We start from the raw sequence: 56,405 nt of genomic DNA, 5'->3' as shown, positions 1-56,405 counted from the left end.
GGCAGGGCTTTGGTTGGTGTTGCCTTTTGGCTGCTCACATAGCTCTCCTATGGCGTTTTCTTCTGTTGTTTCCGTGAATCACCCTCTTGACTTAATACCATTGGACTTAAAAGTTTTCTATTCTGCAGGTTAGGGGGACGAATACAACAAGCACCCTTAATATATGAAGGCTGAATGTTCTCTCAAAAACGGAGCGGGACCTGAGTGGCGGCGTTTGTCTGTAGTGCGGAAGAAGTTTTCTGCATCCTATACTGAACGATTTTTTTAGAATAAAGAACCCCCAGAAGTGCAGTAGACCACTGCCTTCTGGGGGGATTATAAGTTGTGCAAAAATTTGATTGATCTTGTCTATGTCAAGGAAGAGAACGTTCTGCTCATCCGCATCAATATTACAGATCATGGCATAGTAGGTTTTCTCTATCAGAGGATATTTCGTTACGTATCATTTCGCTGTAAACTGAAATGGTTCAGACCAGGGATCAGTCACTTCAATCCACCGCCCTGTGCTTTTAAGCTTACGCTCGAACTTATAATCTGGACAATAAACAAGGCAGTAATATTCGTGTGTTACAGTACCTAAAAAAGCCTTGCCGTTTCGGAAAAAGCAGAGATCATTCACAAAAACGGCTTTCCCATTCTTGGGTGTAAGAAACAAATCTTCAACAGTTTCAAGTAGGATCTCTTTTGCTTTTTCTGTTGCGCTATAGATGCGAACGTGAAAGGGCTCACCAATAGCGCGCTCATAAAACCATTCATTCGGAAATAAGGAATCCACTTGAAATGGAATAAGCGCATCAATATAGTTTTTGATACCTTTGTGTTCGGGAGGGTAGTCCGTAAGCGAAAAAACATCTGCATACTGAAAACAAAGATCAAGAAGCACTCGAAAATTTTCTTGTGAGACAGTCTTTATATCGTCTACATCATCGGGAATGTTATCTTCGGTGATTGTGTTATCAAAAAAAGACTGGTAAAGAATATATCGTTTTTTCATTGATACTCCTTCAAAAAAGCCTGTTCAAACTACTTGATTAAATACCAACTGTGTGCGTTCTGCGCCTTTTTTGGATGGTAATGAGGAAAGTAGCCTGGCCCGCCGGGCTTATGTATAGGATCACGTCTCAAATAAGGGGAAGCAACTTCCTTTGCTTTAACGCTGCTCATTGCCATAGTGCCAACAGAAGATTTATTGCAAAGTAGGATTTCCTCGGCAACCTTTTTGCTGATTGGTCTATCCATATCACAGTATAACATTTTTCCGATACGCAGTGTAACATAATAAGTCTTTTCGTCCCTTTTTTTGTTACTTACCATGACCGAGTTGCTGTCCCCTGAATAGAAAGGTTCTTCCCACACACTTTCATAGATATTCTGCGCAGAAAAGATTTGGCCGGGATATGCCAGCAGCAAGCGCAGGATGCGGTATTCCGTAGAGGTCAGATTAAGCTCCTCTCCGCGTTTCCAGGCCATGTTGCGGCAGCAATCAACCCGCAGGTTCTCAAATTCGATGTACTCAGTTTTTCTGGTCGGAACCTTTTTCCCTTGATAAATAGTATATCGGCGCAGCAGCCCTTTGACCCGTGCAACAAGTTCAGGGTACGAGAATGGCTTTGCCAAATAGTCATCGCCGCCAGAGGAGTAACCCAGTACTAGGTCGGAACTCTGAGTCCTTGCGGTTAAAAACAGGATCGGAACATTTGAAGTCTCGCGAATAACCCGTGCCACCTGGTATCCAGACATGCCGGACATCATGACGTCCAGAATGACAAGATCTATATCTGCGGTTAACCGGGTCAGAGCTTCTTCGCCGGAAGCGGCTTCAATAACCTCATAGTCCTCATTAGAGAGGAGGACCGAGATTACCTCTCTGATCTCTTCGTCGTCATCTATGATCATGATTCGCATTTTATCCTTGGACATTCGTTCCATAGCTAACCTCCAGGTGCTTGTATTTGGAAACAAATAGATCGGGGTTCTGCGAGTGAGGTTAAATTATATCATGGAACGGCGCGGAAAAATCTTATAATTTCTTAAAATCTGCAAACCGGACCAGGGCCCTTACTTGATTTTGACTGAAAATTGTTTTCCAATTTGCTATTCAAAGCCATATGCAGACAGCTGCCCGCTCCGGGAACTCTACTGGGAGCGGGCGGCTGCCTTTAGGAGAAATGTGTGAAAATTACAATGTGATTGTGTCACAAGGGGCCCTGAACAGAGCTTCGTGGATAAAAGAACGACTTTATGGCCAGATAGCGGCTTATTCAAAGAAAACACGCGGCCCCCGTTGGGGGGGCCGCGGCAGTGTTGAGCACCCTGCCATATGGAACTGCGATCAGGCGAAATCGTTTGTCTGTACGATCCGCTCCGCCGCTCAATAGCCCGTCTTGGGTAGGGTGGGCGTGGTGGTATACTTACGGATGATGGTGCCCCAGCTTGCCTGGGCAGTCTGCCAGGTTCCCTGGTACTTGCCGCCGGCATCCGCACGGTTGACCAGCTGATAGCCGTTGACTGCGTTGCCGTTGACAATGACGCTCAGGGTGGGCCCTGTGACGCTTTGGAAACCAACCGGTACCTTACCAAAGTCGAACATAATATCGGTGACCACTTCGCCGGCCTGCATGGGGATTGCGTTCAGACTGAAACTGTAGTTATTGGTCGTGAGCAAATTGGAAGCCAGCACTTGGTAGTCCGCTGTGTAATTGGTCGCATAGAGCACTCGGTAGTTGAGCCGGGCGCTGTAGGTACCAGTGGTCAGGGTAGTGGCTCGGGCAATGTCGTAGGGGATCTTGTCGTGCCAATAGAAGTTCTCCAGCGCCACATTGGAGGTGTTTGCCACGGTGATGTCGTAGCGCATCGTCTGGCCGGCAAGAACCTCCGCGTTGCCGCGCTTGGTGATGGTCACACCTAGATTGGAGGGCTTGTCGAACGCGGACAGCTTGATAATCTGCCCAGCAAATTCCAAGGTGACATCATGGACGGTGGGATCTACCTGCCAGTAGGCCGGCGCAGACACTTCCTGGATCTTATAGCGGCCCAGAGGGAGGGGACGGGACGCAGCGACGCCTCTGGCATCGGTCGTGATGTAATCCACTACCCGCCCGCTGCGCTCTTGGACGATCTCAAATGTCGCGCCCTCCAGCGGAGAACCGGCGGGTGTGCCGGTCACGGCGTTATACTCCTCGGCATACTTATAGATCTGGATCTGGCCGGTGATGGGCACATTCTCCCACTCGATTTCAATGGTGTGGCCAGGCTTCACATAGACGGTTTTATATTCTTCGTCCAGCTCATAGCCCTCGGCTGCCTCAAGTTCGCGGATGTAGAAGCGGCCCTTTCCTTCCGCCAGTGCCTCATCAATATAGATGTAGCCGTTCTGGTCGGTGGTGTACTCCCCAATGGGATTTTTATTGGCGTCATACAGCAGGAATTTTACATCGTAGATGCCCTCTCCGGTGACGCTGTCGACCTTGTGGATGATGATACCGCTGAAGCCTTTGTTCTCCACCTTGAGGACCACAGTTTTGCCATCCTCAACCTCAAAATAATGGGGAGCATCATCCAATTGATACCCGTCCGCCGCCTCGATTTCAACAGCATAATAGGCGCCATCCTCAAGAGCTAAGAAAGCGCGGCCATTCTTGTCTGTCGTGATGGTGTCGATCAGCTCATCGTCGACCTTCCGGATCTCAAATGTCACATCGGGAATGCGCTCGCTGGTGTCATCCGCGTCGATCTTGATGATCTCGACGCCGCCAATGGGGTCATTATAGAACGTCAGCGTTTGTGTATCCTCGGGGTTTACCTCGACCGTCTGGGTCCGGGTGGCTTCGTCAATAGTATAGCCCTCAATGGTCTTGGTTTCCTTGACCACGATGGTCCCCGTGACGCCGGAGATGCGGATCTCGCCGTTCTGGTCAGTGGTGTAGAGACCCTTAGAGGACAGGTGGCCGTTGGCGTCATCCACATAGCCGCCGTCTGCATAGGTCAGTTCAAACTCAACCCCGGAAAGCGGCTCCTTCGTGACGGAGTCCAGTTTCCGGATAACCAGGGTGCCCTTGGCCTCATTGTAGAATCGGAGCGTCTGAACCTCGCCCGTTTTGATCTCAATGCTCTTTGGGGCGGTGTCCAGGACATATCCCTCCAGGGTCTTGATCTCCCTGGCGGTGACGGTGGTGCCCGGCTCCAGATCAGTGATCACAATGCGGCCGTTCTCGTCGGTGATGTACTCGCCGTTGGAGGGCCCCACCACCGCGCCGGAGCTGTCCGTGACCAAGAAAGTAACACCTTCCAGAGGAGTAGTCGTGCCCTCGATGTACTTCTCAATGACCAAGGTAGTGCTGGGGGTGTTGGTGAAATACAAAATTTGGGTATCGTTTGGATGTACCACCACGGTCTGGGTCTGGGAGGAAGGATCGATGGTATAGCCGGGGATGGTCTCCACCTCCGTGACCACCAGGGTGCCCACCACCCCGTCGATCTGAATAAGGCCATCCTTGTCGGTCTTGTAGATACCGTTGCTGGAGATGTAGCCATTTTCATCTGGTACATACTCACCGGTGGAGGTAGTTACCTTGAAAGTGACCCCCTCCAGGGGTTCGCCAGTGAGGGAATCCCGTTTGTCGATGATCAGGCTGCCCGCCTTGGAGTTGGTGATGACCACCGTCTGGGTGTCTCCGCCCTCCCCGATGACTACGTTGGTGGAGGGAGCGTCCATCACATAGCCGTCCGGCGCTTTGATCTCCGTCAGCACATAAGCGCCGGGGGCCAGGTTGGTGATGTGGATCTCGCCTGACGAATCAGTAGTGAAAATTCCGTTCTGAGTGAGGGTGCTGTCGCCGATCACCCCGTCCAAGCCGACTTCGCATCCGCCCGCCGTAGTCACTCTGAACTGGGCACCGGAGAGCAACCGGCCTGTGGCGCTGTCCCGCTTCTGGATGATCAACTCACCCTTGGGCTGGTTAGCAAAGGTAAGGCTGACCGTCCGACCCTCTCGAATCTGGATGGTCTGGGATTGGGTGTCGATCAAGAATCCCGGAGGCGCCTGTGTTTCGGTAACGATGACGCTTCTGCCGGGGGCCAGGCCCTCAATGCGGATTTCTCCGTTCTCATCGGTCCGGTAGATACCGTTACTGTCGCCGATGAGAGTCCCGTCCGCATACATAATCTTGAACTCTGCATTGGACAGAGTCACACTGGGGTTGGTGGAGCACACTTTGCGGATCAGGAGGCTCCCGTCCGGCATATTTTCAAACCGCACGGTCACAACGGATTGCTCGCCGCTGTCCGCCAGGTAGATAGTTTCAGAGGACTGGATGATGCTGTATCCGTCCGCGGGATCAACCTCCTCGACGATGTAGGTGCCAGGTTCAAGACCGGTCCAAATGGCGGTCCCGTTGCCGCCGGTGGTCTTCTGGCCGATGACCGTGCCGCCGGTTCCGCTGGCTCCAGCCAAGTAGCGAAGCTGGAACGTACAGCCGGGCAAGGCTTCGCCTGTCACACTGTCGTATTTTTCTACAATGATGGCGTTAAGCGGAACATTTTCAAAGGTCACCGTCTTGTTACCGCCGCCTTCGATATAGAACTCTTGGGTGGCAGGGTCTTTGATTGTATATCCATGGGCCGGCTCCAGCTCTGTTACCCGGTACCAGCCGTCACGCAGGCCTTCCATGATGATCTGCCCATTTTCATCAGTAAAATGGGTGCCAAGGTCATTCAACTCTCCGGTGGACGTACTGTTGGAGCCGTACCATACCTGAAACAGGGCCCCCTGAATTGGACTGCCGGTGATACTGTCTATTTTTTGGATGGTGAGCGTCGGCTTTTTATGATTTTCGAAATAGATATCAGAGTCCCAGTTGGGCTGGAGCGTAATCAGCTGGCTGGGAGCGTCCAGCAGGTAGGGCTCCGGGACGCTTTTCTCGATGACCTCATAGACAATGGGAAGCAGATTTTCCACGGTTACGGTGCCATCCGTTCCGGTGGTCACCTCAGTGACTGTGCTGCCATCTGCCGCTTTGACTGTGAACACAGCCCCGGCTACAGGCTCGTCAGTGTCGGCGTCACTTTTGTGGATCGTCAAACTGGGCCGCTTGTCGTTGGTCAGGCGCAGCTCCGAGGTCCTGCCGGGGGACAGCTCCACATGGTACTCCGTGGTGTCCAGAATGTGGTCCGGCAAGGTAGCAGTCTCTGTGACGGAATAAATACCGGGCTCCAGATCAGAGACCAGAATTTCGCCATTCTCATCGGTAGTGCGGTCCAGATAACGGCTGCCGTCCTCGATTCGAGCAATACGGAACGTGACCCCTTTCATCGGGGAGCCGTCCGCGCTGGTTTTGATCAGCCGCAAACCGGGCTTCTGGGTATTGGTAAAGACAAACTCGGCGGTATCGTTGGCCCGGAGGTGGATGATCCGCTGGGCATCGTCGATTACATATCCCTCACACTCCAGCTCCGTCACCATATAGGAGCCTTCGGGCAGGTTGCTCAGGTCGATCTCACCATTGGAATCGGTGGTGAACTGCTGGGGACCGTAGCTCCCGTCCACCGCGCGAATCTCGAATACCGCGCCAGAGATGGTCTTGCTGGGGTCAGCGCTGTCCACCTTTACCAGCTTCATGCCGGGTTTCAAGTCATTGAAGAAGATCAGATCTTTCACACCTTCGCCGGCGGCAAGCTCAATTTCCTGATAGCTGCCGTCTAAAAGGTGGCTCTCGTCACCGGTATCCACCTCCACGGCCCGATAGGTTCCGGGCTCGATGCCGGTGAGGAGGATTTCCCCATTTCCGTCCGTCTCATACCGGCCAATGGAAGTTCCGTCCCGATAGATCTCGAAGGTGACGCCGCTCATGGGGGATCTCTCTTGATCGTACTTCAACACCCGCAGACCAACCTTCTCCAAATTCTGGAACACCAGCGGGCCGGCGGGAATGGGATCGCCGTTCTCGTCCAGCTCCAGCTTGATCTGCTGAACTTCGTCCGAGGGCATGTAGTTAGGGGGCGGGATCAGTTCCGTCACGGTGTACTCGCCGGGTTTGATGTACTTACCTTCCCCCTCGGTGGGGTCCCACCACTGGATGGACTCCAGGACGCCGTTCTCATCGGTGTCAAACTCGTAGTCCCCATTGGTCACAGAGGAGAACTTGAAGGTAGCGGGGCCAACCCCCTCGTTGGTATTTGCGTCACGCTTAAACAGAATAGACTTGCCTGGTGTAGGGGGATTAGGGGGATCAGGCGGATTTTCCGTCTCGTCTCCATTGGTGAAGGTTACTTTGGAGGCTCCGCCGCTGCTGATAAATTTCTTACCGGAGAGGTCGGCTGTGCCGCCGGAACCGCTGATATCGGTCAGCAGAGATGGATCGTCTTCTGTGACTTCAAAGCGGAACGAAGGATCGGCATCGAAGTCGATGTGGACTGTTTCGCCGCCTTTCAGCGTAAATTTCAGGCCTGAACCGGTCTCTGTGATCTGAGAAGTAAAATCTGCGTCATTTTTCGTTGCGGTAAAGCTGTTGGGCTGGCCGGAAGTATAGGTGACAGTGAAGTCCCAAGTCTGATCGGAGGAAATGCCTTCCCCGATCTTTTTTGTTACTTCCAGGGACAGGTTGGCCAGCTCGTCCTTTTCAAAACTAAAGGGCGAAAAAATATGCAGACCGAAGGAGTTCCGCTCGGAGAAAATCGTGTCACGGATGGGCCGGGCATACTGAATGGTATCCACATAGCTGTCGCACTCGGCAAAGCCGTTGGTGGAAACCAGTTCCTCCCCGGTGGGGGTGCCGTTCTCATCCAGAGGATACTCCAAAAACTGTGTCTTAGCCTGCCGCATCCACTGGGCCATGTTGACGGTGGTGGAGGACTGGTCCCAGATCAGGTTATACCGCTCAGACGCCTCGTTGTTGTAGAGACTGTAGGCCATCATGTCCCGCAGAGTGTAGGCTCTGCGGCCGCCGTCCGGGTCCCGGAGGATCATGCCAGTCTCCACAATGATGCGGTATGTGGTGCGTAGATTACCGCTTTCGTCGAAAATGTATTCAGACCACTTTTCCATGGCCTCGTCTGCGCTCCAGCCGGGGTTGGAGCCGCCGGCGTGGTTGTCTGTCTCCGTCAGGCGGCCTAATAAGTAGAGAAATGCGCTGTTTGCCTTATACACCTGATAGAGGTTGCCGGGGGTAACGGACTGGGGATCGGTTCCCCACATGGAGGTGTAGTCCCCGTTGAGCCAGCCGGTAGACCAGGAATCGGAGTTCAGGTGGAACATCTGCTCCTTCTGCTGGTCCGTGATTCCAGTCTCTGCCTGGAACTCATCGGCGGTGGTTACCCACCGCTGGTTGTAACCCACCGTGGCGTCGTAGGAATAAACGCCATTGCTCACCGAAGTGCCGGCCATCAGCTGGGGGGCGTTGGAGCCCATGCCGTTATAGTGCATGGCGCTGGAGTTGTACCAGGTGATGTCGCTGCGGCACTGCTCCGCCGACCAGCCGTTGCTCCACACCACGTTGAGAGGAGTTCCGACCACGTGCCAGGTATCCCAGTCCATGGTGTTCAGGTCCGTGACGACCCCCTGTGGGAACTCGATGAGCGTGAAGCGCAAAAATGTTCTTTCTGGATCAATGGCCCATGCCACGTTGGAGGTGTGGGGTTTCTGTCCGCCGGGGCTACCTGGGTTATAGGCACCCACATCTCCGGTGGGGGTGACATTAGATGGAGCCTGGTTCGGCTTGGTCGGCTGAGGCGCGAACATGCCCAGGGTAATACTGGGATCAGCGCTGTACGCCGTTTTGATGTTATAGGGCAGTTGATAGGCAGAGATGCTGCTCATACTGTCCTCAGCCGGGTCCTTTTCTGTCCACTTTCCGTACTTCTGATAAGTTTCTCCATCCAGACTGTATTCCTCCAAACTGGCGGGGTCTCCTACAGCCCGGCTGATTGTCACAGTCTGTCCATCCATGCGGACCACCAAGGTCTCACCGGAGTCCATGGCCTCCGCCTGAAGTCGTGCCAGGCGCTCCGCCTCCCCGTAGGGACAGGGGATGACGGACTCGAACCGGGTCAAGCGGGAATTGAACTGCGTTTCTGCATTCATTCGAATGTATGCAATGCTGGGCAGTAAATCAGGAAGGTTGACCAAGATATCAGCTTTGTCCACCCAGCCGGTATCCTCCAGAGTGCTGCCCGTCCAGCCGCCTTCGGAATAACCGATCGTCAGGCGGTCTCCGCCGCTGTCCTCCAGCAGGGCAAAGGACTCTCCGGCTGGGATTTCTGCCTCCTGGGCGGTCCCAGTCTGGCTGGAGTAGACGGTCATGGGCTCCTCACCGCCATTCCAGGCGGTGGTGCCGGCTGGGGTTAGTTCAAAGCTCCCGGCGGGAGTGGATACCGCCTCTGCCTGATGATTGGATTCGCTTAATGCGAATGCTGTGGTTGGGAGCATTCCAACCATCATCACCACGGTCATGAGACAGGAGACGGCGTGTTTCCAATGTGCTCGTAAATGGCTGCGCATTGAGTTTCCTCCTATTCATTTGGCATTAGAAACAAAAAAAGGATTGCACTTTTGTGCAATCCTAAATAGAAGATTTGGCTCACGTGTTTCCAGTGGGCCATGCGTTGGCACTGCCGGTAAAAGGAATACCCTCCGGATAACGAGTCCAAACTTCCAGATGATATGTCTTTCCATCACCTCCAAAACTGTCTAAGTTATTGCGGCCGTATGAGCTGGTCTGGTCAGGCCACTGTACAGTCGCTCCCACGTTCCCTTCCGTGACATGAAATGCATGGTTTTCATTTGGCGACTCAAGTGCCACAACGACATGCCAGACATTTCCGGTCTCGTTATGCACGCGGAAGATGATGTCGCCAGGCCGGATCTGAGACAAATCATCCAGGCGGCGGCCTGGGTTGGAGCTGTCCCCGAAAATAAGGGAGCTGACCATAGCGGCATACCCGCTGCAGCCGTAATACTCACTGAGCCTGTATTGATTCATGATGTTCCGCGCTTGCGTGCAGGGCACCTCATTTTTGTTTGTGTTCGGCGTATCATGTGTGCCCCATAGGGTACCGGTTGGCCAACGAGTCTCAAGCTCCCTCAGAAGCTCCAATACGTTCTCTTCTGTGATTGGTTTTCCATTGACCAAAAATCCGCCGGCTGAAGCTGATGTGCCGGGCGCTGCTGTCTGGGTGCCGCTTAGCATACGATAGAGCATGACTGCGATATCTCCTCGTGATATTTCGGGAGAGAGCACAGCCTCCTGAGGCAGAAGGCCCAGCTCCAGTGCGGTCTGAACCGAGCTGCTGTAGTCCCACAGATGAGTGGGATAATCCAAACAGTGAAGGGCTACAGTACAGGCGTCAGGAACTGTGACAGGATCTGTGGCTCCGAATACATCGGAAGTATACCCGATCATGAGGCCGGAGACGCTGCAGTAGCCGACATAGGGCCTCGCCCACGCAGGGACGTCTCCAAACGCACAGAGATTGGAATAGTAGTCCTCGGAATCTGCAAGTGCGCTTCCTTCATCTGAGATCCTGGTTAGAATAACAGCAAGTTCCGACCGGCTCAGCGTATCATTCAGCCGCATATCTCCGGAACTGTCACCAACCATAATGCTGCGCTCGGATAGATAGAGCACAGCTTTCTCTGCCTCTGTCCAGGAGTAGGCGGAAGTGCGGACGGGTAATGCCGCATAGAATAGCGCTGCGGCGGCGCATGTGACTGCGATAGACCGGTACATAAACATCTTCCTTTCAGCTTTTATCAGTCCTATACGCAGGTCACACCGTTTTTTCAACAGAAATTGCTTTATCGCTCGACCGCCTGGACGCACCACCGGACGCTGTAATCCCCGGCGACACAGGTGATGAGCGTGATCCGGTTATCGGCAGTCGGCTCCAGATAGCTCCAATCGTTGCTTGCGATCTTCCTCACAGTCTCCACTTCATAGGTCCTGGTTCCGGCGGAGGTGGTGTAGGTGATGGTGTCTCCCTCCTCCAGATTTTTAATGGCTCCAATAACATATTTTGCGCCGCGGTTATGTCCGCACAGACCTACGTTGCCGTCCCAGACGCTGGTGCTGGTGAAGTGGCCCAGCCCCTTGTTCATGCTGGATGTGGTCGCGCCCTCCCAGAGGTAGTAGTTTTTGACGCCGATGGCCGGAATGGATACCTTGCCGATGGCGCCGTTGGAGAGCAGAAAATCATCTGTCAGTTCCGTGTACTGGGGGAACGCAGGGAGCGTGGGTGTCTGAATGCCGCCGGTTTCAATGCCCGGCAGGATAACGGAGCCGCCGCCGCTGCTGATCCCATAGCTGCCAGATCCGTCAGCTGTGGCCACGGTAGCCTGAAGTCCGGGAAGAAGCGCTTTCTCCATCACGCCGGTCTGCGTGGTGGAGAGGACACCGTACTCCAGTTCAGGGACCCGATAGTCCACAATGTTCGGGCCGCCGTAGTTATACTGAGAGCCGTAGACATCCTCGTAGGATGTGGAGCCGTAGTATTCCGGAGTTCCGTCTGTCACAAACTCGTAGTCGGCGGCCTGCGCAGTCATCGGAAGAGCGCACAGCATCGCCGCAAGGATCAGCCCGCAGAGGCTGCTGCTTCTTCTTTTTCGCATGGAGCTTCCTCCTCCTTCAGAATAAATTCATGCCAGTCCGCTGTAGATCCCTGAGTGACAGCGTATTGATGGGTGCCGAAGGCATGATGTACGATGAAAGTCTGGCCCACCAGCTTTTTCGTCAGGGAGCGGCTGATTTCCACTGCGACAAGGCTCTCTTTTGCGAGAGCCAGTCCGGAGATGTCGATCTCAGGCTGCTCGGCCTGCACCCGGAATTTATCGACCAATTTGTAGTCCCGGGGGTTGTCACCGGGTACATAGACCATGACGTTCTTGCGGCGCTTAAAAAGAACGATAGCCAACACGGCAATGCCGGCCGCAAGAAGCAGAAGTAAAAGCAGCAGGAGGAGAGGCGAGGTGTTTCCGCTGAACAGACCGCCCAGCAGACCGCCAGCCGCTTCCGGCAGGATTTCGGTTCCGGTATATACGACCGTATAGGTGATGTAGTCAATGCCCTCCGCGGTCACTTCCCCGGTATACTCCGCAGTGGTGACGTAGCCGGTCGCCGCCTGGTAACTGCTGGAGGCGGAATAAGTGGCCACGGCCTGGTACCGGGACGGGACCAGCGCCTCGCCGACAAGATCAGTGCCGGTGACCTGCCATTCGACACTTACGAGGGAGAGCGTCTTCCCGTTTTTGACTGTGGTTGCCGGTACATAGGACATGTCATTTCGGTCCAGATTTCCAATAACCTTTGTTTCTGTGGTTGTACTGTATTTGGTGGTGTAACCGGCAGCCTCTGTGACCAGAGTGGTGTGGTCAAGGGCCAAAACCCCTGTAAACTCTCCGTCGTCGTAGGCAATGCTGGGCTCCAGCGCAGTCAGAATGTCCGTCAGATTTTTGGAGGCGGTCTCGACCGTCACTGTCTCGGTGACAGTTTTCGTCTCCAGATACGGTTCTTCCTCCTTAGTGGTATAGGCCCAGGTATAGTGATAGCCGTCATAGTCGATGGACTGCTCCTGAAGGCTTGCCGGATCGACGTCGGGGGGGAGTACATAGGTTTTCACCAACCGCTGCTGGCCGTTCAGATTTTCTATGACAAAATCTTCCGGTACCTCAGCGGCAAATGCGCTGGTTGTCAGGGACAGAATCAGCAAGAGGCCCAGCGCGATATGACTCATACGCTTCATGGGATTGCTCCTTTACAAGTTTTGTTTGATGATTTTTGTGATAATACCCAGAGCGACGCCTCGTTCTGCATCCAAATGGGTAACCACAAAACTGACGCTGTCTTTTTTCCCTGGCATGCGCCGATCCAGGCAGGCGTGAGCAATGGCGTTGACGCCGTTGGTCAGGCGGAGAAACACCATTCCCTTATGGACATCTGTGACCTTTCCGGCATATTTTCCCTGGACGTGGCACTTCTTCAGGTTGTCCTGGTCGGTGTTGTTGGACACGCTCTTTACATCGGCCTGGATGGAGATGTCCTCCAGACTGTTGCGCTGCACCGACAGAATGCGGACTACGATCCGGTCGCCCACATTGAAGTGGTCACGGGCGTCTCCGATCCAGTCCCAAGCCAGATCCCGCGCCAGGATGGGGCACTCCACGCCAAACGCCTCAATGCGGACCGTTTTTTCAGCCACCGCGGTGACACGGGCCTGGACAAGCCGACCCTCATAAATCCGGTAAGAGCCCGTCTGGTCCGTGTCCAGATAGAAGATCTGGCGCTTTTTCAGCATGGCCTCTTTTCGGCTTGCCACAACGCTCCTTGTTTTGTTGTCGATGCCACGCACGATGAAGTCAATCTCAGCGCCCATCATGGCGCTCAGAATTTGGTTCTGCCTGCGCATGAGATTGGCATAGGTGTTGTCGGAGGGGCGGCTCTCCAGGACGAGCATCATCTCCCGGGCCGGGATGACGATGCGGAAGCCCTTATACTCCACAATGACCAGAGATTTTCCATCTTGACTCTGCTCAACGCCTCCCAGCGTACCGGTCAGGATACGGCGGGTGCGGTAGGCGTTGCGGATCTCGTGCCAGATGGTGTCCTCAAAGTTCTCCGGGGTTTCAACCTGAGATTTCGCGTCGATGGGGAGAATGCCGGAAGCGTTGAGCCGGGAGACGACCTGAGCGGCAGGGTCTGCGTCTGCGGCCTTTCTGCGCTGAGCAGGCCGCCTGGTTTTCACAGCAGATGCGGCTTGCTCAAGGTCGGGGGCCTGCGGAACGGGGAGGGGAGCAGCTGTCTCAATGAGGCTGAGACTGCTGTTCTCGGCTGGTGATCCCGCTTCAGATAAAAGGTCGTCCAGATTCTCGACTGGGGGAGTAGAGGTATCGCCGCTCTCCAGCCGCTCGGTTTCCTCTGCGCCAGGCTCTGCCGGTTCCGAGGGTGGATCGAAGCCCTCAAACGGAGGGAAACTCACTCCTTCGTCCGCGGGAGCTTCAGTGAGGAGTTCAGCAGAAGCAGCCGGTGGGTCGATTGGGATTGCGCCGATAGCGTCCGCCGCAGGCTTGGCGGTGATTGCAGCGTCCTCTGCCAGCACGGTTGGGGACGGAGCTTCTTGTTCGGTGTATTCAGGGGCCTCGTCGGCAGAGAAGCCTTCCGATGCCAAAACCGAAGCCTCGTCTCCGGGCTGCCCGGGTTGAGGCAGGGCGGCGGGGAGCTCCTCAGAGGGAACTGCGTCAGTGACTTTCTTTCTCGGCATAGATCAATCCTCCTTTTTATCTTGCCGTTTCATAATGAAATCTTTGCTGATTGCGACAACGGACGGCGCTTGCGGTTTTGGTGCGGCTACGTGCTCCGCGTCCTGCTGCGGTTTTTTTCGAGGGGTGGGGGTGGCCGGTGTCTTGCGCGTTTTCCGCGCAGGAGCGGGTTTTGGAGAAGCTGCGTGACAAGCGGAGGCTGTCGTATCGGCGGCCGACCTCCATTGCGGAATGTGGGCGGAGGCCTTGCTGGGACGCAGTTTCTTCGCCTCTGGATGGTTGGAATAGTCATACTTGTCAACTTCGAGCACCTTCTTTCCGCGGATGATCACCAGCGCCCGGTCCGTGTCAAGCCGCATGACCTCGTCCATGGTCAGGACACGGCGGCGCCCAACTCCGCTGGTCTCCCGAAATTCGGGGGTGTAGTTGGAGATGCGCCAGGAACCAAGCTGACGCGCCTGAGAAGTGACAGAGATGGATGCCTCGCCGGTGCGCTGGCTGATAAAATCAGCTGTGAGTGCGTCTGAGCAGCCCAGGAAGAGCGTCACATCGCAGTTGCCCAGGATTTCCTGCCACTGGTTGTAGGGATAGCGGTTCTGCAGCCCCGCCAGATTTTGAAAGACACACGACATGCTGATCTTTCTGGAACGGATCACAGAAATCTTGCGGGATAAGTCCGGGATTACGCCGCAGGCACAGAGTTCTTCGCCCAGTACATGGACCGGGACAGGCAGTTCCCCGCCAGGGCACTCCTGGTCCGCGTACCGCACCAGGCGGATAAAAACAAAGGAGAGGAACAGAGACGAGAGAAAATCAAAGGTGCTGTCCTGGTCGCTGGTGATGCAATAATAGGCGCACCGCTGCTTGCCGGGTAGTTCCAGATCGATCTCGCTGTGGCTGGTGATGTTGCGGATGTCGCGGTTCTGAAAGACCTGCAGGCGGCTGCCTAGTCCAATGATGACGCCGCCGCGGACACTCTCCGAAGACTGTCGGTATATGCTAAAGGGAGCCTTGGCGGGATGGTCCATGGGCAGGATATCGAACATGCTGTTCAAATCTTTCTCGGAGTTCAGAGTGAGCAGTTGATAGACCTCGCCGATATTTTTCTGATTGTCCGGATACCCCTGATCTACATACAGAACCAGCGCCTTGAGCAGATTCATTTCTGCGCTGTCCCAGAAGTGATCGCCCCGCTCATTCCCGGTGTTTTTGATAATGACGTCACAGAAAAGCTGAGCCATGAGTTCCTGCCCCTGAATTTCACCAAGGCAGTTCCAGGAGTCGGAACAGGATGGGGTCACCAGATTGAATACCTTCACGATGTATCCCTTGCCGCGCAGGTAGTCGCTGGTCTTTTCATATAACTCGGATTTGGGGTCGCAGATGATGAGGGATTCTCCCCCCGGTTTGGAGGCGGCCTGCAGGATGCGGTTGACGCAGTAGGCGCGGGTCTTTTTTGACCCAGAGGAGCCATAGACGGCAACATTGGAATTGAGACGTGTTTTTTCCGGAACACAGACCACCTTACCGTCCAGCAGACCGAGAATGGTGCCGTGATGGGTGCGGATATCCGATACCAGGTCCAGGACCCCTTTCATCTCTTGGCGGGTCATAAAACCAGCGGTGCCATAGGTGCCCTTGTGGGAAAAGATCAGATTTCGTTCCCGGTCATACTCGCCTGTATCGCTGCCTCCCATCTTCATGACCATCAGGATCAGGAGCCCGAGGCAGAGAATACAGATACCAATGCCATAAAGGCCGTACGGAAATCGGAACGCCGAGGTGATGCAGGCGAGAAAACCTGGGTCAGGAAATGCAGGAGAGGTGCCGCTATACATTGTGCCGCCGCTCTCTGCCCACACCTCATAGTTGTACATAAACTGGGCGATATAGCCGCCTGCGTATAGCAGCGCCGCCAACGCGGGGGGAATGATAAGGAGCAGTTTAAGTAGATTCTTCTTCTGGATGGAGCACACTCCTTTCAAATATTTCAAAGTCGATGCTTTGGATCGTGACGCGGGGGCCGCAGACGCGGCGCAGGACCGGCTCCTGAAAATCAAAACAGATCAGCGTGCCAACCCGGCCCTGCAGTTCCAGGGCGGTATCAAACCGCTGGATGCGGGGCATATCGCAGGTATAGGCGAAAAGTACAGGAGCGCCGTTTTCGTCGATCGCGTCATGCTCGACGGGCCAGCCCGGCCGCTTGGGGCTGAGGTTTTCACATAAAATGCGGTCCAGATCAGCGTGCTGTGTCGGGCTGCAGAGCAGCTGCAGTATCACCTCCCCTCGGTGGTCGCTGGTCAGGAAATGGAATCTGTCAAAGTTCCCGTCCAGAATAAAGTAGTTGTGCCGGAGATCCGGCGTGCTGGACATTAGGCTGTACAGCATATCCATGCTGCTGCCGAATACGATTCCCTGGATTGCCGCGCCGCGGAACCGCCCGGAAAGTCGCCTGCTGCACAATTCAATCTGCAGCAGGGCCTTCAGCCGCATTTCCGCCTTGTACTCCCACTTCATCATGGAAGGGCCGGTGTTGTAGACGACAAAAATACCGCCGTCTGCAATCAGAACGCCGGTTGAGCGGGAACCGCGGATTTTAGCTGCCTGTGGACCCAGCTCTTTCACCTCTCGGGAGTGATAATAGGCAGGCAGATGGACGGGATTGACGGGGGGAACCAGATTGGGCGAAAAAATCGCCTCCTTTTCCCAGCTGAAGACGTACGCTCCAGCGTTGAACATGGTGACAAGCACCTCGGCCATCCGATGGAGCCGCAGACGCCGGGGAACCTCGCTCTTCAGGACATTGGTTTCGGCGTTACCAGTCAGGTAGGGGCTGAACCGTTCAGGGGACTGTTCAAGAAGCAGGCCCTTGGCCTGGGCTGTCAGTCTCAGCCCGCGCAGGCTGTTGCGATAAAAGGTCCGTATCAGCTTAGTCCGCCGCATTTGAGTGAGCAGATTTTCTTTGTAGGATGCGCCACCAGGAAGCCGGGCGACTTGTGAGGTGGGAAATTCGCCGGAGATGGCGGTGAGGGTGAGAAGCAGATAGGAGAGCGTGTCGTCGGCGGGGAGCCGCAGGGGAGTGGACACGATGGGTGGACCTCCTCAACCACGCATTTTCTACCGAGGGTGCGTATGACCCCGGTAAAAATCGTGGCCGCAAAATTGGCAAAAGAGTTGTGGGACAACGAACAGAACGAAAAAGGCGGGGGTGCTGAAAGTCAAGGGACAAAATAGTTAGAAATCCGATATAGCCTGAAGGGCCTTTTCCCTGGCCTGGAGCCAGATTGAGAACTGCCCGCTGTCCATCACCGATATGCGCGTGGCATCGTTTTCCCCGATCTCCGTGGTATTATAGGCGTCACAAAGAAGCCCGCTGTCATCTGTCATGAGAAACGACGCGACAATATCCAAAAGCTGCTTCAGCTCCAGATTGTCGTAGTCTCGGACACGGCGGTCCGGGAGGTCGCGGCTGTAGATATGGGAGAAGCAGACCACACAGTGATGAAAGTGGGGGAGTGGGCAAGACTTGGCGTATTGGGCGAGGGCATTGTGCAGCGGGTCCAGAAGAAACTCGCCGGAAAGATGCTGCTTTCGTTTTGGCAGCAGGCTGGGCAGCGAGATCTCCACGATGCCGTCCTTGCACTGAATCCCAATATTCAGCATGGTGCTTGCAGAGGAGAGATATTCCTCCTTTCTCGTACCTGTCGTTGTATAAATCAAATGGCGCAGACGGCAGGCAATCTGCTCTGCGCGGAGGGCGGCATCCACGGAGAGAGCCTCGTAGTTTTCCGGGTATCGCTGTATGTCCGTCATGTTCATGGCATAGAGCGCGTTGGTCAGCCTGGACAGTTCATCGAGAATTGAGGTGATACGCCGTGAAATAATGACTCGGTTCAAAGGCACGCTCCTTCCTCTTTCTGATAGTATTGGACCTGCCCCTCCGGTGTGACGGTGCAGAACCCACTGATGTTGGGCGCTTCGATTGAGGCGATCTGCTCTGGTTTGTCCACCACGATGATGTAATGGGGCGGGTCATCTGTTTGAGTAGACAGCACATGGCTGATGAGAGCTTCCTGGCCCCAAGACACATACACGATTTCGTATACTTCATCGTTGGCAAAGAATATAATTTTTGCCGGAAAATCACCGGTGGAGTGGAAATCCACCTGGTCGATGAAATCGACGAGCACCCATACGGCACGCGACAGTCCGCGGTCATACTCCTCCGGCTGCTGAACGGCAGTATAGAGACCGTCTTGCTGCTTGAAAATTCGCCGCTGGCGTTCCAAAAAGGAGAGAAGACTCTGAATCTGTTTCTGCTTTTTGGGATAGAGGCCAAGAAGCTGTGCCTCCGATAATGCGCGGTACATAGTGACATCCCGCAGGATTCCAAGCGCCTCTTGCCCGTAAATTTGGTCACGCGTTTTGATGTCTATGCGCCTCCTATGCGTATTCCGGTCGTATTGCAGACGTAGAGGCAGAAGATATGCGCAGAATATGCGTATACTGTGCGCCTAACCCGCCATCTGCTTTTCTTTTCGCTCCAGCAGGGCCTGCAGTTCACGACGGTCCGTAGTGATCAATTCCTTCTCCAGCTGACTGCACTTGATCTCCACGGCGATGTTGTTGTTATTGGTGCTGATCAGAGCGTTGCCCCGCTCAAAGTGGGTGATTTGCATAAGTTCCGCCTCGGAGAGATGCAAAATGCGCTGGACCCGTTGGGCCTCCTCATCCTCAAGGTTGAGCACGATTTTGGTTTTACTGTTGTTGATGATGCCCTTTCCATATGTCCCATCCTCAAGGGCAAAAAAATCGTTCAGGTCCTGCGTGGCACAGATCAGGCTGCCCCCGTATCCCCGGACGGTTTTTGCCAGCTCCAGGACGGATTCAGCTGCCTGCCGGTTGCTGCTGGCGCCGATCAACTGCCAGCACTCGTCGATAAAGATCGCCTTCTCGGCCGTGCGGTTCTCCTTGGCTTTGTCCCAGACGAAATCGAGGGCGACGAACATGCCTACTGTCAGCAGGTCGCCGGTCAATTCGGAGATGTCCAATACGGTGTACTTATTGTCGAGAGATACGTTGGTCTGCTGATTGAACGAACGGGCGGAGCCGTTGACCAGGCGGTTGAGGATATTCGCCATGCGCTGGGTGGCGGGGGATTCTAAGAGAACGGTATAAAGGTCGCCCAGGACCGGCATTTTCCGATATTGTCCGGGGTGATCCGGGTCGTCCAGGGAGACGTTATTGTGGGTGATCCCCTTCAGGGCATAAGTGCGGATCATGGCATCGTCCAGAAGCTGACGCTCCTCATGGCTCATATCTGGAATCAGAAGGGAGAAAAAGGTGTGTAGTCTCTGAATTTTCGAGGCAAGCATAGATTTTTCAGTCCCCGGGCCATCCAGCAAATCATTCACAGACTTGTCAACCTGCCGGATCTCCATGATGTTGATACAGTTGCTGGAGGCGGGAGAGATGGTGATAAATTCCCCGCCGATGTTCATGGCAGCACGGTGAAACTCATGCCCCTTCAGCGGGGCCAAGATGAAAACTTGGATTCCTTTCCTCCGCATGCGCAGCGCCATCAGCTGGAGTGTGAAGGTCTTTCCGGCACCGCTGGTTCCTAAAATCGAGATGTTTGCGTTTTTATAAACTTTTGAATCGAAAATATCCAAGACAATGAGAGAATTGTTATGTTTGTTGACCCCTAGGAGAATGCCGTTGTCGTCGCACATCTCATAGGAGGTAAAGGGGTAGCAGCTGGCAACGCCCATGGTTAGGGCATTGCGTTTGGAGCGATCGTACAGCCGCCGGTCCAGAGCAGTGAGAGGCAGAGACGAAAGAAAAGCCTGCTCCTGGCAGAAGAAGCAGACTTGCACATCCATATCCTGCGACAGCAGGAGTTTTTTCATTTCCGAAACTTTCCACTCCAGATCTTCCACCGTGTCCGCAGTGACTGTGACCAAAAGATTCAGATAATAGAAATCTTCGTTGTTGCCCATCCCCTCTTTGAGGAAATACCCAGAGCGAATTGCGCCGTCCAGGTCATCAAAGTCGGTATTGGTGTCTGAGGTGTCTTTAAGCCTGCTTCGGTTGATACGAAGCTGTTGGCCAAGTTTGTGTATCATGCGGTCCTTTGGCTGGCGGGTCAGGAAAACATCCAGGTCGATCCCGTCGCCGGCGTTGACCAGCAGGCTTAGCCAGCCGGCGGGCACCTGACTTTTGTAGCCATCCGAAGGGACCAGAAGATATGCGTAGTACAGGCCGTCAATGCAGATATAGCGGCTATGGGTGAAGTCGATCTGGTCGGGAGAGTAGAACTCGTTGGACGGGATGTTGTCCAAATCCCTGCCCGCTGCCATGTACTCCGCCAGAACTTCCTGTACTTTGTCGGAAAAGGGGCGCTCTCCGCAGGCCCTGCGGCACAGGATGTTGTAGAGAACCTCGCAGGTGGCCTCATCTTCGTCCTCTGGGAACAGAACCTCGTTGCCGCACTGGCGCAGATAGTTCGCGGCAGTGCGTGCTGCTGTCTGCAGTGAGGCGATGGCGTCCTCTTCTTCTTGTCCCCGCTTTGTTCCAGGATGGGGCTCGTGCTCAAAAATGAGGAAAAAACGGCGGGTGATGGCCTCTCGAGAGCCCAACTGACTGATTAGTTTGAGATAATCTTCCTGGAGGACCCGACAGCGTTCATCAGTTTCCTGAGCCAGTTCCCGGCGGACAGTTTCCATGTGCCTGTTGATGTCTGCGCGTCTGGTCAAAGCCTTGAACTGGATCTTGACGGGAGCAATTTTGAGATAGGAGACGAAAGAATAGATGATGCTGCGCTGTTCCCGGGCGCTGCGAAGCAGGAAGTTTACAGGGATGACTTCTACAAGTTTGACATACCGGTGGTCGCGGGTGTAAATGATGCCGTGCTCCACCTTCTCGATGGGAATGTAGTTGGCAATCTCGTTCAAAGGCTTTACAGTATCATCCGGCGGTAGAAAGGTCTTGAATTGCGTCACCTTTTTCTCTTTGAAGTCTACCTGGTAACGAAGCCGGCTCCTGGGAGGCGGACTGCCTTCGGATGCCGCTTCCTCCGGCGCATGGCGGCGCTTGATTTTTGGGAATCTGAGGCGCCGCCGCCCGGCACCCTCCGGCTCCTGCTGCCCCTCTCTGGTGAGAACGCGGCGGTTGCGGAGAAATGTGAAAAATATCTGAAGAAATAAGGAGAGGCTTCCTCCGGACACCCCGATCAGAGCCACCAGCGCCAGCGGCAGAGCCGTTACGCAAAGGATGATGACCCGAGTTGTCAGGGACAGGTTCAGACCGAGAACCGGGATTCCGACCAGAAGGGCAAGAATACCGGCTTCGATGACATTGCGTGTTTTGAACAGGCCGCCAAGAAGGGTGCCCCCCTCAATGAAATTTGGCGGGATCACATAGGTATCCCAATCTTCGTGATTCATCTGTCCGCCCCCTTAAACGCGGTCCTTCCGTTTGGGAGGCTGCGGGAGCTTGCTTATAATTTCGGTGCGATAAGCGACCTCGCCGTCCGGAGCTTTGTAGGGGGTCTTTTTCACGGAATCAGCAGCGTATTGCTTATACCACTGCGCGCCGTCTGCCGAGGTCACCTTGCTGTAATCTCCTTCAGGGCGAGTGTACTGGTCCACATGATACATCCCAAACTCGACTCCCTCCGGGTGCTGGGGAGTGACCTCAACGCCGGTGATACGGCCGCCGCCGATCTCAACCTCACGGAAGGTGATGCTTTCCATGTTTTTTTCGCCCAGGGCGGTATAGCCCATATAGGACATCATGGACTGGGCGGCCATGTCACCGGTGATGGACCCAGCGGTTCGGATATCTCCCTTTGCTACCCGGCCGATCACGTTATTGGCAAAGTCCCCGCCTTTCTGCAGAGAGGACATAAAAACAGCCGCCCCAATGCTGGGGTGATGGGGAGGGGAGACAACTGCTGCGCCAGGGCCTGTTGTGGAAGGCTGGCTGGAAACTTCCTTCCCGCCCAAGGTGGTACTGTGCGTATGGGAGGTGTGGCTGCTGTCACGTTCCCCCACAGACTGAGTATTTGTCTGCGAGGCATGCTCCTGTTGGACTGTGCTTGCGGCAAACGACGACTGATCTGTATGGACAGAGTGTTCCATTGTAGCCGTCTCGCAGGTGGCAGAATGCGCCGCGGCAGAACTGGCCGCGGTGGTATGCGCTGCAGAGGTGTGTTTTGTGGAAGTGGCGGTCTTGACGGCGTCGTTTGTGGCCTTTCGTACCGCAACGCCCGCAAGACCGCCCCGCAGGAACCCGAACGACGAACCATCTGCGCCTTTGGCACCGGCAGCACCCGGGGAGCCGGAAGATTTTCCCCCGCCAATGAGATGGCCCGCACTGGATGCGACTGTGGATACCGTCTTAGCGGCGATCATGACCTCGGCAAGCAATGAGCCTCCGGTGTGGCCGACGTTGACGCCCAAGGCGCTCATGAAACTGTCAATCTTCTGGCTGACTTTCAAGAAGGCGACGGCGCACAAAAACCAGATCAGGAGATTGCCTGTTACGGTCTCTTTCCCGACTTCTGCGACTTCCTGCTCCACCTCTGCTTCCGTGATTGCACAAGAGGGGAACGCAAAAAAGCATGCCAGGACGAGGATTATGGTCAGGAATTTGATGATTTTGTGGTATTTTTGCGTAATAACACCTCCGATCAGATGGAAAGAGGATTTGCGATGAAAGAACCGACCATGGATATGAAGAGGCGAAGGCACCACGCGTTCATAATCAGCAAAAAGACCTGTCCTCCCAGCATCCGGCACCAGCTTTTGAAAATGTTAGACGTGCTCTGAGAGGCGCCCATGGCGATAGCGACAGGCGCCGTATAGACGAGCACGCCCAGCAGGACATAGCGTTCAGCGGCCTCAAACAGTAGTTTGATGTAATTCCAGGCCAGTATGATGATCAGAATGAGCACGATCAGAGTGACCGCGCCGTTGGCGCACACTCCAATGATGACAAGCAACACGGATTCGAAGCTGGCAAAGTCCAAAGAGGGGAGGGATGAGGTCATGATCCACTGATATGGCGTACCGCCAATGTCAAGAACAAGTGCGGTGATGCTATCGGCAAAATAGGCCAAAAGAATGAAAATGACAGAGCGGATACTCAATTTCACAGGATCTTCTGCCTCTATGCCTGCCCCAAGCCAATAGTTCCGGAACAGATTCCATACCCATATCAGCAGGATCAGACCAATGGCAAGGGCGACAAAAATATCGTACATAGTGGCAGCGGCGGGGAAATAACGCAGGAAAACAGACATGTCACAGCCTAGGGCGCCCAAAACTGATGAATTGAATAAGTCCAGGCCGTACATGATCTGCTCCGCGATCCACTCTACAATGCCGTCTAAAATACCCATAGGTCAGGTAGACGAGGGGGTCCACTGACCGCCCTGGAAGAAGGGAGTGATGTACGCCATGATGAAGCCAAGACCATTGAGTACGACCCAAGTGATGATAATTCTCTTGAGCCACGCTCTGGATTCATCCACGGTTCTCCCCGAGCGCGAAAAATTCATCAGCAGCAGTGCGACGGCGGCAGTGACAATTGCGGCAATCGTTGAGATCGAGAGGATTTGCGTGTAGACGTCCTGCATGATTTCCGATGCTTTTGTCCAGATCGTTGTTCCAGCCGCCGATGCCGGAAGGCAGAAAGCCGAGCTTAGGGACGCCGTAAGGAAAGCGGTGTATAGAATGCGCCCTGGCGACGTCGGTTGCTTAGAGGGTGGCGTGGATACAGGGGATTCTCGTTTCAAGTGCAGACCTCCTTTTTGGCTCAAATGAAATCAGGGCGACACCTGAACGCAGATCAGGTATCGCCCAGGGAGAAAAAAGGCACGCCCTGATAAGGGCGTGCCTTTCTCTAAATTTCATTCGGCATACAGTTTTGAGCATGACCATTGTACCACAGGTAGATTTGCATTGTAAGAGCAAAACCCTGCCAATCTACTGCCGATTTACTGCCAGGTTACTGCCGTCGTCCTCTGGCGGGAGCAATTCATCCAGAAACTACGGGTTGTCTCGTGGGTATAGTCGCATAGGATCGTGTTCTACGTGTGGACAGCCCCCGCCTGCGTCGATCATGGGGCGAAGGCTGATGTCTATGATGTACAGGCGAAGCTGCACCATGCTTTTTTATGCAGTGATCTTTTGCTGTGCTTTTACATAGAATACGTGTATGGGAGTGTGCATCTTTCATGCCTCTCTCGCTGCTTTATAGGAGATGTGATGGTGACGTTCCATAAAATGGAGGGGGTATTTTTGGACGTTGTTACGAATTCTCCGTGAAAAGTAACAAAAAGATAACAAAATTGGGTTGACAGATCTTGAGGAGGAATGCTACAATAGACGTACTTTTTCAAGGAACTTTGGAAAATAAACAATATATGCGAGAAAGGAGCACGAGCGGTTATGGATGCTAAGCAGGGCAAACGCCGCGGATTACTTCGTGCAGAAAATGCGGGCGTCTATGATCGCAAGGGCTCTACGAAATTTTTGCGTTCTGTAGATTTAAAAGATCCCCCGAGGAATTTAGAAAAAGACTTCGTATTAAAGGGACACTTTTTCCCGCAAGATGATATATTTCCTGCAGACTAATTCGCACATTACTATTGTGGAAGAAAGAGCGGCCTTTGATAAGGTCGCTCTTTTTGTTGCTACGTGAGAAGGGAGAAGGGTTATGGCAGGCAAAGAGAAAGATTCAGCTGAGAAATCAAGAGAATTTGAGGGACTGATTCTGGATTTAAAAAAAAGAAGATTGGGCCTCTCTCCAGATGAGTTGAGCAACTATGGTTTTTTGATGTACGGTTATTATGACTGCCTTGATATCTACCATACGAAATCATGGTTTGAGTTCTCTCCTATCGGTATGGAATACGCTGATTATGATGATGAGTCAAAAAGCGATCCTGAAGTCACCAAACATGGAAGTTTTTTTGATCATCATCCAATCAAACTGATTTTTCCTTCGAAGACGTGCCAGGAAGAGATGGAGCAAACTGGCTTTTCCTTTGAGCCGTGGCGTAGGGAAAGTCAGTGGAAATCAAATGAGAACAAACAACAGTATCCGCTGATTTCAATTTTGCAATTTAACGTAACGAATGATTTTCTTACTGAATATAAGACACCTCAGAACTGCCTACGACAGGTTGCGCATGGAATTGTTCATGTAGCAAAGCATATAGCTAAATTTAAGACGGAGGATAACAAATTCGATAGGAAAAGATTTCGCGACTTGAATTGTGGGCTATTTCAGTCCATAGGCTCCCAAGATTATGTCCTGCTGTGCCGTACGCATAGTTGGGAAGATGTGTTCAAAGTAGCTGATGCATTACATGCATGGAAATTTAAGGTGCAGGATGAAAATAGAAAAACGGACAAGATAGAAACCGCTGCAATTTCCAACATTTATTTGACACCGGGTATTTCTACTGCTTTCTGTCAAGAGAGTAAAATGAATATCAACGATGCAAATATCGAAGCTGTCATTCGGTTGACTTTGCAGAGCGGGAAATCTCTCAAAGATTTAAGCATGGCATTTCTTGAGCAGTTTCCACAAGATAAGGATAAAGAAGGAATCAAATTCCATGTATTACATGGTCGTTATGATGGGGCAATTACATCGCTTTTGCCGATTTATCGAACTTTAAATTGGTTTAAGCCAGGGCAAATGCTGAGCCCGGATTCTGAGTTGTTTAAGAATTTTTTGGTGGACACCAATGCTTCCATTCGCATCCGCTTGCCGCATTGTGAGCAGTTTGCAGATAATTCACTGTGCCCTGATGATTCTCTTTGTGTGAACCGGAGTGTGGCATCCAGCATAGGAGAAGGCGAGAGCAGAAACCAAAATAGGTTTTTTGATAGAATAAATAATTTAGAAACGTGGGTCAAAGGCGATTTCGAAACAGACTTCCTATGTAAACACAAATTACATGTCCGACAGTCTCGAGCACTTCATGAACTACTAGTTCTATTGTCAAATCTAAGTAATAATCCTCATAGCAACGACATCTGTGTTATTTTATTGGATGCTTTTGATTCACTGCGCCAAAATATAACTTATTTGATTACAAAGGTGAACGAGACTGAAGCGTCTCAAGCAGAAGAATATTTGCAGTATATCGAAGATGGTATCCGTGACTTCCGTGATTACGTGGGCGACTATTTAATTTCTCTGGCACAAGCGGAGCGGTTGTTTATTGAAGGATTGAAGCTGAGCCATCAATCGATTGCCTCGGCTACGAAACTCCTCTTTGCGTATAACCAAGTAATCAGAAGCCTGACTCAACTGAGCAGCAGAGGGAGCGACTATTCCTATTCCTTTGTGGTCGTGAGTGGTGGATGTGATACAACAGGAGCGCACAATTTATTTGACTATGATCCGCTTCCCGATGAAGATAACAAACTGACAGAAAACCGTTTAATCGTAATTCAACTGTCTGAAATGAGCGTTTTCAATATCCAAGGAACATTATTCCGTATTGTGCATGAGGCCTGGCACTATTGTGGAGATCGACTGAGAGGAGAGAGAAACGAAGCCTGGGTGGATAGTTTGTCCCGTTCCATTTCAAAAACGCTATCAGTGTGTTTCTTTGGAAGTGGACCACTGATCGAAAAAGTGCTCAAAAAAACAAAAGATAAAAGTCTGAAGAAAAAAGTACAGCAGCTATTCAATCGGCAACAAAGAAAATTTTTTAATCAACTTAACAATGAACTGAAGTCCTATTTGAAAGATCAAGGGTTTTGTACGCATGATGAAATTTATGGTATGGCTTACCGGGATGATATCTATGCAGCCATACTGGGTTGGTTACAGCCGCCGGTAAATGAACGCTATGGGGAGAGCGAAGGAGAAGCTATTATCCGTAGCTTTCTTTATCAGAATCAAGCCGAACTGCATAAAAAGGTTGCAGAGGAAATAAAGAAAGTAAATGAAAAATCGAAAAACTCTATTCAGACGGTCAGCCACCAGAATTTAGAATTATATTACAAAGTGTTTCAAATATTACAGAAACAGGATCAAGCAATGCCGTACAAAATCTCTAGTTTTATAAGAAGCTGTTTGACCATGCTGTGTGGGAACTTTGTTTGCGAGAGTGACATAGATGAGTGCTTAGATTCCATGCAAATGGGTGAAAAGCTAAGGGAAAGTACTAAGGAACTTTGTCTGAACTATGATATTGGCTTTCATTGCAATCTTATGTATGAAGTTTATTCAGAAGCCTTTTCAGATTATATGGCCTGTTATACATTACAGACTACCGCAGCAGAATATATTCTAGACATGGTGTATGAAGATTGGGATATTGAGGTTTCGTTGCCAGTTCAGCGACTCTCGATTCTAAGAATTGGGAGTGTTATGGAAGCGATGAGCGGACAAGGCAAGGAAGAATGGCCTGCTGAGAGAGAGGTTTTGTTAACACTTCTTCAGGAGAAGTATGAGCAATTGCGCGATAACTGTAGGTGGTTAGAGAATAGAATCGATATTCTTCAGTTGCGAGAAAGAGTGGATACCCTATTAAATGAATACAAGTATTTTCAGAAGCTACGTATTAGCGAGCCGCTGGTGCAGTATTTGAAAAAATGTGGAGACGCATTGGACAAGCAAGTTTGTGTATACCCTGCACGAGAAGAGCAACTTCAGTATATTCGGACAACCTACGAAGCAGCAGGAAAGCTGACCCAACGAAAGGTACATGATCAAGTAGTAGAAGGCCTGAATACATTTTTGCAGTATTGGATTGATTTAAACAATCAGGCGGATAAAGCGAAGATGAGTGAGGCAAAGGAAGAATGAAAGAGAGTATACAATTAAAAGACTATCTAGGGGATAGAGTTTTGGAGCAGCGGGAGGAAAGAATACTTGCCCTAATAGAAAGTGCTCAGTTGGAACAGATGTCGCTTGTTCTCGGAGCAGGTATTAGTATACCACTAGGATTGCCAGACTGGTCAGAATTGTTGAGAATTTGCTTTGGAACATCTTTAGCATCAAATCTTCTACGGAGGACTGTTTGTACATCAGAGACTCGAGGAGAGATTAGAGACAATCCATATAATCAAGTGCATAGAGAGTGGAAAGAAAGTATGGAGATACAATTTAACCGCCTGACAATGGCATTGACGGATTTAGAAAAAGGCGTTAATCCACCGTTGGATAGTAATGCACTTGAAAATGGACAATATTTTTATCAATGTTTGGATTCGATCGTGGAGGCATTGGGATTAGAAGATAGACAGTTTCAGGATAGGCTCTTTATGGAATTGGTTAAGCAAGGGGTTATACCGACAAAGAGCTTAGAGGAGGTAAGCGGGACAGCGCTAGATGAGTGTGCAAAACTAATCAAATCTGGAACTGTGAAATCCTGTATAACATATAACTTTGACACACTTTTGGAAGCAACTTTATCCTCGAGCTATGGATTAAAAATTGACAATGACTATCATGTGTATGTAGACGCTCAAGATCCCATTTTCAGAGATGGGAAACCGGAGATCTATCATATTCATGGAAGTATTCCTGTCCCAATAAGTAAAGATGATCATACAGTGATTCAGGAGGGGAAACAATCAAAGAAAATCATTTTTGCGGAAGATGACTATTACGATATCGAAAGGATCTCATACAATTGGACGAATCTCGTACAAGCAGATTTTCTGCAAAGGTCTAACTGCGTATTCTTGGGATTTTCTGCGGATGATTATAACTTTCGAAGGATCGTAAAGCTAATGCCTAAAGGAGATAATTGTCATTACTTATTTATTGCCCTGGATGGCAAAATTAAAGCATGCCAAAAGGAGTTTAGTGGGCGTAGGGCTGCGATTGCCAAATTTCTGAAGGATAGTTTAGAACATGAAGCAATCCAAATCATTAGTTTAAATAGCGATCAAAAAGTCTCCCCAAAATCCCTTATGGAGAAGGCAATAGAAACTGTCAATAAAAATTACAAGGATATGATGGGTGCTGAGGTGTACCTACATGATGCGATGTCAGATGTGTGGTATGCCACAGAAGTTGCTCCAATAGATGCACTTCCGAATCTCAAGCAGAACATAGATGATTGGGTAGAAGAATTTCTGAAAGAGGACAAGGTTTCAGAGCAGATCATGCTCAACTATTATATGGAACTCAAAGATAATTACTGGAGTCGATATAGAATGTATCCAATTTGGACAACGTATGACCAGTTACCCAAAGATATTGCCAGGTTAAAAGTAATGTCATAACCTAACTAGACAACGACCGATGTTTATTTTGCACCGGTCGTTGTCTAGTTTAAAATTAAAATTATGGGATTGTCGAGATGAAGAAGCGACATCTGCTCAACTCAACAGAATAATGTGTACCTATTGAACCGAGCTCGCTTCATAATGCGGGTTAGTGTAACTGCGATTTTATAGTACGAGGAGAATTAACTTGCATGAAGAACACGATAACAGATAGTTTCAATGGTGTAATAAACATTGGTTCCGGTGAAGGCTATAACGCTTTCTTCAATGTGGACGGCCATGTAGTAAAAATTTTGCCTCTGACCAAAGAATGTGGAGACACCGTCTTTAGAATGAGCAGAATGGATGGCAAAGGCCCAGCTGATGATTCTCAGCAGTGGCTATATGGTTTTACGGAGGACAATTGCAGTGTTGCTATTCTGAAAAATTCTCGCTTCAGAGTTGGCCACACATCTGGCTGCGATATGAGAATAGCGCAGTTTTATACTCCTATCATTGCAAAAAGTACGAATCACGGTATGAAGGTTGATTTAAGTACCTTTGATGCTATTGAGTTTTATGGTGGTATCATGGATATTATCCATAACCCTGACCAAGCAATCGAGTATAATGGCAACAGCATCGCTTTCAAAAGCATCGATAATTATACAAGAGAATATAATGTAGAGATCGACGGGGAGAATTTCGAGGTTAAGTATTCCATTAGTACAGAAGAATTAAGTATGGACTTGGGAAAACTTCCAGATTTGAGAGGCGCCATCCATTCGACTCTCAGATTTAGCTTTCAGTCGCCAAGGATGCTGATGGACGTATTAAAATACTATTCTTATGCCATGTCTCTGTTCCAATTCTGTACAGGAAGACTAAATGTTTGCAGTGAGGTTCGTCTATATAAAAAAGAGAATAACCGCCCCATACTTCTTCGTCTGAACGATAGTTTTGATGACTATGCGAACAATCTTGATTGTATGGAAGTGATACGTTTGGGTTATCTTGATAGATTTTTGCCAAGTCTATTAAAACTGCTTAATGAAGATCGCACAAAACCACACTTGAATTTTCTACCTATGCGGAACAAAGACGTTAATAGCATAATGTACACAAATGTCAATGACCTCTGCATAGCATTTGAGATTGAATATTCTCGTTCCATAGATACCTCTTTAGAAAACGAGAGAAGTGCTGCAAAAAAATTGACAGAGGTTCTCCTTGATGTTATAGAAAAAAGGGAAGATTGCCCTGAAACTGTAAAAAACAAAGCAAAAGCGATCCTGAATACGCAGCTGAAGGACTTCACACCATCGTTGAAGGAAAAAATTGTATATATTTGTGAACGATACCATCAGTATGTAACGCCTTTGACTGAGCCGTTTGGGCATGACTCTCTAGGGATATCTACGTTTTACAGTAGCAAAGAATTTCAGGAAAAGATTGCGAAGTTTGTGAAAATCCGAAATTCTGCCTCCCATTCAAAGATAGTTTGGAATGACGGCATTGATATTTTTTGTCACCTGAAGCTGTACATCTATTTTAGTGTTTTAAAACGTACCGGAATCCCTCCAGAGTCCATTAGAGCGATTTTGAGTTGGATGTATGGACGGCTGTTTTGAACTCACAGATAGAACCCATCAGTTCAGTTTTCTGCTAGTTTTCTGTTGTCGCCTCATGCGGGAAAAACTCGTCCAGAAGTTTTATGTTGTCCCGGGTAGTATATCCCCATAGGATGGTACTCAAAGTATAGACAGCCTCTTTTCGCCGGCGATAATAGGTGCGATAACTGATGTCGTGCATGTGCGGACGGAGCTGCTCAATGATTTCATCCACATTTTCAAGTTTCTGTGGGGATAAATACGTGTAGTACAGGACCCAGTACAGTGCCTCGCCGTTTTTGTGCTTGCTCCGCAGGAGGGAGACAGCACCCTGGACCAGTTTAAGCATTTTATTGCTTCGCTCCACACACCGGGCGTACTGCTCAATATCAGTCCCGCTCAGGTCAGCACCCGCGCAATATAGAGAATCAAGAAATTCATCCACATCGCACCCATATTCGACGTGAAATTGGTTTTTTAGCTGGAGGACAGATAGCTCCAAGCTCCAGACAACGTCGCGGTATCGTTTGAGTAGGCGCCATGTGTTGTGGTATCGTGGGTCCTCGGTAAAGTCCGGTTTCTTATTTCGCACAGACATTCATACCGCTCCTCTCAAAATGTATGGTGCCGGCCGGTGATATGCTCAAAGAAAAATGAACCGCGGTGCCGCCGGCACCGCAGTGTACAACTAGATCCATCTGTATTTGATCGGGGAGATCACCTGAGAGGTGATTTGTTCCCTGGCAGTCAACTGATAATGGAGATAACTTAATATGCGCTTTCGCACATTTGAAACACTGGAACCCTTGATTTGCAAGGGGTTTCGCTGTCTCGTGAACGATTATGGAAATGTGCTGTTTCGGGACGCAAAGGAGCTCTTTTGAGACGTACAATTTGGTGTGCAGAGGGAAGTCATCTGCAGGAAGGGGATCGTCAGGCAATTTAATTTTGATATTGAACTGCATAGCGACATCTTCCTTACCAATAAGCACGTCGTCTACCTGGAACATAACAGATAAATAATGATTGAGATAGATTACGCTCCCACAGCGTCCGGGAAAGGAAACCAGAGATATATACCCAAGTTTGGATAACTTTTTTAGGAGGCGCCCAACCGATGATTTGGAGCGCCCCCACCGCTGAGCCAACTCCGAAAATGATATAATGGGGTTGCCGGTGCCATTGCGATAGTAAACGACAGGTCCAAGGTCTGAACCAATAACGCCTTGGTCCTTGTATATAGTAGAGAGCCACATGTCGAGTATAATATCTAGCTCGGAGAACCGATAAGAACCGGCAAACTTTGAAGTGATTGAGATCGGCATGAAAAAGAAGCCGCTCTCCTTTTGGCAGGGGCAATTATAATCCAGCACTGTATTGTGCGTTCTCCAGGCCAGTATGCGATACCGAATAAGTGGACCTCGCTCCAGCTTGGAGAAGGTAATCAAGCGAAGCTGTTGCAGGGAAGAGAGGATAGCAAGCGCTTGATGCTGGAAGCGGACGCGGAACCAGGTCATCAGGTCGGAAACTCGGCAGAGCCATTCTCCGGGGCGAATCGTATATGTGATACCGTCCATGCGGAGGTAGGAGGTACGGAAGTTTGCGTAGGTGCACAGCACGGTATAATGAAATAGGTGAGAATTGGGCCCAGCGCGCAGCGTGCGGTCAGAAATAAGTGTGTGAACAAAGTCTCGATAAATTCGGCACCGTGGGTAGTCCACGCTTTGCGTGATCTCCAACTGATATTCTTTCATAGATGTCTCCCCCAAAAAAAGAGAGGGGGACCCTACCAGTAGTGGTAGAGGTCCCCCTCGGTCAAAATTAAATGGACTGTGCGCCTCAACAAGGCCTGCTCCTTGTGAAAGGCAAAGTCTGGATGGTGCGGGATCAATGGGTCTTGCGTTTAGGGGGCGTAAGTGTTTAGCGTGCCCCCATGCTAATTCTCGTGCTAAACGTAGCATGTGCAGATACAGTATTGAGGTGCAGATAAATTCCTGCCATACAAAATAGTGCCACACAGAGATGTTCAAAATAGTACACTTTCAGCAGAAAACTGCGTTCTATTCACAAAAGAACAGTCCGCTCGATGCTTTGGTAAGGATGAGGTCCCCAGTTCGAATCTGGGTAGCAGCTCCAAAAATCCCCGGAAACTTCGGTTTTTGGGGATTTTTTGTTGCAAAAAGTTACTTTGTGGGTTGGCCAAAAATTTCTGACCCACACCGTGACCCACACGCGGAAATGAGACAACGGAACCAATGGACACAAGAGTGCCGGACAGGAAGAAGGGCTTCCTGTCCGGCGCATTTTTCTTTCTGCCATTACAGGACCTGCTCCAGGAAGCTGCCCATGGCGGCGGCTGCCTCGTCCTGTTTCTGCCTGGTGGCGTGGGTGTAGGTCCGCAGGGTGAACCCGGCGTCGAAGTGGCCCAGCATGGAGGATACTGTTTTCACATCCACACCGTTCTGCAGGGCCGTGGTAGCGAAGGTGTGACGGAGATCATGAAATCTGAGGTGCTCCAGCCCGGCGTCCTTGAGAATCTTCTTGTGGAGATTCACCACCGAGTCCGGGTGGTACATCTCTCCGGTGAGGGGTGAGGGGAACATGTAGGGGCTGTCCGGGTGCTTGGAGTGCTCCTGGATCAGTAAGTCCACCGTGGTCTGCGGGATGGACACCAGCCGGACGGAGTTCTCCGTCTTAGGCCTGGTCAGTTCCAGGGACCCATCTGGATTGCGGACATACTGCTTACTTACTGAGATACTTCGTCCCTGGATGTCCAGGTCATCCCACCGCAGAGCCACCAGTTCTCCCTTCCGCAGGCCGCTGACCAACTCCAGGTAGAACATGGGGAGCAGATCTCTGGCTTCCGCTGCCTCCAGGTAGGCTTTCATGTGCTCCGGCGAGAGGATCTTCATGTCCAGTTTCCTGGGCTTGGGGACGATACAGTCCTCGCAGGGATTACGGGGAATGAGCCGCTCCTTCACCGCACGGTCCAGGGCGCAATGAAGCATCAGGTGGACGCTGTGGACGGTGGTGGTACTCAGTCCTCGGTTTTGATTTTTTCCAACATGTATTCTGCCGCTCTCCAATAACTCTTTGTAGAGCTTCTGCAGGTGTCGGGTGGTTAGCTTCTTCAGCTTGATGTGCCCGATGCGGGGGATCGTATAGGTCTCGATGATCAGTTCGTATCGGTTGGCTGTGGCAGTGCGGACATTGGGCTTGGCATAGAGCTCATACCAGGTGCGCAGCCAGCTTGTTACGGTATACTCATCCGCTGCCTTGCTGACATCTAAACCGTTGGTTTCTTCGAGTGCTATCTTGAGTTTTTCCTTTACCTCTGCCTGGGTCTTACTCAGCACATTTTTGATGATCCGTTTCCCGGTTTTGGAATCATATCCGGCGGTGTACCGGCCCTCCCACCGACCGTCTTTTCGCTTACGGATGTTACCCTCGCCGTTGGCCCGTTTCTTTGCCATTGCAGCTGCCTCCTTCCTCGTACGCCATGGTCAAACTGCCGTCATCCTCGTCCAGAGACTCGATAGCAATCCTCATCCCAAGGCGAAATCCCAGAATAAAGTTTTCCAGGGCCATGGTACTGCAGATTTCGTTCTCCGCATTGAGCAGTCGGAGCAACAGGGTTTTCTCCTCTCCCTCCAGCCGGGCGGTGAGCTTCTCCTCGCACTGTTCTGCCCGGTCCATAGCGTCTGCCAGGATTGAACCTGGTGTGATGTCTTGTTCGTTGGGGGTGATCTTTCCAAAGTACAGATCCTCCAGAGTGTCTCGCATGTGTGTCGCCTCCTTTGCAACGACACACAATACCACAGAAAACAGAAATAGCCAGGGGTGCGGTGCAGAGTTATCAAACTGTTATCATTTCGCTGCCCCCTCTTTCCGTCGTATTCATTGTCAACGGCATCGCAATTCCCGCCAGCCAGCAGGCCCTTTCTGGTCGGAAGGGTCTTTATTGTTTTATGCGCCGTAATTTTTGAGGGGGGCGCAAGGAGGAAATTTCTCTTTGATTTATGCGTATCATTTTTTGGACCGCCTGGTTAACGATCCCCCCAGCACTTAGGATTTCCAGAATGCTGGGGGGAAGTCGTTCAGTTCATTTTCTGTCCTTCCTCGTGATCGTCCGCCCTGTGCCCCATGGCGATTTTCTTCGCCTGCTCCTTGGCCAGCGCTTTTCGGTCTCCATGACTGTGCCGGGTCGTTGCGTCCATTACGTCGCTGTCCGCCTGCTGTTCCAATCTGGCCAGCAGGCGGAGGACATCTTCGGTCACGTCAGCAGCCTGCAGATCAGGATGCTGATCACCACGGCCGCCGCCGCGGAACTCAGAATCGTGCGGGCTGCCCATCTCTGGAAGGTATTCATCAGTTCCGAGCCATCTCCCCGGAACTCCCGGGCCTGTTCGGAGAGCTGCCTCATAAATTCGTCTCTCTGCTTCCCAGCCTGTCGGTTCTCCTCCTGAATCCCACGCTGGACTTTCTCCAGGTTCTGACACATCTCCTGATGGAGATCCTTTGTCTGATTCAGCCAGCGGGCCAGCAGATCCGCTGTAGCTAGAGGTTCCAGGCTCTTTTTGGTAGCCAGAGAGTCTATCTCGCTCCGGATGTTCTCCTGGAGTGCCAGAGTGCTCCGCAGGACTTGTTCCAACCGCTCCACGGTCTGGATTGGCATGGTGTAGAGGATGTTGGCCTGCTGGCCTGTGAAGGTGGGCATTGTTGGTGATGCTTTCTGTCTCTGCTTCAGGGCGTCCAGCGAACTGTTGTGTTGCTCGCTGCCGTATTCGGAATTCATGCTCCATCTGCTCCTTTCTGAATTTCAGCTCGTGCAGTTTGTCGTCTCTGCACTTCTTTCCCGTGGGCGTGGTGTAGGTGATGCTCTTTCGCCCCGCCTCCCACCGCACCTGATAGCCCTGCTGGTTCATTTCACGCAGGAACTCCTCTCGCGTCCCAGCTCGTTTCATGGCTTCCTCGATTGTGATGATCAGCTGGAACTTCCAGCTATCTCCTCGGTTAGCCGCCCGATATTCCCCAGTCCGCAGGCCCTGGGTGCGCCGATCCTGTTGGTATGGCTTCAAGGTGCTGAGGCCGTGCTCCTCGCAGAGCTGGTCGCTGACCTTCCGCATCTGCTCCAGAGTGTTGGGCGTGAAGTGCAGCTTTTTCCCGGTGTCCGGGTGAACCGAGTTGACGATCAGGTGGGAGTGCAGGTGTTCCGTGTCCATGTGCGTGGCCACCAGCACCTCGCAGCCTGGGAAGAACCGCTCCGCCAGTTCTTGAGCGATTTGGTGCGCTTCTTCAGGTGTGACTTCTTCCTTGGGTGAGAAGGACTGGACGTACTGGTAGAAGAAGATCCCATCGGCCTTTCCATAAAGATTCTTGGTAGCCATGAAACTTTTCTGTGCCAGCTCCGGCGTACAGTTTACTCCGGAGAGATAGCGGCGGCCGGTTTCGTCCATCGTCTTTTTCTCCTGGGACACATAGCGGATCACCCGCCCCATGGCGCCCGCCGTCTGCTTCTGCTCCTTAATGTAGCTGCAAGTCGCCAGAGGAGATCACCTGCCCTTTCTCTGTGAGTAGACCGTTCAGCGCCTCATAGGTCTTACCCAGTGCCTCCGTCAACTCGTTCAGGTACACCGTCTGGATATGACCTGTGTGAGCCAGGACAGTGAGCTGGTTTAGGTTTCTTCCCCAGGCGCGCAGCTCCGCCAGGATGGGCTTGAGTTCGTGGATCACAAGAATCGGCTGTTTCAGTGAAGCCTGGAGCAGGTACTCCTGCTGGCTCAGGCCAGACAGGCGCACCTTCTCCCGAATCTTCTTTACCTCTGCCGGAGTGACCCGGAAGGCGATCACCTGGTTTCTGGTTCGGACTGCCATGTTCCATCACCTCCGCATAAAAATTTGGTATGCCGCCGCTCCCATTCCGGGAACGACAACATACCAAAAATTTTTGTGGATAGCCATACCAAACGGACGGAGTTATCAGAAAGTTATCAATTGGCCCCGCAGGGCAGAAAAAGTGGGTGCGGGCTTCCGCCCGCAAAAAGGCGTTTGGTTGCCGCTCGCGGCAAGCCAAACGCTCTGCTTGCCCCACCCGAGGGTGGGTAAAATCCGCTCCCCGGCCGTGCAAGTACTGGCGGCACAAGCGCTCTCCGCACTGCGAGGAGATGTGGTATGGTTTTTCCCGCACTTTTTTCGACCGTCCATTTCTCCCTCATCGGCGGGGCAAATCGCTCCGGGCTTGGGGCACAAACCGGTCGCGGATGGGAACCAGGGCAACGGGCCAGCGCCGGGCACACGGCCCCCACACGCCCCTGTTCCGCTCCGCCGGGGTTACGGAGCCATCCTGTCTCCAGGGAGGCACACAGGAGCGCACAGGGGGAAGTAGGAGACGCATCGGTGTTTCCGATAGCAGAGGAGCAGAGCCGTTTTCTTTGTATTGCATATCAAAATCTGACCGGAGAGGGCGTTTCTGGCAAACGGTTCCGCCTACAGAATTTACCGCAGATATTTGTCTGCTCCCCCGGAAAAATTCCTTTGGAATTTTTAAAATTACCGGTATAATGGACATACAATTGGGGAGGAGGGAGACAGATGCCGGACACCACAAGCGAACTGTTTCACAGACTGAAAAGCTGGGAGAGCGGAAGGAAACTCCTGAATCAGGAGGAGACGGTCTCCACCTGTTCACAGGTACTGCTGGAACTGCTGGAGAAAGCGGGCCTGAGCGCCCCGGAGTGGATGACTGCGGCTGACGTGAGCAAATCCTACGGCTATCAGATCTTGCGGGGGGAACGGGTTCCGGGGCGGGATATCCTGCTGCGCACCGCCCTGGCCCTGGGCCTGTCGCTGAAGGAGACCCAGCGCCTTCTGGCGGTGGGTGGATGCGGGGCACTCTATCCCCGCGTGCGCCGGGACGCCGCCGTGATCTTCGCGCTGAACCAGAAGATGAGCCTGCTGCAGGCGGAGGAGCTGCTCTCCTCCCTGCCGGAGCGGAGCCTCTATGCCGGGGAGCACTGACATGGGAGAGCGGGAACAGTTTTTGAAAGAGTACCAGGAGCAGGTGCTGGACACCCTGACTCTGCCCCCGGAGTGGAGTGTGCGGTACACGGTCCAGTCCTGTCTGAAGGATGGGGAGCGGCAGGTGTATCTGCTTCGGGATCAGGCTGGCCGGCAGGCGGTGCTGAAGACACAGCCGGCGGGGCGGGAGGACACCCTGCGCCGGGAGTATGACCTGCTGCGGGAGCTCCATCACCGCCAGATTCCTTGCCCACTGGACTATCTGGAGTGGGAGGGGAGGGAGTACCTGGTCCGGGAATATGTAGAAGGAATTAGCCTGGCGGAGTGGGTGGACACCCGGGGGCCGCGTCCTCCCAGGCAGGTGCGGGAGACGGCCCTGTCCCTGTGCCGGGTTCTGGAAGATCTCCACAGCCAGAATCCGCCGGTGATCTGCCGGGATGTGAAGCCCCAGAATGTGATCCGGGACGGGGCGGGCCGCTGTCATCTCATTGACCTGGGAACGGCCCGCCGCTACCGGGCGGAGCGGCGGGAGGACACGGTGTTCCTGGGCACCCAGGCTACCGCGCCGCCGGAGCAGTTCGGCTACCAGCAGACGGACCAGCGCTCCGATGTGTACAGCCTGGGGATGCTGATGCGCTTTTTGCTCACCGGCGGCTATGATCCCCTGCCCCGGCTGCCGGGGCGGGGCGCACTTGTTTGGATCATCCGTCGGTGTACGGCCTTTGATCCCCAGGATCGCTACCCCTCGGCCCAGGCCGTGTCCCGGGCGCTGCAGGGCCGCTGGCGGCGACGGACGGCCGGAGTGGCCGTTTGCGGCGTGTGTGCGGCGCTGCTGTTCCTTCTGTTGGGGCCCTCCGCCCATGAGGATGAAGTGCAGGTCTCCTCTCCCCTGCTGGAAGCGGCCCTGTGCCAGGAGCTGGGGCTGGAAGCCGGGGAGCCCATCCCGGCGGAGCGGCTGGGGGAGGTGGAGCAGCTGCTGGTGTGCGGCCAGCAGCGGATGAGCACCCTTCAGGAGCACGAGGCCCATGCGGAAGAAGCCCACGACTTCTATGTGGTGCAGACGCCCCACGGGGACATCGGCGATGAGGATCTGGAGCTGTTGGCGCGATGCAGCGGCCTGCGGGTGCTGATTTTGGACTACCAACAGATCTCCGATCTGTCTCCCTTGGCGGAACTGCCCCTGGAATATCTCAGCCTGACAGGAAACCAGGTGTCCGATCTCAGCCCGCTGGCTGGTCTGACGAAGCTGCAGGTACTGAATCTGGGCGAGAATCCGGTGCGGACAGCGGAGGGGGTGGCCCAGCTGCCGATGCTTCGGGAGGTAATACTGGAGGCTACCGGTGTCACCTCCGTGGCGGCCTTTGCCGGTAGCGACATCCAGTATTTGAACGTGCGCACCACCTGGGTGACGGACTACACGCCCCTGGAGACGTGCCCCAGCCTCACCCGGCTGGTCACCGGCAGTATGCCAGAGGGGGCCGCGGAGACCCTGGCGGGGCTGACGGGGCTGGAGGAACTGCGGCTGTACTCCACCGATGGGCTGGATCTGTCTCTTTTTCAGGCGCTTCAGCGCCTCCGGGAGGTGGACTTCTCCGGCAGCGCCGTCTCCCACCTGGAGGCTTTGACAACACTTTCCTCTCTGCAGTATGTCAATCTGACGGAGACCGGGACGCGGGACCTGGCGTTCGCCGCATCCATTCCAGCCTTGACGGAGCTGGATCTGCGGGATAACCATCTCACCGACCTGACGCCCCTGCTGGATTGCCCCTGGCTTACGCGGCTGGTGCTCAGCTCCCGCCACCAGGGGCTGGCCCGGGAGCAGCTGGCCCAGGCGCCCTTTGAGATCGTGTATCAGGGATAAGTGCGCAGCCTGCGCACCACTTTTGACCTCCTGTATGGTATGCTGGAGGCAAACCGGCGAAAGCGGAATTGCAAGGAGGTCAACAGCATGAACAGAAGGAAATGGATCGCCCTCTGCCTGGCGGGGTGCCTGTTGCTGGCGCTGAGCGCCTGCGGAAATCCGGGAGCGGACGCGGAGAACTCCGGCGGAACGGAGGAGCCCACTCAGACCGAGGAACCTGCCCAGGCCGAGGAACCCACCCAGCAGGAGACGCTGGTGGAGTATGCCGTGGAGGGACTTGGCACCTTTACGCTGCCCGAGGGCTTCACCCAGGAGGCGGGAGAGATCGCTGAGCCTCTGCCCACCACCTACGCCACCTTTGAGAAGGACGGCTATTACATCCAGGCCAACCGCTTTGGCACGGATGCCTATGAGATGGCGGGGGTGCCCCTGCCCGCCGACCTGGAGGACTACTCCACCCGCAGCGGCGTCCAGGACTCTGTACCGGAGGGGACGGTATTCGACTATGACGACTACGGCAATTACGCCGCCCAGTTCATCCAGGAGGACGGTCAGCTGTGCTACTATGTGCTGCTCCAGGGGGAGGAGTCCTTTGGCAGTATCTACCTCACCGCCCCGAAGGATCAGTTTGACGCGGACACGGTCGCCCAGTGGTTGAGCGGCTCAGTGCTGGAGTGAGGCTATGAAAAAAAGAGTTCTGGCGCTTGCGCTGCTGGTCGCCGTGCTGACGGGCTGCGCAGGGCAGGACGCCTCATCCCCGGTGACAGGCGGCGCGGCATGGGGTTTCCCGGAGGGACCCGCTCCGGCTGAGGAGTACGAACGCTTTTTCTGGTATGGCTTCGGGGAGGAGAACCCTGATCGCGACCCCAGCGCCGCAGCGACAGAGAAGGAGATGGCTGACATGCTGGCCGCTGTCATCGAGGCGGCCGGCGGGGACGTGGAGGGCTGGCGGGAGCTGACTGCCCACGCCTCGGACGAGGGGATCTATCGCGACTACTGCGCGATGTTTCTGCTCTACGCCGCCGAGCACATGGACGCCACGGAGTTTACGATGGGCTTCGCGCCCTATCTCCTGGGCGGTCGGACGGATGAGAACTGGGACGCCTTCGGTACGGACATCCGGGGCGGTTACCGGCTCTTTGAAGAGTTCGGTGAAAACTGGGATCGCGTCTGCGTCTCGGTGTCCAGCCAGATGGAGGACAGGCAGGAGATGAATTACCTGAACGCCAGCCAGAACTTCGTTGTCAGCCGCCTGTCGCTCATCACCGGCGAGCCGCTACTGGACTTTGACTACGGGACTTTCACCATGCATCTCACGGAGCCCCTGACCTATGAGGACGCCGCCGTGGCCGCAGTGCGGCTGTTTGAGAGCTTGCCCGAGACTGCCGAACGCTTCCCGGAGGATCAGGCGGTCACTGCCCGGGTGGAGGAGCTGCTCCAGGCTGGCCGGGACCGGCGGGACGCCGTTTTGGCCTCTGAGACCGCCATTGCGAAAGGCGACACATTTGTGCCCGGTGAGACCTATACCGGGACAGCCTACTATGTCTCCAACAGCGGGGACGATGCCAATGACGGTCTCAGCCCGGAGACCGCCTGGGCGACCATCGACCGCCTGAATGCCCAGCCGCTGCAATACGGTGATGCAGTGTTCTTTGAGCGGGGCGGCGTCTGGCGGGCGGCGCAGGTATACACTAAGCCAGGCGTCACCTACTCCGCCTACGGTGAGGGAAACAAACCGGGGCTGTACGGCTCCGTGGAAAACGGCGGCGGCGCGGAGAAGTGGACGCTTTGGCACGAGGGCGAGGACGGCAGCAAGATCTGGGTCTACGACCGCCCCATGCTGGACTGCGGCTCCATCGCACTGACTGACACGCTCGGGGCTGTAAAAGTCCAGGGCTTCTGGAACGGGGAGTGCTTCCAGCCGGTGAGCGAGCTGTGGAGCACTGACCGGACGGAGGAGGCGATGGCGGAGCAGGCCGCAATGCCGGAATTTGACCCGGCGGAGCAACTGACCGAAAATCTCACCTTCTTCTGCGAGGCCGGCAGCGGCCTCCCTGACTCGCTGCCCATCTACCTGAGCGGCTGGGTGGATACCGGGGAGCGGGAGCAGTACTGCCTTACCGCCGATGGGCCGCTGTATCTGCGCTGCGACGGGGGCAACCCCGGCGAGCTATACCCGGACATGGAGTTTCTCTCCCCCTGCGCGCCCTTCGACGGTGTGGCGGACGACGTGGTGATCGACAATCTCGCCGTACTCTACACGGGGCGGAACATTCTCTCCGTCTCGCCGGAGTGTGAGGGCGTCTTGGTGCAGAACTGTGAGCTGGGCTGGGGCGGCGGCTGTGCCGCGTCGTACGCGCTGGACACCATCACCGGCTACGCCGCGGGCGTGCAGCGCAACGGCGGCGTGGGCGGAGCCAGCTCCAGCCGCAACACCTTCCGCAACAACTACGTCCATGAGACCTATCAGGAAGGGCTGGGACTGGAGACCGCCATCGAGTTCAGCGGCCAGGCCTTTGACGTGACGGATGTGACCATTGAGGGCAATGTGTTTTATCACTGCGGTTCTGCACTCATCTACTTCAACTGGGACGAGGCGGCAAACCCCGACCACCAGTTCAGAAACGTCAGCTTCCGGGACAACCTGGTCTTTTACAGCACCATGAGCGACTGGGTGGACACCGGCGAGGACGTAGACGGCTTTACGACGGGGGCATTTACCATCGATGGCGGCCCCAATATGCAGGACGGCACCGTGGAGGTTCGGGACAACGTGTTCTTTGCCGCCCGGGAGTGCCTGGTGTATATCAGAACCTATGTGCCGGAGTACCTGCCGGACTTTGAGGGCAACATCTACGCGCAGTTTTCCGACGGTGTGTTCCTCTCCAGCGTCTCCGCCCCCAACTATTGGAGCGCCAACGCCGCCGAAGGCGTCCGCGAAACACTGTTCGATGAGAGCGGAGAGGTTCTGAGCCTCTCCCGGAGCCGGTGGGGTGAGGCGGACTGGTAACAGTCCGGTTGCGCCGGAGGAGCAATGGCTGGCTCGCGGCGGCCTTTGACCCACACTGTGACCCACACGGGGAAACGAGCGGACGGAGACAATGGACACAAGAGCTCCGGAAAGGATGGCACCCCGGAGTGAAGAGGGTGCAAAAGGGTCTGAAAGCAGCAAACCCTATCCTCCCAATCAGTTGGTAAGGATGAGGTCCCCAGTTCGAATCTGGGTAGCAGCTCCATAAAATACCCGCTTTTCAGACGGAAAGTGGGTATTTTCTTTATTTTTTGCAACTATTTTTGGTAGCTTGAATTTTAGCTTTTGCCTTTGACCACAGAACAAGCCACAGACAGAGATAAGACGGGCCTCCAAGGGCGCTTTGCCCTCGGAGGCCTGTTTGTTCAACTTGCTGGTTTTGCTGCTTCACCTGCTCTTTTCCGGCAGCGATCTCCGCCTTCATTTCCCGGATCAGTTCTGCCAGCTTTTTCTCACACTCGGCTTCCGTTTTCGCGTAGACATTCCGGGCCATGCGCTGGCCATTGACGATGGGGGAGTAACGGCCCTCCCACAGATGGTCGTTGATTTGGGTGACGCAGCCGGTACCTGGTTTGCGCCGCTGTCCCTTGCGGGCCTGGAATGTGCTGGGAGGAGGTTTCTGGGGTGCCACTTCCCGCCTGGGCTTCGGTTCGGCTCTCCCGATCCCCCTGTCGATCTTGTCCGCCGCGCTCTGCCGCATGGCATCGGTGACGTGGGTGTAGGTGTTCAGGGTGGTGGCGCTGGACACATGGCCGATAATGGTGCTCAGCGTCTTGATGTCCATGCCGTGTTCCAGGGAGGCGGTGGCGAAGGTGTGCCGCAGATCATGGAACCGCAGGCGCTTGCACTCCGCCCGTTCCAGCACCGTCTGAAGCCGCTTCCGGACGGCGGCCGGGTCCAGCGGGGAGTCCTCCTTCACGGGCGAGGGGAACATCCACCGGGAGTGGATACCATTTTTATAGGACTTGAGCACGTTCAGGACCGGGGCGGGGAGGAGCACCGTCCGATTGCCCGCCCTGGTCTTGGGCGGGGATACCACCAGCTCGCCTCTTACCCGGTGGACCTGCCGCTCCACCCGCAGGGCGCCGGTACGGAGATTCAGATCGTCCCATTGGATGGCCAGGATTTCGCCCCGGCGCAGGCCGGTGGACAGCTCCAGGAGGAGCAGTTCGTAGCATCCGTCCTCCCTGGCTTGGATCAGTAGCCGCTGGATCTCCTCCGGAGTCAGAACCTTCATTTCTCTGCCCTTGACAGGCGGAAGTTTACAACTGTCCGCTGGGTTGCGGAAGATCAGCTTCTCCTCCACTGCCTTGTCCAGTGCCGCGTGGAGGGTGGTGTGAATGCCCCGGATGGTTTGATCCGAGAGACCTGCACCATAGAGTTCTGTGCGCAGCAGCCGCCCACTCTGTTTCAGGCCGGCATAGAACTGCTGGATGTTCCCGGTGGTCAGCTTGTCCAGCTGGATATGGCCTAAGGCGGGGATGATGTGCTGATAGATCCGCCGCTCGTATGACATTTGGGTGTTGGGCCGGAGGTTTGCTTTCTTGTATTCCTGATACCAGCGGTCCAGCCAGGCACCCAGCGTGATCCCCGGCCTGGTTGGTTCGGGGGCGGGCGTCTCCAGGCGCTCCCGCAGCTCTTTCAGCTTGACCGCACATTCCGTTTTCGTTTTAGCAAGGACATTTTTGGTTTTGGGCAGGCCCTTCTCATCATAGTTGATGACGATGCGCCCTTCCCAGCGGCCATCCTTTCTCAGGCGGACACTGCCGTCGCCGTGTTTTCTGCGTTTTGCCACGGAGCCATCTCCTCTCCCAAATAGTCGGTCAGGAACCCGCCCACGATCTCCGACGCCCGCTTTTGCATATCCCCGGTGGTGTGGGTGTAGGTGTCCAGGGTGAAGCTGGCTTTGGTGTGGCCCAGAATGCCGGAGAGCGTTTTGGCATCCACTCCGCTGGCCAGGGCGTGGGTGGCGAAGGTGTGCCTTAAATCGTGGAATCTAAGTTCAGGCAGTCCGGTCTCCTGCAGGACTTTTTTCAGCTGGCGGTATGCGGTGCCGGGGTTCAGCGGGGCTTCCGGGCGAAGTGGGTCATGGAAGATCCAAGGTGAGTAGGAAGTCTTTTTTCGCAGCCGCAGCCGTTCCGCCGTGCTGGTGGGCAGGAGGATGGTCCGGGTCCCGGCGTAGGTCTTGGTGTCCCCGGCCACCAGCCGTCCGCCTTTTTCTTTACGCAGCGTGCGGGAGATGCTGAGGGTGCCCTTTTGCCCATCGAAGTCGCTCCACATGAGGCCACAGATCTCACCCAGCCGCAGACCGGTGGTGAGTTCCGTGTAGAAGAAGTCCCGCCAAATCGGGTCCCGGTCCGTTGCGGCCAGAAAGACCTCCAGCTGCTCCTCGGTCAGAATGTTCATCGCCTTGTGGGGAACTTTAGGAGGTTTCACGTGTTTGGCAGGGTTGTTGGGCATCAGCCCCTGGTCTGCCGCCGCTTGGAGGGCCTGGTGGAGGACGGCGTGGATGCCGTGGACAGTGGTGGGAGAGAGGCCGAGGCTTTGACCGGGGCGGGGGGCGATCCGTCCACGGTCCTGAAGCTCACGGTATAGGTCACGCAGATCCTCAGCGGTGAGTTGCGTGAGCTTCTTCCGCCCCAGGCGGGGTTTGACATGGCGGCCTATGTCACCTCGGTACCGTTTCAGGGTGTCGGGCCGCAGGGTGAGTGACATCTGCTCCAGCCACCGGTCCAGCCACTCTGACAGCGTCATTCTGCTCTCCTCCGTCAGGTCCACTCCCTGATAGGCGTCGATGTTCTGCCGGAGTTTGGTGGTCAATTCTTTTTGGGTATCTGCGTAGACATAGCGGAAGATGGAATCACCGTTTTCCTTGTGGCCCACCACGATGCGGCCCTCCCACCGGCCGTCCTCCCGTTTACGAACCATGCCGTCGCCGGATGGTCTTCGCTTTGCCATTTCCGTCACCTCCGAGATTTTTATCTTTGATTTGCGATGCAATTTTTGGGGGGCTCACTTGATAGGCGGATATTTGTGAGGCTCCGCTACCCATTGATACACCACGGCCCCACAGCGGCGGCAGATCAGATACCGAAGCCGGCTGCCCAGGAGTCCGTGTTTCTTGTAGGTCACAAGCGCCTCGCCGTGCTGCCAGCCCAGGCCCAGATCGTCGCTCCCGCAGTATTGGCACCGCTGGACTGGCATTTGATTAGTCGTCATGTTCTTCATTCCTCCTCAGCAACACAACATACCACAGAAACAGGAAATAGCCAGGGGCACGGCGCACTATTATCAAATTGTTATCATTTGGGGGCGCAGTTTCAGTTGTCAGTTCCCGCTGGGCATCAGATCCCGAGGGCTTTTTGTTGTTTACAGTGCCGTAATTTTTGAGGGGGTCACATCCCGCCCATGATCATTCCTCCCTGGTTCTGCTCCTCTGCGTGGTCGTCCGGCTTGTGGCCCATGGCGATTTTCTTCTCCTGGATTTTTCTTCGGAGTTTGCGGTCAACGTGTAGGCCGCCGCTGGAGTGGGGCAGGGAGCGATCCTCAAAGATCCGGCTCATGTGGTAGAGCAGGCGCGTGGCCGCCAGCATGACGGAGGGCGGACGGAGGTCGTTTTGCCGTTCCAGGAAGAACTGAGCGTACTGGTTCCCCTGGGCGGCGGAGCGGCTGAACCAGACCATCGCCTTGGTCTGGTCGTGAGTCACTCCCTGCCCAGTCAGGTATAACTTACCCAGCATATACTGGGCGTACTGGTCGTCCGCTTCTGCAGATTGTGTGAACCAATCTACCACTTTGGAGGTATCTTTAGTCAGCACCTCGCCGGTCAGATACTCCTTTCCCAGCCGGTAGGCGGCCCAGGAATTTCCCTGGGCCGCCGCTTCTTTCAGCCAGCGGATGCCTTCGTCCGGTTCTCGGACTTCGGGATCGTCAGAGAGAAGCAGTTTACCCAGGGCATACTGTGCCTCTGGTAGGTTTCGTTTGGCCGCTTGGGTGAGCCAGTGCTTTTCCTTCTGGATGTCCGGAATCAGCAGAGGACCGTCCCGATAGAGCTGACCCATCAAGTATTGAGCATGGGTGTCGCCTCGCTCCGCCAGCCGCTCCAGTTCCTCTGCCACCTCGTCACGGTCTGCCAGAGAAAGAGACTCGTCCCGGATGATCTGCCGCAGTTTCCAGCAGGCATCAGACTCACCACGCACCTGCTCCGCCTCGTCGTGGCCAGCCAAGTTCGCATCCTCGAAAGTGATCTCCCCCAGACGGATACGCTCCGCCTCCTGGATGACAGCGTTTTTGATCTGCCGGAACTCCTTCTCCTGGGACAGCTTTTTCTTCTCTCTGGGTTTGTCGTGGTAGTAGCTGTCAACTTCATTTTGAAGGGTGTACCACTGGTCGTAGCACGCCTGAACCACCGGCAGTTCCTCCAGTTTGTCCACTACCTCGTCCACCGTTTTCTTCACAGATTTGGGGAGATAGCCGTAGGACTTCTTGCCCTTGACAACCTCCAGCTGTCCAGCCAGCTGCTCCATCTTCTGCTCGATCTCAGGAGCCGAGCAGATACTCTGCGCCATCTCACGGGTCAGACGTCGAATGGCCCTGCGTGCCTTCCACACCAACTCATCCCGCGACTGGGACTTTTGCTCGTAGGTGTGAAGCATCTCCTGCCGGAAGATCTGATTGGTCAACTGAGACTTAATCTTGTGGATACCCTCCCGCGTCAGGTATGCCTCGCTTGGCATCGTTGACCACGCCATCATGTGGACATGGGGGTGGTCACCCTCGTCGTGGTAGGCGGCGTACCAGCGGAAGTTTCCCGGAGAAATATTCATCGCTGCGGCGATGTCATTGCGGTTAGCCCGGAGCAAATTTTGCCACGCCCTGGCGTTGTCGTAGCCAAGACGGGCGGCATCCTCGCGTTTCAGGGAGATGATGTGGGTCCAAATGTTGCCGGTGTAGTGATCCAATTCGTCCATGGCTTGCTCCAGATTCACACCGTCCTCGTCCCCAAAGAGCCCGTGGTCACCAAGCCGCTCCGCCCGTGGACGGGTGGCGATGTACTTCATGTAGCCGTCTGACTGCTGCACCGCCGGCCAGTTTTCCTCCAGCGCCCTGGTGATAAATGCAGAGGCGTTTGCTTTGGTGGGCTTGGATTCGTAGTCCAAATACTCACCCAGCTCCTTCGCCTCCGGGAAATCTTTTGTCAGTTTTCTGACCAACTGCTCCTGCTTTCTCGTTGGCGGACGGTCATCCGGGAGCAGTTCCACCCGCTCTCTGGTCCCGATGTAGCGCAGATAGCCGCTGACAGAATTTCCTCCGTCACACTTCAGGTAGGGGCTTTTCAGGATCAGTCTTGCCACTCATCGCCCTCCTCCCAAGCCCCACGTACCCGCTGCTCCAGCGAGACACGGCCGTTGGTCTTTTTCACATTTTGCACGCTCTCCGATCTCCGGCGGCGGAGATCCTCGTCGCTGAATTGATAGGCGTCGGCGAGGATACCGGCCACCATGTCCTGCTCCACCGCCTGCCGGAAGGCCAGGGAGGACAGCCGCTCCTCCAGTTGTCCCAGCCGCCCGTCCAGGTAAGACTTGATGGAGGCGGGGAGGAAAAGGCCGGCGTCGTTGGCGCTGAGGTAGTCCAGGTAAAAGTCCACCGCCCGCTCGACGAAGGCGGTCATGCTCCGGCTTCCGTCCTCCTGATACCGGCGCTCCAGGATGGCTTTCTTCTCTGGGGTGAGATAGAAAGCAAATCTCTCTTTTTTGCCCATAAATTGCTCCTTTCCGGGGCATGACCCCTATTTTTTCGTTATGGCAGTAGGAGTTCGGGGATTGTGACCACAAACGTGATCCCCGCCGCCTGTTTTTGACCCCACTTTTGATACACCCAAAACTCCCGTAACTGCCCGCACTGCGGGCAGTTGTGACCGGCCGAAGGCGCCACCGGCGACCCCGGCGTTTATCCTGCTTTCCCTTTCGTCCTCGAGATTTCCTCCGAAAGCGGGCCAAATCTGCCTTGAAAGCCCTTGGTGGGGCAGGGACTCTGCCACACCCCGAAGGAGGGCGCACAGCGCCTCACAGTGGGGCACACGTGGCGCTCTCTGTGCTCTGTGCCAGGAGCGCCTGCGCCTGCTGCCACCGCTGCCGTTCCTCCAAGCGGAGCATCTGCTGCTGGTAGCAATGATCCATCGTCGCCTGGATTGGCAGGATGGTGTACAGGTTGTTGCCGTTCTGTTTCATGCCGTGTTTGTCGATGTAAGAGGTATTCTCGATGGTAATGAACTGCCTGTCCGCCAATTTCGTGATGTGCTTCATCACAGTGGACACGGTCAAGTGTACTGCAGCGGAGATGGTGCGGTAGCTGGGATGACACTGATGTGTGCGGCGATCCTCGCAGTAGAGCAGATAGGCGTAGACCGTGATGGCTCCGTGACCGATGTTCATGAAAAACAATTCATTGGGCAGAGAGAAAAAGTTCTTGCCGTTGCTTTTGAGTATTGGAACCATGTACTGATCCAGCAGTCCGCGACGGTTGAGTTCGGCAATCTGCTTCACAGCCATGTCCTTGCTCATGTGCAGTTGGGATGCGATTTCATCCGCACTGGGCAAGGCATTTTTGTTGCAGTAGACATGCAGATAGCAGAGATAGGCGAGGATAGCAAATCCCTGGGGTTTCAGTTCCCATTTCCAGACACCATTTGGAATTGGGAAGCGGCGTCGCTTTGGATCAGGTTGATTGAAAAAAACTCATTTGTGCACACCTCCCTCTGTGTTCTCCATCACCCATTGAATGAACTGTTCCTTGGGTACCACCATGCGGCTGCCCACACGCAGCACCGGAAAGCCTGGTTGGCGCATCAGTTCATACCCGCTGGACAGCGATACGCCCAGTACCTTTGCCACCAATTCCGAATTGAGAAACAGCGGCAGTTCGTCGTAGCTTTTATAGACAGATTCTTTCATGTTGACCATCTCCTTTTCAAAACTCCCTCTACTTCTTTAGCCGCAAACATTTGCGTGTGACATAGTTTTGACATAACCTTTGGATGGTGTCCGAGTTGTCTCTCTACTTGTATTGGGGAAAATATATCCCCCTGACATACTTTTGACAGAAAAACGGAGCGCCTGCTTTGTCGCAGGCGCTCCGTTTGAGGTTCTGGTAATTCACTTTTGTCTTGGCTTTGGCAGTCGGTAAGTTCTTTCTGCCTTATTTCGCTCCTCCAGAGGCTGGACAAAGGCAGAGAAGAACTCCTTTATGACGCGCAGGCTCCCATTAATCCCACCAGAAGTACCAAACAGTGGACTGCCGCAGCACATCGGCCAGAGCACCCACGGTGGCTTCCTCCGGGCCCTGGTCGATCACATCGGGGCAGAAGCCATACAGTTCCACTGCTGCATCCATAGCCTTCTCCTCGGAAACGGGAGCCGGGAGCAGGAACTCCAACTCGTCGTGGCTCATGGCAGCGGGCACCGCCCCATGCTGTTCAAACCAGTATTTCGCAACTGCCATTAACTTCGGCGTGTTAGGACATTCATTCCAGCCACCAAAGGGCAGATAGGCAAAAATCTCCCAAGGATTCTTCACGGGGATTTTAGCCAGAATGAGAGGATAGGTCATATTATGATCGGAGTTCCAGTAGCTTGAAAAACGACGGTTATCATATCCGCCCTCCATCTCGCCCAGGATCTCCTCATCCCAGTCCATATCGTCATCCTCGGCTTCTTCCTTGCGCTGCCCAATCATTTCCTCCAGGACTGCCTTACTGTTCTCGACAGGGGCGGAGAGCATTTTCTTCCGGTATTCGGCAACTTTGTCCGGGTCGAAAGCATAGTCGTCCTCGCCATCACTGTCCGGGTCAGAATTCATAATCAGGCATTCCCACAGGATTTCGTCATCCGCCTTAATCAGAACCGGCACAAAGCCCTCTTTGACACTTTCCCGTTTGGCATAGTTGTATGCCGACATGATGGGGTCATCATCCGTCATTGAGGGGAAATAGGTACATTCACAGTCCAGATATTCCATCATGGCTTCCGCAAGGTCCGAAGGTTCCAGAGTGGCCTCATCGAAACTCTGTCCCTGCCAGTTGACGAACCGCTTTTCCATGACTTTTGCCATAGCCTGGTAATAGTTTTCATCAAATGGGATGAACAGATAGGCTTCATCCTGGAACTTATCGGAATAATATTGCTCTGAACCGAAATACTCCAAAGCATAGTTATCAATGTCGCTGGGGAAGTACGGGCTGTCCGCCTCGCCATAGTAATATCCAGCAAAGGCTGCGCCCTCCTTGTTGAACAGTGCCCCAAAGAGCTGTCCTTTCAGCTGGTCCCGGATAAAGCCACGCAGATCGGCGCGGCTCAGATCTGCCATAAACGGCTGCACCTGTTCCCAGTACCGCTCCATAAATTCCGCGCTCATCAGATCATGCTCCATGCACCAGCGCAGATAGATTGCCATGTGGTTGTATGCATTGATCTCATCCACCGGCAGGCCCTTTTCCTGAATGGATTCCAGGTGCCAGGCGGCATCGTCCATATCGCCGGTGAACTCCTCCTCTGCAAGCGTTCCTCTGGTAATGGCATTCTGTCGGGTGGGATTGACCACAAAACTGATGCCTGCCATCTTTTCCAGCAGAGCGTCCGCGTCATGCTCCATCTTATACTCCATCTCATTATGATAGAGCGGGATCACCTGATAGAAGTTGACCTCCTCGCCGCTTGGCAAAGTGCAGACTTCGCCTCCGTTCCAAACAACATCCTGCGGACCCACCAGAAGTGCGCCGCAGAGTTTCGTGTTCTCCGCAAACGGCGATTGCTTGCCCATTGTGTGGCCAAAGCCCAGCCAGGTATCGTTGGAAATGGGCAGGCGGGCCAACACTTTCAAGAGGCCAATAGGCCAGTACCACCTCTCATCCTTCAGGGATTCCTCATCCAGTTTCCAATCCGGTGGCAGAGCGATGGCCAGCTCTGCTCGCTCCAGCTTGTATTCCGCCAGTTCCTCCGGCACATTCATCCGGTGAGCACCCATGCCCATCGTTACCAGTGTGTAATAGTCCCGCTCATCAGAGGGAGGAACAACGCAGATGTCCACATGGATGTCAGGGGAAACCAGCTCATGGAACACATTCTCAAACTCACCAAAGGTGTTTTTGATGTGCTGCTCTATCGCAGACATCTCATCCTCCGAATAAACCTCCGGCTCGCTGTTTTTTCTTGAGGACCAGAAGGCATCCGCCTTCGTGCCGTCCGGGTTCAGGAAAATCTGAAAATACTGATCGTCTCCCGGCTGTTGATAGACAAGACCAATGCGGCGGGTCTGGTCCACAAACACACCTGTTAGAATGCCCTCTGGTTCTCCTTCAGGGGTGTGGGTTAGCCATTCACCGCTGTCCAGCCGTTCCTTGAGCTGCCGCAGCCAGTCGGTTCCCATCTTGGAGAGTCCAGCTTCGTTCATACGGAAGGAAAGCTCCACAAGATGTTCCTTCACCGGGTATTGGAATTCACAGCAGGGGGAATTTTTCTGATAGCCATACCGTTCTGGGCGGAACAACTCGTAAAATTCGGCAAGCCCCGCTTCGTCCACCCGAATACAGGCCAGGGCGCGCTGCTTATCATCCACATCTGGGCCCAGCCCCTGCTGGAGCAACTGGTCGTCATTGGGGTTGATCCAATGGTATTCCATCTGTTCCAGGGTGGCTCCGGCTTTGATCTCTTTTTGCAGGGTCAGGAACTCATAATCGCCCGGTTCCAGCTTTAATCCCTGTTTCACGGCATCCAGCGCGCCGGTTTTATCACCAAAATACGCCCGCAGCTTGCCCACCTGCAGCCAGACCCAGGGGTAGTCCGGCTCCTCCCGGGCGCCTTTTTCCGCGTAGTTAAGCGCTTCTTCCAGCCTGCCGCAGTACATCAGCGCCACGGAATACCGGTAGTACCAGGTCGCACAGCCTGCGGCGTTTTTCTCGGAATCCTTCATCCACTCCGCGGCACGGTAGTAGTGGATATAGTCATCCAGATTGTTGCAGGCGAAGGCGTACCAGAGGGCGATCTGCAAATCCTGGTGCGCCTGCTTTTCGGTGAATCGCCCTTCTTCTACGCCGTTTTTGATGAAAACCTCCAGCCAGTCGAGCATTTTCCCAAAGTAAGCGGCAGTTCCTTCGTCAAAGGACTCCAGTATTTCAATATCCTCTGTCGAGAGCAGGGAGCCAGTTTCCTCATGAATATCAGGCTCCGGTTCTTTCTCGTCCAGTAGCGGCACACCGCCCACATCCCGCCGAAATGCGTGGAAGTGAGCATAGGGCAGGTCGCTTCCCTCAAAGAATGCCTGTGCCGCTGTTAGTACAGCGGGCAGATCCCAGGCGATAAAATCCAGATACCCACAATACAGACCAGTGGCCCCACCCAGGAAGGTCACGGCTTCCTCTCCTGCATCCCGTAGGATGGCATCCCGCAGGTTATCCCGGAAATCCAGAATAGCTTTCACTCGTTCCTCACCGGTAAAACCGGACAGCGGGTACAGGAGGAATCCAGCGGCAATGCCATCCTTGTGGTACTCATCCACCATATCACTGCGGGCAGTCAGGTAGTCGTTGATGAGCACCGGCAGGCGGCAGCTTCCAGTATAAACATCCAGCCGCCAGTCAGCCTCCGGGTCCTCCACCGGTTCCAGTTCATAGGCAAGATAACTGTTTTCCAAGTAGTCGATGCCATCCCGCCAGAGAGAAAGCCCCATGCTTTGCAGCAACTCCGGCAGTTCGGAAAGCAGCTTGGCCGGTTCGTCTTTCGGTTGAGCATAAACATCAAACCCAGCAACAAAGGCGATAGCGGAAACTTCTCCGATGGCTTGATCCACCAGCATAGAGAGTGCCCACCAGACCTTGTCTGTGTCCTCCTTCAAGATCGGGGTCAGCTTTTCACAGTAAAGGACCAGACTTACCTGATGATCCTCTGTTTCCTCTGCCCACATCTGCACATCCTCAGCCCGAACTTCAATCTCTCCAGCTCGCAGCTCGAACCCCTCACAGGGCTGGCGGCCTACCCAGATATTCCAATGCTCAAGCACCGATTCTGGGGCCTGCTTCTGGAAGTACACCAACGGGAACAGGCGGGAGCGAAGCCCCTCTGGACTGAGGATCAATTCATGCTTTTCGCCATTGAAGCCCAGCTCGAAGGAAGTATCACGCAGGGCCGTCTTGAGTGCATTCCCGCATTTTTCAACCAGTTCTTCGCCGCGCTGGTGTGTTTCGTCCGTATCTATGATTTGACGCAGTTCTGCCTCAATCTGAGAAAAGGCTGCCCATGCTTCCTGCGTCCTTTCACGGAAGTTCTTTTCAAAGCGGGGCAGGGACAAACGACGGCGGCAATCGTTTATGTACTCCTGAGTATCTTTGTCTCCGGGGCGGGCTTTCAGGGCCTTTTCAAAGTAACGCAGGGCGGGGCCTTCCTCATCCAGACAGTAATAGGCCAAAGCGATTCGATAATTCCAGCAGTGATCTTCGGCAAAATACTCCTCATGGGGAGCCAGAAGTTCCAGCGCCTTTTCAAAAGGCTCCCGTTCTCCTATATGTGCAACGGCAATATATGCCTTGGCCAATTCGCTGTCCAGTTCCGGGGTGCGCTCCTCGGCAGGAATCGCTTCCAGGGTGTCGATTACCTTCTGCGCTTCATCCTGTTCAAACCATTGCTGGCATTGTTTCAATAAATCCATATCATGATCTCCTTTTCCATCTTCGGTAGGGATAGGTTTCACTAATAAGCAGAGCTTGTAATTTCAAAGCTAAAATTCATATCTGCATTTATGGTGGCTTCTTCATTTGTGGCTGGTTGTATCACAAACTCAAATGTAGGTTCATAGTCCCCGTCCTGCAAGGTTTCTCCACCCAAAATCTCGATATGATACCAGCCATTTGCAAGCTCAATCATCGGCTTCTTATGCACTCTATAGTAAGAAATCAGATCTTTCACCTTTTCAGGCGTAAACTGTTCCAATATTGGCCATGTAAAAAGCATCAGCATATTATGATCTACTTTGAGGGAATAGCCACTTTTTCTAAGCTGCAATCGGTTTCTTTCTTTGCACAGCTCCGGTCTATCACCAGAGAGATTGAACAATATGGTATAGGGATAGTTTTCAATACCGGTCATTGGGATTACAATTCCTTCGGCAAATATCCTGTCGCCGCTTTCGTTTGTGGTAAACTCCATCGCTAAATCATCTGAAAGATGATTTGCCTGCTTCCAGTCCTCCAGCAACAAAATGTCACCAAGGAGAAAATAATTAACAAGATCGTTTAATACTTCCGTAAACCTATATATCATCCATTATGCCTCCCTTACAATCCTGTCCGTTGCCAGCCGTCCAGCCGCTCCTGCACCGCGTCAATCATCCAACCCTCGCCCACGCGCTTCATGAGAAAGCGGCGGTCAAAGCTGGTATTTTTCTCTCTGGTGTAGATGTAGAGCTTGTTCTTAGTGATCTGTTCCGCGTCAAGGAATTCTTCCCCGTTGTAGGTGCCCTGGGCGCTGTATGAGAGGGCCAGAGGCCGGTAGCCCAGACGGGGCTTTTCGCTCACATACTTCTCCCAGATCGCCAGCAGGCGGGGCACAGCCTCGGCATCTTCAAACCCAACCTGCTCCATGTACTGCTCCCATTCTGTCATTTCGGCAAAGAAAGCGGACAACACATTGCGGCATTCCGACGCTGCCTGCTCATCCAGCTGGACGGGCTTTTTGGCCTTTTCCCGCTGGAGCTGGGAGAAGTGTTCCATCTGCTCCTTGGTAAATTGCACATGGGCCACCGGATGGATGTAGTTGTTGCCGGCGACAGCCAGTAGTCCATCATAAGTAACAGCAGTGTGGTCGATCCAGATGTGGGAGAGTTTGGGGATGGAGGCTGCTCGAAGCAGACCGGCATCCTCCAGCCTGGTGTGGTCAAGGGCCAGTAGATCCAGCTTACAGCTTTGCAGGACGGACAAGCCGCTTCCGTCGATCCCGGCATTCCCGGTCAGCAGCAGATAGCGCAGCTTGGGCATGGCGGAAAAAAAGGGGAAACAGGCGTCGGTGAGGGTGCCGTTTTCCACGCCGAAGTTGACCATGCTTTTATGCCCGGCAAAGGGGGCCAGCAGTTCATCCGTCACCGGATAGCCTTTGACATGGAAGCCCACCAGGGTGTAACCGGCCAACCGCTCCATGATCTCTGCGGTCAGCTTCGGAATATCAAATTTCTTTTCTCCATCTAAAGTTAGGACACCGTTTTCCCAATCCGCTGTTCGTGTCCGTTTTGGCCATTCCATAGCTTTCCTCCTCGTATAATAAGTTTGAAAGTTAATAATTCAGATATCAGCAGGCTTAGAGATGCCCGTGATACAATAGCTGTAGGACAGCAGGGTCAAGTTCTCTACCTCCTG

41 protein-coding genes are annotated in these 56,405 nt (G+C 53.7%); 9 read left to right on the top strand and 32 right to left on the bottom strand.

The genetic code is table 11. The annotated features are described in order from the left end of the window. Positions 1 to 442: 442 nt before the first annotated feature. From B5F19_RS08785 to B5F19_RS08715, 15 genes are all read right to left on the bottom strand, one after another. Positions 443 to 994: a hypothetical protein gene (locus tag B5F19_RS08785; RefSeq protein ID WP_087289727.1), complete on the bottom strand. Its 552-nt coding sequence runs from the start codon at positions 992 to 994 to the stop codon at positions 443 to 445. Between the two features lie 29 nt (positions 995 to 1,023). Beyond that, on the bottom strand, positions 1,024 to 1,929 hold the full coding sequence (locus B5F19_RS08780; protein WP_087289726.1) for a response regulator transcription factor: 906 nt from the start codon (positions 1,927 to 1,929) through the stop codon (positions 1,024 to 1,026). 442 nt (positions 1,930 to 2,371) lie between these two features. Then, positions 2,372 to 9,493: a SpaA isopeptide-forming pilin-related protein gene (locus tag B5F19_RS08775; protein WP_242972757.1), complete on the bottom strand. Its 7,122-nt coding sequence runs from the start codon at positions 9,491 to 9,493 to the stop codon at positions 2,372 to 2,374. 79 nt (positions 9,494 to 9,572) lie between these two features. Further along, positions 9,573 to 10,721 (bottom strand): S-layer homology domain-containing protein, encoded by a 1,149-nt coding sequence (locus tag B5F19_RS08770; RefSeq protein WP_087289724.1) that lies wholly within the window; start codon positions 10,719 to 10,721, stop codon positions 9,573 to 9,575. A gap of 68 nt (positions 10,722 to 10,789) precedes the next feature. Continuing rightward, positions 10,790 to 11,599 carry a class D sortase gene (locus B5F19_RS08765; protein ID WP_242972756.1) on the bottom strand — a complete coding sequence of 270 codons (810 nt, stop codon included), beginning with the start codon at positions 11,597 to 11,599 and terminating at the stop codon, positions 10,790 to 10,792. Continuing rightward, entirely contained in the window at positions 11,563 to 12,729 is a 1,167-nt protein-coding gene (locus tag B5F19_RS08760; protein WP_087289722.1) for a hypothetical protein, read from the bottom strand. The genes B5F19_RS08765 and B5F19_RS08760 overlap by 37 nt, the downstream gene beginning before the upstream one ends. A 12-nt stretch (positions 12,730 to 12,741) precedes the next feature. After that, positions 12,742 to 14,244 (bottom strand): S1 RNA-binding domain-containing protein, encoded by a 1,503-nt coding sequence (locus tag B5F19_RS08755; protein ID WP_087289721.1) that lies wholly within the window; start codon positions 14,242 to 14,244, stop codon positions 12,742 to 12,744. 3 nt (positions 14,245 to 14,247) lie between these two features. Continuing rightward, complete coding sequence (locus B5F19_RS08750) at positions 14,248 to 16,119, bottom strand: type IV secretory system conjugative DNA transfer family protein (RefSeq protein WP_087289720.1); 1,872 nt, start codon at positions 16,117 to 16,119, stop codon at positions 14,248 to 14,250. 67 nt (positions 16,120 to 16,186) lie between these two features. Beyond that, complete coding sequence (locus B5F19_RS08745; RefSeq protein WP_242972755.1) at positions 16,187 to 17,329, bottom strand: hypothetical protein; 1,143 nt, start codon at positions 17,327 to 17,329, stop codon at positions 16,187 to 16,189. Between the two features lie 147 nt (positions 17,330 to 17,476). Next, entirely contained in the window at positions 17,477 to 18,145 is a 669-nt protein-coding gene (locus B5F19_RS08740; protein ID WP_242972754.1) for a DUF6100 family protein, read from the bottom strand. After that, complete coding sequence (locus B5F19_RS08735) at positions 18,136 to 18,627, bottom strand: DUF5697 family protein (protein ID WP_255378399.1); 492 nt, start codon at positions 18,625 to 18,627, stop codon at positions 18,136 to 18,138. The genes B5F19_RS08740 and B5F19_RS08735 overlap by 10 nt, the downstream gene beginning before the upstream one ends. A gap of 129 nt (positions 18,628 to 18,756) precedes the next feature. Beyond that, the gene (locus B5F19_RS08730) at positions 18,757 to 21,687 is read right to left on the bottom strand and encodes an ATP-binding protein (RefSeq protein WP_087289717.1); all 2,931 of its coding nucleotides are present in this window, start codon (positions 21,685 to 21,687) and stop codon (positions 18,757 to 18,759) included. Positions 21,688 to 21,699: 12 nt separating this feature from the next. Beyond that, the gene (locus B5F19_RS08725) at positions 21,700 to 22,824 is read right to left on the bottom strand and encodes a hypothetical protein (RefSeq protein WP_087289716.1); all 1,125 of its coding nucleotides are present in this window, start codon (positions 22,822 to 22,824) and stop codon (positions 21,700 to 21,702) included. A gap of 110 nt (positions 22,825 to 22,934) precedes the next feature. Beyond that, positions 22,935 to 23,645 carry a hypothetical protein gene (locus tag B5F19_RS08720; RefSeq protein WP_087289715.1) on the bottom strand — a complete coding sequence of 237 codons (711 nt, stop codon included), beginning with the start codon at positions 23,643 to 23,645 and terminating at the stop codon, positions 22,935 to 22,937. 3 nt (positions 23,646 to 23,648) lie between these two features. After that, on the bottom strand, positions 23,649 to 24,041 hold the full coding sequence (locus B5F19_RS08715; RefSeq protein WP_087289714.1) for a fimbrial protein: 393 nt from the start codon (positions 24,039 to 24,041) through the stop codon (positions 23,649 to 23,651). A 655-nt stretch (positions 24,042 to 24,696) separates the two neighbouring features. On the opposite strand from B5F19_RS08715, the gene B5F19_RS17125 reads away from it, so the two are divergent. The 4 genes from B5F19_RS17125 (at position 24,697) to B5F19_RS08700 (ending at position 31,121) form a co-directional block, all read left to right on the top strand. Continuing rightward, positions 24,697 to 24,882 (top strand): hypothetical protein, encoded by a 186-nt coding sequence (locus B5F19_RS17125; RefSeq protein ID WP_140394192.1) that lies wholly within the window; start codon positions 24,697 to 24,699, stop codon positions 24,880 to 24,882. 82 nt (positions 24,883 to 24,964) lie between these two features. Then, positions 24,965 to 28,081 carry a hypothetical protein gene (locus B5F19_RS08710; protein WP_087289713.1) on the top strand — a complete coding sequence of 1,039 codons (3,117 nt, stop codon included), beginning with the start codon at positions 24,965 to 24,967 and terminating at the stop codon, positions 28,079 to 28,081. Further along, positions 28,078 to 29,508: an SIR2 family protein gene (locus tag B5F19_RS08705; RefSeq protein ID WP_087289712.1), complete on the top strand. Its 1,431-nt coding sequence runs from the start codon at positions 28,078 to 28,080 to the stop codon at positions 29,506 to 29,508. Before B5F19_RS08710 ends, B5F19_RS08705 begins: the two co-directional genes overlap by 4 nt. Before the next feature lie 194 nt (positions 29,509 to 29,702). Then, positions 29,703 to 31,121: a hypothetical protein gene (locus B5F19_RS08700; RefSeq protein ID WP_087289711.1), complete on the top strand. Its 1,419-nt coding sequence runs from the start codon at positions 29,703 to 29,705 to the stop codon at positions 31,119 to 31,121. A 34-nt stretch (positions 31,122 to 31,155) separates the two neighbouring features. Here B5F19_RS08700 and B5F19_RS08695 read toward each other — a convergent pair whose 3' ends face one another. The 6 genes from B5F19_RS08695 to B5F19_RS17980 all read right to left on the bottom strand — a co-directional run bounded on the left by B5F19_RS08695 (position 31,156) and on the right by B5F19_RS17980 (position 35,895). After that, complete coding sequence (locus B5F19_RS08695) at positions 31,156 to 31,698, bottom strand: hypothetical protein (RefSeq protein WP_087289710.1); 543 nt, start codon at positions 31,696 to 31,698, stop codon at positions 31,156 to 31,158. Then, positions 31,682 to 32,854, bottom strand: coding sequence for a helix-turn-helix domain-containing protein (locus tag B5F19_RS08690; protein ID WP_140394191.1), 1,173 nt, complete (start codon positions 32,852 to 32,854; stop codon positions 31,682 to 31,684). Before B5F19_RS08690 ends, B5F19_RS08695 begins: the two co-directional genes overlap by 17 nt. A gap of 564 nt (positions 32,855 to 33,418) precedes the next feature. Next, complete coding sequence (locus B5F19_RS08685; RefSeq protein WP_087289709.1) at positions 33,419 to 34,573, bottom strand: site-specific integrase; 1,155 nt, start codon at positions 34,571 to 34,573, stop codon at positions 33,419 to 33,421. Continuing rightward, a complete protein-coding gene (locus B5F19_RS08680) occupies positions 34,542 to 34,883 on the bottom strand; it encodes a DUF6809 family protein (RefSeq protein ID WP_204248311.1) in 342 nt (113 codons plus the stop codon). Before B5F19_RS08680 ends, B5F19_RS08685 begins: the two co-directional genes overlap by 32 nt. Before the next feature lie 314 nt (positions 34,884 to 35,197). Then, entirely contained in the window at positions 35,198 to 35,377 is a 180-nt protein-coding gene (locus B5F19_RS17985; RefSeq protein ID WP_242972752.1) for a hypothetical protein, read from the bottom strand. After that, positions 35,374 to 35,895: a hypothetical protein gene (locus B5F19_RS17980; RefSeq protein WP_242972751.1), complete on the bottom strand. Its 522-nt coding sequence runs from the start codon at positions 35,893 to 35,895 to the stop codon at positions 35,374 to 35,376. The genes B5F19_RS17985 and B5F19_RS17980 overlap by 4 nt, the downstream gene beginning before the upstream one ends. Between B5F19_RS17980 and B5F19_RS17975 the strand changes: the two genes are divergently transcribed. Further along, on the top strand, positions 35,894 to 36,421 hold the full coding sequence (locus B5F19_RS17975; RefSeq protein WP_242972750.1) for a hypothetical protein: 528 nt from the start codon (positions 35,894 to 35,896) through the stop codon (positions 36,419 to 36,421). The genes B5F19_RS17980 and B5F19_RS17975 overlap by 2 nt on opposite strands. A 202-nt stretch (positions 36,422 to 36,623) precedes the next feature. Here B5F19_RS17975 and mobC read toward each other — a convergent pair whose 3' ends face one another. Further along, the gene (mobC, locus tag B5F19_RS08670; RefSeq protein ID WP_204248310.1) at positions 36,624 to 36,974 is read right to left on the bottom strand and encodes a plasmid mobilization relaxosome protein MobC; all 351 of its coding nucleotides are present in this window, start codon (positions 36,972 to 36,974) and stop codon (positions 36,624 to 36,626) included. 717 nt (positions 36,975 to 37,691) lie between these two features. Here mobC and B5F19_RS08665 point away from each other — a divergent pair. From B5F19_RS08665 to B5F19_RS08650, 4 genes are all read left to right on the top strand, one after another. Further along, the gene (locus B5F19_RS08665; RefSeq protein WP_087289706.1) at positions 37,692 to 38,117 is read left to right on the top strand and encodes a helix-turn-helix transcriptional regulator; all 426 of its coding nucleotides are present in this window, start codon (positions 37,692 to 37,694) and stop codon (positions 38,115 to 38,117) included. After that, the gene (locus tag B5F19_RS08660; protein WP_087289705.1) at positions 38,101 to 39,978 is read left to right on the top strand and encodes a leucine-rich repeat domain-containing protein; all 1,878 of its coding nucleotides are present in this window, start codon (positions 38,101 to 38,103) and stop codon (positions 39,976 to 39,978) included. Before B5F19_RS08665 ends, B5F19_RS08660 begins: the two co-directional genes overlap by 17 nt. An 87-nt stretch (positions 39,979 to 40,065) precedes the next feature. Then, entirely contained in the window at positions 40,066 to 40,656 is a 591-nt protein-coding gene (locus tag B5F19_RS08655; RefSeq protein ID WP_087289704.1) for a hypothetical protein, read from the top strand. Between the two features lie 4 nt (positions 40,657 to 40,660). Continuing rightward, positions 40,661 to 42,988 (top strand): right-handed parallel beta-helix repeat-containing protein, encoded by a 2,328-nt coding sequence (locus B5F19_RS08650; protein WP_087289703.1) that lies wholly within the window; start codon positions 40,661 to 40,663, stop codon positions 42,986 to 42,988. A 265-nt stretch (positions 42,989 to 43,253) separates the two neighbouring features. Here B5F19_RS08650 and B5F19_RS08645 read toward each other — a convergent pair whose 3' ends face one another. From B5F19_RS08645 to B5F19_RS08600, 10 genes are all read right to left on the bottom strand, one after another. After that, positions 43,254 to 44,804: a site-specific integrase gene (locus tag B5F19_RS08645; protein WP_087289702.1), complete on the bottom strand. Its 1,551-nt coding sequence runs from the start codon at positions 44,802 to 44,804 to the stop codon at positions 43,254 to 43,256. Then, positions 44,762 to 45,967: a site-specific integrase gene (locus B5F19_RS08640; protein WP_087289701.1), complete on the bottom strand. Its 1,206-nt coding sequence runs from the start codon at positions 45,965 to 45,967 to the stop codon at positions 44,762 to 44,764. Before B5F19_RS08640 ends, B5F19_RS08645 begins: the two co-directional genes overlap by 43 nt. A 54-nt stretch (positions 45,968 to 46,021) precedes the next feature. Further along, positions 46,022 to 46,228, bottom strand: coding sequence for a hypothetical protein (locus B5F19_RS08635; RefSeq protein ID WP_087289700.1), 207 nt, complete (start codon positions 46,226 to 46,228; stop codon positions 46,022 to 46,024). A 176-nt stretch (positions 46,229 to 46,404) separates the two neighbouring features. Beyond that, the gene (gene mobP3 / locus B5F19_RS08630) at positions 46,405 to 48,363 is read right to left on the bottom strand and encodes a MobP3 family relaxase (RefSeq protein ID WP_204248309.1); all 1,959 of its coding nucleotides are present in this window, start codon (positions 48,361 to 48,363) and stop codon (positions 46,405 to 46,407) included. Beyond that, positions 48,351 to 48,770 carry a hypothetical protein gene (locus B5F19_RS08625; RefSeq protein WP_087289699.1) on the bottom strand — a complete coding sequence of 140 codons (420 nt, stop codon included), beginning with the start codon at positions 48,768 to 48,770 and terminating at the stop codon, positions 48,351 to 48,353. Before B5F19_RS08625 ends, mobP3 begins: the two co-directional genes overlap by 13 nt. 304 nt (positions 48,771 to 49,074) lie before the next feature. Then, positions 49,075 to 49,560, bottom strand: a complete 486-nt coding sequence (locus tag B5F19_RS08620) for a helix-turn-helix domain-containing protein (RefSeq protein ID WP_242972749.1) — start codon at positions 49,558 to 49,560, stop codon at positions 49,075 to 49,077. Between the two features lie 186 nt (positions 49,561 to 49,746). Continuing rightward, positions 49,747 to 49,962, bottom strand: a complete 216-nt coding sequence (locus B5F19_RS08615) for a helix-turn-helix domain-containing protein (RefSeq protein WP_087289698.1) — start codon at positions 49,960 to 49,962, stop codon at positions 49,747 to 49,749. 310 nt (positions 49,963 to 50,272) lie between these two features. Next, entirely contained in the window at positions 50,273 to 54,706 is a 4,434-nt protein-coding gene (locus B5F19_RS08610) for a suppressor of fused domain protein (protein ID WP_087289697.1), read from the bottom strand. Positions 54,707 to 54,747: 41 nt separating this feature from the next. Continuing rightward, positions 54,748 to 55,317: a hypothetical protein gene (locus tag B5F19_RS08605; RefSeq protein ID WP_005928002.1), complete on the bottom strand. Its 570-nt coding sequence runs from the start codon at positions 55,315 to 55,317 to the stop codon at positions 54,748 to 54,750. A 14-nt stretch (positions 55,318 to 55,331) separates the two neighbouring features. Continuing rightward, positions 55,332 to 56,291: an NTF2 fold immunity protein gene (locus tag B5F19_RS08600; RefSeq protein WP_087289696.1), complete on the bottom strand. Its 960-nt coding sequence runs from the start codon at positions 56,289 to 56,291 to the stop codon at positions 55,332 to 55,334. Positions 56,292 to 56,405: the final 114 nt, after the last annotated feature.

Source organism: Pseudoflavonifractor sp. An184 (assembly GCF_002160305.1).
GTDB lineage: Bacteria > Bacillota > Clostridia > Oscillospirales > Oscillospiraceae > Lawsonibacter > Lawsonibacter pullicola.
The sequence above is the reverse complement of the archived record's forward strand: the minus strand, read 5'-3'. Positions and strand labels throughout refer to the sequence as shown.

Bases quoted from the DNA above. Each gene is read 5' to 3' on its own strand.
- B5F19_RS08690 (WP_140394191.1), bottom strand. From the start codon at position 32,854: ATGAAAGAATATCAGTTGGAGATCACGCAAAGCGTGGACTACCCACGG.
- B5F19_RS08770 (WP_087289724.1), bottom strand. From the start codon at position 10,721: ATGTACCGGTCTATCGCAGTCACATGCGCCGCCGCAGCGCTATTCTAT.
- B5F19_RS17975 (WP_242972750.1), top strand. From the start codon at position 35,894: ATGCTCCATCTGCTCCTTTCTGAATTTCAGCTCGTGCAGTTTGTCGTC.
- B5F19_RS08780 (WP_087289726.1), bottom strand. From the start codon at position 1,929: ATGGAACGAATGTCCAAGGATAAAATGCGAATCATGATCATAGATGAC.
- B5F19_RS08600 (WP_087289696.1), bottom strand. From the start codon at position 56,291: ATGGAATGGCCAAAACGGACACGAACAGCGGATTGGGAAAACGGTGTC.
- B5F19_RS08750 (WP_087289720.1), bottom strand. From the start codon at position 16,119: ATGTACAACTATGAGGTGTGGGCAGAGAGCGGCGGCACAATGTATAGC.
- B5F19_RS08620 (WP_242972749.1), bottom strand. From the start codon at position 49,560: ATGGCTGTGAAGCAGATTGCCGAACTCAACCGTCGCGGACTGCTGGAT.
- B5F19_RS08680 (WP_204248311.1), bottom strand. From the start codon at position 34,883: ATGCGAGACACTCTGGAGGATCTGTACTTTGGAAAGATCACCCCCAAC.
- B5F19_RS08605 (WP_005928002.1), bottom strand. From the start codon at position 55,317: ATGATATATAGGTTTACGGAAGTATTAAACGATCTTGTTAATTATTTT.
- B5F19_RS08640 (WP_087289701.1), bottom strand. From the start codon at position 45,967: ATGGCAAAGCGAAGACCATCCGGCGACGGCATGGTTCGTAAACGGGAG.
- B5F19_RS08615 (WP_087289698.1), bottom strand. From the start codon at position 49,962: ATGAAAGAATCTGTCTATAAAAGCTACGACGAACTGCCGCTGTTTCTC.
- B5F19_RS08635 (WP_087289700.1), bottom strand. From the start codon at position 46,228: ATGACGACTAATCAAATGCCAGTCCAGCGGTGCCAATACTGCGGGAGC.
- B5F19_RS08765 (WP_242972756.1), bottom strand. From the start codon at position 11,599: ATGCGAAAAAGAAGAAGCAGCAGCCTCTGCGGGCTGATCCTTGCGGCG.
- B5F19_RS08785 (WP_087289727.1), bottom strand. From the start codon at position 994: ATGAAAAAACGATATATTCTTTACCAGTCTTTTTTTGATAACACAATC.
- B5F19_RS08700 (WP_087289711.1), top strand. From the start codon at position 29,703: ATGAAGAACACGATAACAGATAGTTTCAATGGTGTAATAAACATTGGT.
- B5F19_RS08760 (WP_087289722.1), bottom strand. From the start codon at position 12,729: ATGAAGCGTATGAGTCATATCGCGCTGGGCCTCTTGCTGATTCTGTCC.
- B5F19_RS08685 (WP_087289709.1), bottom strand. From the start codon at position 34,573: ATGGCAAAGAAACGGGCCAACGGCGAGGGTAACATCCGTAAGCGAAAA.
- B5F19_RS08650 (WP_087289703.1), top strand. From the start codon at position 40,661: ATGAAAAAAAGAGTTCTGGCGCTTGCGCTGCTGGTCGCCGTGCTGACG.
- B5F19_RS08755 (WP_087289721.1), bottom strand. From the start codon at position 14,244: ATGCCGAGAAAGAAAGTCACTGACGCAGTTCCCTCTGAGGAGCTCCCC.
- B5F19_RS08705 (WP_087289712.1), top strand. From the start codon at position 28,078: ATGAAAGAGAGTATACAATTAAAAGACTATCTAGGGGATAGAGTTTTG.
- B5F19_RS08730 (WP_087289717.1), bottom strand. From the start codon at position 21,687: ATGAATCACGAAGATTGGGATACCTATGTGATCCCGCCAAATTTCATT.
- B5F19_RS08720 (WP_087289715.1), bottom strand. From the start codon at position 23,645: ATGGGTATTTTAGACGGCATTGTAGAGTGGATCGCGGAGCAGATCATG.
- B5F19_RS08775 (WP_242972757.1), bottom strand. From the start codon at position 9,493: ATGCGCAGCCATTTACGAGCACATTGGAAACACGCCGTCTCCTGTCTC.
- B5F19_RS08710 (WP_087289713.1), top strand. From the start codon at position 24,965: ATGGCAGGCAAAGAGAAAGATTCAGCTGAGAAATCAAGAGAATTTGAG.
- mobC (WP_204248310.1), bottom strand. From the start codon at position 36,974: ATGGCAGTCCGAACCAGAAACCAGGTGATCGCCTTCCGGGTCACTCCG.
- B5F19_RS08625 (WP_087289699.1), bottom strand. From the start codon at position 48,770: ATGGGCAAAAAAGAGAGATTTGCTTTCTATCTCACCCCAGAGAAGAAA.
- B5F19_RS17980 (WP_242972751.1), bottom strand. From the start codon at position 35,895: ATGAATTCCGAATACGGCAGCGAGCAACACAACAGTTCGCTGGACGCC.
- B5F19_RS08660 (WP_087289705.1), top strand. From the start codon at position 38,101: ATGCCGGGGAGCACTGACATGGGAGAGCGGGAACAGTTTTTGAAAGAG.
- B5F19_RS08665 (WP_087289706.1), top strand. From the start codon at position 37,692: ATGCCGGACACCACAAGCGAACTGTTTCACAGACTGAAAAGCTGGGAG.
- B5F19_RS08610 (WP_087289697.1), bottom strand. From the start codon at position 54,706: ATGGATTTATTGAAACAATGCCAGCAATGGTTTGAACAGGATGAAGCG.
- B5F19_RS08695 (WP_087289710.1), bottom strand. From the start codon at position 31,698: ATGTCTGTGCGAAATAAGAAACCGGACTTTACCGAGGACCCACGATAC.
- B5F19_RS08655 (WP_087289704.1), top strand. From the start codon at position 40,066: ATGAACAGAAGGAAATGGATCGCCCTCTGCCTGGCGGGGTGCCTGTTG.
- B5F19_RS17125 (WP_140394192.1), top strand. From the start codon at position 24,697: ATGGATGCTAAGCAGGGCAAACGCCGCGGATTACTTCGTGCAGAAAAT.